The sequence below is a fragment of the Tabrizicola sp. genome, from assembly GCF_022842145.1.
Taxonomy (GTDB): domain Bacteria; phylum Pseudomonadota; class Alphaproteobacteria; order Rhodobacterales; family Rhodobacteraceae; genus Tabrizicola.
The window spans coordinates 10,356-66,144 of record NZ_JALHQD010000010.1; the positions used below are offsets into that span (position 1 = coordinate 10,356).

Below are 55,789 nucleotides of genomic sequence, written 5' to 3' on the forward strand. Positions count from 1 at the left end.
GGGGAGGCCGAGGTAAGCGGCCAGCTGCGCGCCGAAGGTGCTGGAGCCGAGGATCCAGATGGGGACATTGGTGCCGGTGCCAGGGATCGCCTGGACCGCGCTGGGGGTGTCGCCGAGGTAGGCGATGAGTTCCTGCACGTCCTGGGGGAAGGTGTCTTCCTGCGCCATGTGGCGGCGAAGGGCGCGGGCAGTTTGCATGTCGGTGCCGGGGGCCCGACCGAGGCCGAGGTCGATCCGGTTCGGGTAGAGGGTCGCGAGGGTGCCGAACTGTTCGGCCACGACGAGGGGCGAGTGGTTCGGCAGCATGACCCCGCCCGCGCCGATGCGCATGGTTTTGGTCTGGCCCGCGACATGGCCGATGACGACGGGCGTTGCAGCGGAGGCGATGCCGGGCATGTTGTGATGCTCGGCCAGCCAATAGCGGTGGAAGCCTGCGCGTTCAGCGGCTTGGGCAAGGTCGACTGTGGATTTCAGCGCCTGGGCGGCGGTCTGGCCTTCGGGGATTGGGGCCAGGTCGAGGTAGGAATAGTGCTGCATGTGCGGCCTCCGGTTGGGACAGAGGTAAGCATTCGGGACGGTGGGGGGAAGGGGGATGTTGGGCGTGCGGCCCCCCCACCCCATCCCTCCCCCACGGAGGGGGGAGGGAGGCGCTTTGCGTTTGGCGTTGGTGTGGGGTGGCTGGCGGCAGCGTAGGGTGCGCTACAGCGAACCTTCGGACGGTGCGCTGTAGCGCACCCTACGATGGGGGTGGGTCTCTTGGCTTTGCTTGGGGCGGTGCGCCTCGTGGGACGGGCGGACCGGGGGTTTCACACCCCCGGACCCCCGTGGGATATTTGGGGAAGAGAAAGCCTTATGCGTTCCAACCCCGATCCAATTTCTGGAGCGCGATGTCCATAGTCTTGAGGCTGACGCCGAAGTAGTGCGCTAGCTTCTTGGTATCGCGTCCATGCAGCGAGACCCCTGCCGCCAATGCACCGTCGCCAAAGACTAGGGCCTCGACGAAGGCGTTTGCGTCCCGCTCTTCCTCAAGTTCGTCTTCCAAATAGAAGTGCGAAGGCCCCGCTCGGTATTGCTCCGCCGCGAAGGGGTCATGCCTCGGATGAATGAGCGCGTGGATCAACTCGTGCAAGACCGTCCAACGTCGAGTTGCCGTGTCGTCGTCCTCGTTAACTTCAATGCGGTAGCCGCTTGAAGCAAATGCATCTTGGACCAACCGTCCCCGTTGCCCTTTCCGCATCTTGGTCAGCACCACGTCGAAGCCAAGACGACGTGCCAGTTCTAAGACAGACGGGAGCCGCGAGGCTCCCATCATTCCGAGGTTGAAGCTGCGAAGCTCATGCCGCACTTGACCGTCAGCAGGCAGCCGGAGAAACAACTCTCTGAGTGACTTGATGGTCATGGCCACCCCCTCAGCTACAACCAGTGGTTGCGCCACATGAATTACACTTCAGGCAGGACCCGTTGCGGACCATCGTGTAGTTGCCGCACTCCGAGCAGCTGTCGCCGGTGTAACCGGAGAGCTTGGCCTTGGTCCGGGCGTCGGTGGTGCCGAGGGCGAAGGTGCTGGTTGATTCCGAGAAGCCGGAGACACGCGTTTCCGACAGGACCGCGGTCATCGGGGCGGCCATGTCGGTGCCGGTGGCGAGGCCGCCGAAGGCGGTGACCCCCTGCCCGCCTTGCAGCACGGTGAATTCGTGCGGCAGGCGTTTCCTCATGTAGCCGGTCGAGGCGACCTGCTTCAGGACCTCCAGCGACTTGGAGGCGGCGGTGTCCGAAGGCTCGGCGATGTTGCGTTTGCCTTCCTCGTCACCCCGACCGAGGTCGTCGAACGAGGCGCCTTTCGGGGCGACATGGGCGAGGTCGGTGCGGTCGAGGTAGGAGATCGCAAGCTCGCGGAAGATGTAGTCGAGGATCGAGGTGGCGTTCTTGACGCTGTCGTTGCCCTGGACCATGCCTGCCGGTTCAAAGCGGGTGAAGGTGAAGGCCTCGACGAATTCCTCCAGCGGGACGCCGTATTGCAGGCCGACCGAGACGGCGATGGCGAAGTTGTTCATCATCGCGCGGAAGCCGGCACCTTCCTTGTGCATGTCGATGAATATCTCGCCCAGGGAGCCGTCCTGGTATTCGCCGGTGCGCAGATAGACCTTGTGGCCGCCGACGATGGCTTTCTGGGTATAACCCTTGCGACGCTCGGGGAGTTTCTCGCGATTGCTGCGGACGATTTCCTTGATGATCACCTTTTCGATGATCTTCTCGGCGATGACCGTGGCTTTCTCCATCAGGGAGCCGTTAGTCAGGGTTTCCTCGGCGTCCTCGTCGTCGTCGATCAGCGCGGAAGCGAGTGGTTGGGAGAGTTTCGAGCCGTCGCGGTAAAGCGCGTTGGCTTTGATGCCGAGGGAGTGGGAAAGTTCGTAGGCTGCGAGCGTTTCGGCGATGGTGGCGTTGTTCGGCATGTTGATCGTCTTGGAGATCGCGCCGGAGATGAAGCTTTGGGCGGCGGCCATCATGGTGATGTGGCTATTCACGGACAGGAACCGCTTGCCGGTCTTGCCGCAGGGGTTGGCGCAGTCGAAGACCTTGTAGTGTTCGGTCTTGAGGTGCGGCGCGCCTTCGAGGGTCATGGTGCCGCAGACATGGTCGTTGGCGGCGTCGATCTGGGCCTTGGTGAAGCCGAGGTGGCGCAGGAGGTCGAAGGTCGGGTCGGCAAGGCGTTCGGCGGGGATGCCGAGGGCGCCTTTGCAGAAGTCCTCGCCCAGGGTCCACTGGTTGAAGACGAAGCGGATGTCGAAGGCGGAAGGGAGGGCGGTTTCGATCTTCTCGATCTCGCGGGGGCCGAAGCCGTGGCCGATCAGCGAAGTGTGGTTGATCGCGGGGGCCTGGCCGAGGGAGCCGTGGCCGACGGCGTAGGCGACGATCTCGGCGGCCTGGGAGGTGGAGTAGCCGAGGGTTTCGAGGGCCGCGGGGACCGACTGGTTGATGATCTTGAAGTAGCCGCCGCCGGCCAGTTTCTTGAACTTGACGAGGGCGAAGTCAGGCTCGATGCCCGTGGTGTCGCAGTCCATCACGAGGCCGATGGTGCCGGTGGGGGCGATGACGGTGGTCTGGGCATTGCGGTAGCCGTGCTGTTCACCAAGGCGGAGGGCCTCGTCCCAGGCGGATTTGGCAAGCTGCACAAGGGCTTGGTCGGGGCAGTTCGCGTGGTCAAGGGCGACGGCGGGGACGTTCAGGCCCTCGTAAGCCGTGCCGTGGGCGGCCGCGCGGTGGTTGCGGATGACACGGAGCATGTGGTCGCGGTTGCGGGCGTAGCCGGAGAAGGGGCCGAGTTCCTTGGCCATCTCCGCGCTGGTCGCATAGGACACACCGGTCATGATCGCGGTCAGGGCTCCACACAGGGCGCGGCCTTCGTCGCTGTCGTAGCCAAGGCCCATGTTCATCAAAAGCCCGCCGATGTTGGCGTAGCCGAGGCCGAGGGTGCGGAAGTCGTAGCTGAGCTGGGCGATTTCCTTCGAGGGGAACTGCGCCATCATCACGCTGATTTCCAGGGTGATGGTCCAGAGCCGCGAGGCGTGGACGTAGGCCTCGGCGTCGAACTTGCCGTTGTGCTGGAAGGTGAGGAGGTTCATCGACGCGAGGTTACAGGCGGTGTCGTCGAGGAACATGTATTCGGAGCAGGGGTTCGAGCCGCGGATCGCGCCGTCTTCGGGGCAGGTGTGCCAGGCGTTGACGGTGTCGTGGAACTGGATGCCGGGGTCGGCGCAGGCCCAGGCGGCGTGGCCGATCTGGTCCCAGAGCTCACGCGCCGAGACGGTCTTGGCGACCTTGCCGTCGGTGCGGCGGATCAGCTCCCACGGCTGGTCGTTCTTGACGGCCTTCAGGAAGGCGTCGGTGACGCGGACCGAGTTGTTGGAATTCTGGCCGGAGACGGAGATGTAGGCCTCGGAATCCCAGTCGGTGTCGTAGGTGGGGAATTCGATGCTCGTGAAGCCCTGACGCGCGTATTGCAGGATGCGGTTGGTGTAGGTGTCGGGGATCATCGCCTTCTTGGCGGCCTTGATCGCGGCTTTCAGGGCCGGGTTCAGGGTCGGATCGGTGGCGCCGTCCATCGAGCCGTCGAAGCTCTTGATCGCGGCGAAGATCTCGTTCAGGCGGGCGGAGTGGACCTTGGAGCCGGCCACCAGCGAGGCGACCTTTTGTTCCTCGATCACCTTCCAGTTGATGAAGTCCTCAACATCCGGGTGGTCCATGTCGATGATGACCATCTTGGCGGCGCGGCGGGTGGTGCCGCCGGACTTGATGGCGCCAGCAGCACGGTCGCCGATCTTGAGGAAGCCCATCAGGCCCGAGGACTTGCCGCCGCCGGACAGCTTTTCCCCTTCGCCGCGGAGGGAGGAGAAGTTGGTGCCGGTGCCGGAGCCGTATTTGAAGAGACGCGCTTCGCGGACCCAGAGGTCCATGATGCCGCCGTCACCGACGAGGTCATCCTTGACGGACTGGATGAAGCAGGCGTGGGGCTGCGGGTGTTCGTAGGCGGAAGCCGACTTGGTCAACACGCCGGTCTTGTGGTCGACGTAGAAATGACCCTGCGACGGGCCGTCGATGCCGTAGGCCCAATGGAGGCCGGTGTTGAACCACTGGGGAGAGTTCGGCGCGGCCATCTGGCGGGCCAGCATGAAGCGCATCTCGTCGTAGTAGGCGGAGGCGTCGGCTTCGGTGGTGAAATAGCCACCCTTCCAGCCCCAATAGGCCCAAGCACCGGCGAGGCGGTCGAAGACCTGCTTGGCTGAGGTTTCGCCGACAATGCGTTGATCTTCCGGGAGTTTCGCCAGCGCGTCCTCATCCGGGACGGACCGCCACAGGAACTCGGGCACGCCCTTTTCCTTGACGCGCTTCAGCACGGCCGGAACGCCCGCCTTGCGGAAATACTTCTGGGCGAGCACGTCGCTTGCGACCTGGCTCCAGCCCTCGGGGACCTCGACGGCGTCGTTGCGGAAGACGACCTTGCCGTCCGGGTTGCGGATTTCGGAAACGGTGGTGGTGAAGTCCATCGCGCCATAGGCGCCGGTGGCTTCGGTCGTGAACTTCCGCTCTATCTTCATGCCCCTGATCTCCTTTTTTTTGGCCCAAACGGCCATTGGTTCTGTCAAATTGCCGGAACAAGCCGCATGCCCGTGTCGCAGCGTTCGGCAAAGATTGACCGATCCTGACGGTGAGCGCCGTCAAGAGGGTCGCATCCGATTTGGATGCCCTTTGTGTGGGTCGACTTGCCTGTCCGCTGCGGCACTAGATTTAGTGGTTGTCCCCGCCGCTTTGTCAAAGTGTCGTAATCCGCAGGCTCAATCAACGAGAAAATTTCGCGTCAAAGCAGATTTTCAGCTTGACGTTTTTTCGGCCACATCACGGCCTTGGCATGATCCGCGGCGCCAGGTTGTGGAGAGGTCTGGGGACAAACTTCGCGCAGTTTGTGAAGAGTGCCGGATTTCCCTGCTGCAAGGCCTGCTTGGCGGCCGGGGTTGAAAACCGTCCGGGGAGGCCGGGTGCCGGCACAGGCGATTCCGTCCGGTCCGCGCCTAGGGGGTGGCGCGGGCAGGCCGGTTGATCAGGACGATCCCGATGGCCACCAGAATGACCGCAAGGAGAATCGACCATGTGACAGTTTCGCCGAAGACGAGCGCGCCAAGCCCCACCGCAAGGACCGGAGTCAGGAAGGAAAAGGCCGCCACGGTCGAGCCTGGGTAGACCGAGAGAAGCCAGAGCCAGCCGATGAACCCGCCCGCCACCACGACCGAGGATTGGAAGACAAGGCCCACTATATGGAGTGGCTGCAGGTCGCGGATCAGCGGGCCGAAGAACGGAGCCGCGAGCAGGAGAAGCGGTGCCGAGACGAGGACCATCCAGAAGAGCTGCATCTCCGGCCCTTCGGCGCGCATCACCGGGCGGCGCGCAACGTAGGCGGTCAGCGCCCAGCCCCAGGCGGCGGCCAGGGCGCAGAGATCGCCCGCAAGGCTTGCCTCGCCCGTATCGGGGCGCGACAGGATCGCCGAGGTGCAACCGAGAAAGGCAAAGGCAAGACCGGCGGCTTTCGTGGGCGTGATCCGTTCCCCCAGCCCGAAATGCGCAAGGAACGCATACCAGACGGGCATCGAATACATGATGAGCGCCGAGCGGCCGACCGAGGTGAGGTCGAGGGCAAGGAAGAGGAACAGGAACTCGGCCGCGAAGAGCGTGCCGATCAGGAGCCCGGCACCCAGGCTTGCGCGGTGCAGCTTGGGCGGTCGCCCGCGCCAGACCAGCCAGGCCCAGACGAAGCCGATTGCAAGGAGCGAGCGGAGACCGGCAAAGAAGACCGGCTGCAGCCCGGCGTTCACCACCTTGATGATGAGCTGGTTGACGGCAAGCAGCGCCTGCACCCCGAGAAGCGCGGTCAGGCCGAAGGCATCAAGACGATCTTTGCGCATAATTCCCCCTGCTCCGGCATGCCCTTTTGCATTGACCGGTGACACGGGGCAAGCAAGCATGTCGCAGGTTTGATCAAGCGGTGAGGGAGAACGACATGAGCCTGGGCAAGACATTGCTGAAGGTCGCGATCGGTGTAGTGATCGCGAAAGGCGTGAGCACGCTGGCCAAGGGCGGCGGCTCGACGCCGGAACCGGCTCCTGCCCCCGAGCGCAAGGCCGGTCGCGGGACCCCGTTCGACCCCAAAGCCTCGGGTCAGGGCGGCGGGCTGGAGGATCTGCTGAAGGATGTGATGGGCAGTGGCAGCCGGTCCAGGCCGGGAACGACGCGGCAGGACACGGCGTCGGGCAATGGCGGGGGTCTTGGTGACCTGCTGACCCAGATGTCGGGGCAAAAGCGGTCGAACCCGCGGGCTTCGGCGCCGAAGGGCGGGCTGGAGGATATTCTGGGGCAGTTGACCGGACGCTCGTCTGCGCCCGAGCCGGAGGATACGGGTCTGGTTCTGGGCGGAGCCCGCAGACCAGCCGGCAAGGCGGCGGGCGGTGGGGTTGGCGATCTTCTGGACCAGGTGCTGGGCGACCGGCGGCCCGGTGCTCCGGTCGAACTGCCGGAACCGCAGCGCGAGGAAGAGCTGTCCTCGGCGCTGATGCTGCGGGCGGTGATCCAGGCGGTGAAGTGCGATGGCGAGCTGGACGAGGACGAAAAGGCCCGGCTGATGCAGGCAATGGGCGAGGCGGACGCGCGCGAGGTGAAGGCCGTGCAGGCGGAGTTGCAGCGCCCCGTGGACGTGAAGGGCCTGGCGCGGGCGGTTCCGGCGGGGCTTGAGCCACAGGTCTATGTGGTGTCGCTGATGGCGATCAACCTCGATCAGAAGGCCGAGGCGGAGTATCTGCACAAGCTTGCCGGAGAGCTGGACCTGTCGCCGGATCAGGTGAACGCGATCCACGACAAGGCGGGGGCGCCGCGGCTGTATCGGTAAGGGCGGTGGGCAGACTGCCCACCCTACGCCTTTCCATTCCCAAAGCGTCGGCCTAAGACGGCGCATGGGAAGCCGTGAGCCGAGAAGCGAGAACCTGACCGGCATCCTTCTGATGCTGGCCGCGATGGCGCTGTTCGCGGTCGAGGACCTGTTCCTGAAACTGGCCGCCGCCGACCTGCCGATCGGGCAGATCATCCTGATCTCGGGCGCGCTTGGCCTGCCGGTCTTTGTTGGCATGGCCTGGCGGCAGGGGCAGGGAATCCTGGTGAAGGACGCGCTGCAACCCGCTGTCATCGCGAGAAATCTTGGCGAAATGGTTGCCGCCGCGGCCTATGTCGCGGCGCTTGCCGTCGTGCCTTTGGGAACGGTGGCGTCGGTCCTGCAGGCCTTGCCGTTGTTCATGACGATGGGGGCTGCGATGGTCTATGGCGAAACGGTCGGCTGGCGGCGCTGGACGGCGATCCTGGTCGGGTTCGCGGGCGTCCTGCTGGTGATCCAGCCCGGGGCCGAGGGGTTCAGGGTCGAGGCGCTTTTGGTGCTGATCTCGGTCGCGGGGATCGTTGTCCGCGATCTCGCCTCGCGGGCGATTCCGGCAAGGGTCACGACGGCGCAGGTTTCGGCCTGGGGGCTGATGTCGGTGACCGTCCTGGGGCTGGGGATGATCGCCGCGACCGGGGATGTCCGGGGCGTGACCGGGACCGAGGCGCTGGTCCTGCTGGGCGCGGTCGTCTTCGGCACGGCGGGCTATTGGGCCGTGACGGCCGCGGCGCGGACGGGCGAGGTGTCGGTCGTGGCGCCGTTCCGCTATTCGCGGCTGGTGTTCTCGATGGGGATCGGCGTGGTCTTCCTGGCGGAGCGGCCCGATCCTTTGACGCTGGTGGGTGCGGCGATCATCGTCGGATCGGGGCTTTACGCCTTTGCCCGGGAGCGGGCGCGCAAACGCGCTTCCCAAGGGGTGTGAGCCGGGGTAAAGGGGCGGTCGAGAGCACCCATTCGGCCTTGAGGGATCCCCATGAGCACGATCATCGACATTCACGCCCGCGAGATTCTGGACAGCCGGGGCAACCCGACGGTCGAGGTGGACGTCACGCTGGAAGACGGCAGCATGGGCCGCGCGGCAGTGCCCTCGGGCGCGTCCACGGGCGCGCATGAGGCGAACGAGCGTCGCGATGGCGACAAGGCCCGCTACAAGGGCAAGGGCGTGCTGGAGGCGGTTGCGGCCGTCAATGGCGAGTTGGCCGAAGAGCTGGTCGGCTTTGACGCAACCGAGCAGGTCGGCATCGACCGCACCATGATCGAGATGGACGGGACGCCGAACAAGTCACGGCTTGGCGCGAATGCGATCCTGGGCGTGTCGCTGGCGGTGGCCAAGGCCGCGGCGGAGTTCACGGCGCAGCCTTTGTACCGCTATGTCGGCGGGACCAGCGCCCGCATCCTGCCGGTGCCGATGATGAACATCATCAACGGCGGCGAGCATGCCGACAACCCGATCGACATCCAGGAATTCATGATCATGCCGGTGGGCGCCTCCGACATCCGCGAAGCGGTGCGGATGGGGTCGGAAGTGTTCCACACGCTGAAGAAGGAACTGCAGAATGCCGGGCACAACACCGGGATCGGTGACGAGGGCGGCTTCGCACCGAACTTGAACTCTGCCCGAGACGCGCTTGATTTCATTCTGAAATCCATCGAGAAGGCCGGATACAAGCCGGGCGAGGATATCTACCTCGCACTCGACTGCGCGGCGACGGAGTACTTCAAGGGCGGCAAGTACGAGATGAAGGGCGAGGGCAAGTCCCTGTCCATCGAAGAGAATGTCGAGTTCCTGGCGGGGCTGGCGGCGGACTATCCGATCATCTCGATCGAGGATGGCTGCTCGGAAGACGACTGGGCGGGCTGGAAGCTCTTGACCGACAAGCTGGGGTCCAAGATCCAGCTGGTCGGCGACGATCTGTTCGTCACCAACCCGCGCCGTCTGGCCGAGGGGATCAAGGCGGGTTGTGCGAATTCCATGCTGGTCAAGGTCAACCAGATCGGCACCCTGACCGAGACGCTGCAGGCTGTCGATATGGCCCACCGCGCGCGCTATACCAACGTGATGAGCCACCGGTCGGGCGAGACCGAGGATTACACGATTGCCGACCTTTCGGTGGCCACGAACTGCGGGCAGATCAAGACGGGTTCGCTGTCGCGGTCGGACCGGCTGGCGAAGTACAACCAGCTGATCCGGATCGAGGAAATGCTGGGCGAGACGGCGGAATATGCCGGGCGGTCTGTTCTGAAGGGGTGATCGATTGAAACAGGCAGTGGCGGGGGTGCTAGCCGGTTTTCTAGCATTCACAGCAACGCCCGCCGCTGCTTTGGAATGCGTCTATGGCTCGATCCAACAGGATTTCTGGCGGGTCAAAGAGAGTTCTGAAACTTACACTCTGGCCTACGGAAAGTTTTCGAACCTTCGACTTATCGAGTCGATCAAGACGAAGGAAACATCGGATGGCTTTCAAGCAGGTCGGCAGGTTTTCATAGCAGATTTCACCGGCTTCAAACCCGCGCGCCGCGCGTTCGACCAGCCATTCTCGACGCAAGTGAGATTGGTCTTCCCAGACGAAAGTTTCATTGGGGGTGGGTACGATACCTCAGGTGAAGCGGAGCGCTTACCCAACAAAGTCGGCTTGGTCTGGCTTTTGCATACGGAAGCCGGATACCAGGCTTCTGCAAGCTCGTGCTCCGGAATCATCGATACGGAACCTTCGCATGTAAAGCTGTTGCTGCGTTGCCTGCGGGGCGGGTATTGCCCCAAAGGCTAAAGGTTCCATCGGTCGGCGTTCCAGTTCTCGCTCGGTTGCGATAGTCCTAGGCCATGCTGATCCTGCTGAACAAACCCTACGACGTGCTCTGCCAGTTCAGCCGTGAGGGCGACCGGGCGGTGCTGGCGGATTTCGTGCCGGTGAAGGGGGTTTATGCGGCGGGGCGGCTGGATCGGGACTCGGAGGGGCTTCTGGTCCTGACCGACGACGGGCGCTTGCAGGCGCGGATCGCGGACCCGAAGTTCAAGCTGGAGAAGACCTATTTCGCGCAAGTGGAAGGGGTGGTGACCGAGGCCGCGCTGGAGCGGTTGCGGCGGGGGGTGGAGCTGAACGATGGCCCTACCCTGCCAGCGAAGGCGCGGGGGGTGGCGGAGCCGGGGTGGCTCTGGCCCCGGGTGCCGCCGATCCGGGTGCGCAAGACGGTGCCGGACGGGTGGATCGAACTGACGATCCGCGAGGGGCGTAACCGGCAGGTGCGGCGGATGTGCGCGGCGGTGGGGCTTCCGTGCCTGCGGCTGATCCGCTGGCGGGTGGGGGACTGGACGCTGGAGGGGTTGGCCCCGGGCGCGTGGAGGCAGGCATGAGCGCGGACGAGATCATCCGGAAGCTGGAATTGCAGCCGCATCCCGAGGGCGGGTGGTACCGGCAGACCTGGGCCGGGCCATTGGTCGAGGGCCGGGCGAGCGGGACGGCGATCCTGTTCCTCTTGCAGGCGGGGGAGCGGAGCCATTGGCATCGGGTCGATGCCGATGAGATCTGGCTGTGGCACGCAGGCGCGCCTTTGGTGCTGTCGCTGGGGGTGGATGCGGCTGCCGACGTGACGCTGGGGCCGGACGTGCTGGGCGGCGAGGCGGTGCAGGCGGTGGTTCCGGCGGGCTGGTGGCAGGCGGCGCGGTCCACCGGGGACTGGACGCTGGTCTCCTGCACCGTGTCTCCCGGGTTCCGGTTCGAGGGGTTCGAACTGGCCCCGCCGGGGTGGAGCCTGTGATGGATCAGAAGGCGTTTCTGGCGGCGGTCCCTGTGGAGTTACGTGAGCGGATGGTGGAGCGGTCGGATGGGCCGGGGTTGCGGCATCTGGCGGGGCATCTGGGGCTGATTGTCGGTCTGGGGGCGCTGATCGCGGGCGGCGTGCCGGGGTGGTGGCTTCTGCTGCCGGTGCAGGGGGTGGCGGTCATATCGCTGTTCATGTTGGAGCATGAGGCGACGCACCGGACTCCGTTCCGGACGGTCTGGCTGAACGACGGGGTCGGGCGGCTGTGCGGGGTGCTGCTGGTGCTGCCCTTCGAATGGTTCCGCGCCTTTCACATGGCGCATCATCGCTGGACCAACCTGGCCGGCAAGGACCCGGAGTTGGCGGGGCCGAAGCCTGCGACGCGGGGGGCGTGGGTCTGGCATGTCTCGGGTCTGCCGTACTGGATCGCCGAGGTGCGGCTGATGGCGTCGCTGGTCATGGGCCGGGTGGCGGACGGGTTCGTGGCCGAGGGGGCGAAGGCAAGGGTCGTGGCCGAGGCGAGGGGGATGGCGGTGGTTTACGGGCTGGCCGGGGTGAGCCTGGTCTGGACGGATGTGGTCCTGTGGGTCTGGCTGGTGCCGGTGCTGCTGGGGCAACCGTTCCTGCGGCTGTATCTCTTGGCGGAACACGGCGACTGCCCGGAGGTCGCGAACATGTTCGAGAACACCCGGACGACCTTCACCACTCGGGCGGTCAGGTGGCTGGCCTGGAACATGCCCTACCATGTCGAGCATCACGTCTGGCCGATGGTGCCCTTCCACCGGCTGCCCGAGGTGCACGGGCTGATGAAGGACCAGCTGAGGGTCACGGCCGAGGGCTATGCGGCCTTTACCAGGGATTATCTGGAGCGGCGTCCTGCGTGGACAGAAAGCCGATAGCTTTGGACTCAATGGCTTGCGTGTGGGCGTTCACTTTGCGTCAACCTTGATCCGCGCGTTTATCGGTCCGACAAGATGCCCTCTTTCGAGGCTTGCGGCGGGGCGAAACTGGACCCATCTTGACCCCATGATACCCTGGCGCGATGTCATGGCACTCGGCGTGGCGGCTGTCGCAACGGCGGGGCTCGGGGCGCTGGTGATCATGCCCAACGTCTATCCGGCGCGGGAGCCGTTGGGCTATCTGGCCGGGACGGCCCTGTCCTACGAGTTTCGGGTAGGCAAGCTTGGCGCACGAGGTCTTCTTGAGGTGCAGTTGGACCGGGGTGAGGTGCTTCGCGTCCGCTCATCCGGCGACGTGGTCCCGGGAGACCGGGTCTGCGTCCGGGCCGTGCAGCGGGGTGAGGTGACCGAGGGGACGCTGGCCGCGATGAACCACTGTCCACCTGCGTGACCGGCGGCAATTGATCGGAGCGGCTGGCGCCGCAAGCCTTTCGGGTCGCCTGCGCGGGCCATTGCCCGCTGGTCTGCGTCATCTTGATTGCCGGATTGGGCAGAAGCACAAGCGGAGCGCGGGTGGCAGATGTGGGAGCCTCCGGCGGGAGTATTTGGGCAAAGGGCAAATGCGAGGTGCGATGGTCCGGGGATTGTGCGGGGCACAAGATCGGGGTGGTTGTCGGCGGGGGCTTTCGCTAGGGGTGGGGCATGAGCGACACCCCTGCCCCGCCCCGCCCGACTGCAGCACAGGGTGCCACGACTGGTAACAGTCTGTCCGGCTTTCTGTACGCGCTGACGGCTTACCTGCTTTGGGGCTTTCTGCCGCTGTACATGAAGGCGCTGGCACATATCCCGCCGGTGGAGGTCATCGCGCATCGGGTGGTCTGGTCACTGCCCATCGCGCTGGCCGTTCTTTTGTGGATTGGGCGGACGGGGGATCTGAAGACCGCGCTCAAGTCGCCCCGGATGCTGGGGATGGGCGCGATGACGGCGGCGCTGATCTCGGTCAACTGGGGGATCTATGTCTGGGCCATCGGGTCGGGACATGCGCTGGATGCGGCCCTTGGGTATTACATCAATCCGCTGTTTTCGATCTTCCTCGGCGCGGTCCTTCTGGGTGAGCGGATGGGGCGGACGCAAATGGCGGCGATTGCGCTGGCGGTGGTCGCGGTCGGCATCCTGACCTGGGAGGCCGGTCGGCTGCCGGTGGTGGCGCTGGGGCTGACGCTGACCTGGGGGTTCTATGCCTATCTCAAGCGGCGGCTGCCGATCGGGCCGAACCAGGGCTTCACGCTGGAAGTGCTGCTGCTGCTGATCCCGGCGCTGGCCTATATCGGCTGGCTGCAGGCGCAGGGCACCGGGCATTTCCTGCAAGGGGTTGCTTGGGACAACACGCTGCTTCTGGGCTGCGGGATCGTCACGGCGGTGCCCTTGATGATCTACGCCAACGGAGCCAAGCGGCTGACGCTGTCGACCATCGCGATCATGCAGTACATAGCACCAACGCTGATCTTTCTGACTGCGGTCTTCATCTTTGACGAGCCGTTCAGCGGGGTGAAGCTGCTGGCTTTCTCGCTGATCTGGGTGGCGCTGGTGATCTATTCGCTGCCGATCCTGGCCGAGCGGCTGCGACGCGGCTAGTCCGGCCCAGTCGGGCCCCGTCTGGTCTAGTCCGGACGGCTGATCTGGCCGCCGCCGACCAGCGCGGGCGCGCCGGTGGTGTCGGGGCCGGAGGTCGCCATCTTGCGCAACACGCGGACGGCGAGGAAGGCAAAAGCCTGGGCTTCCAGCATGTCGCCGTCCAGGCCTTCAACCTCGACCGGGTCGATCTGGACGGGGATGCGGCGGCGCAGTTCGGCCATGAGGGTCGGGTTGTGCCGCCCGCCGCCTGTCACGAGAATACGGGTCACCGGCGCCGGGAAATGGATCTGGGCGGCGGCAACCGAAGCGGCGGCAATCGCGGTCAGGGTCGCGGCGGCATCGGCGTCGGAGAGCATCTCCAAGCGGTCGAGGAGGCCGTGGAAATCGTTGCGGTCGAGCGACTTTGGCGGAGGATGGTCGAACCAGGGGTCTTTCAGGACCGAGGCGACGAAACCCTCGTCCACTTCGCCGCTGGCGGCCAGCCTGCCGCCTTCGTCATGAGTATCACCCAGACGGTCGCGCATGAGGTCGTTGATCGGCGCGTTGGCCGGGCCGGTGTCGAAGGCGAGAAGCGCGCCGGGGTTTTCCGGGCCGGGGGCGGTCGGGTCGATCCAGGTCAGGTTGCCGACCCCGCCGAGGTTGAGGAACGCGAGCGGTTGGGTCGCGCCGATGTGTTTGGCGAGCGCGAAGTGGTAGAAGGGCGCAAGGGGGGCCCCCTGCCCGCCGATGGTCACATCTGAGGTGCGGAAGTCCCAGACGGTGGGCAGGCCAAGCAGCTGAGCGAACAGCGCGCCGTTTCCGCATTGATGCGTGCCCCGGCCGGACGGGTCATGCGCGAGGGTCTGGCCGTGGAAGCCCAGCACCTCGGCCCCGGTGAAGCGGGCGAGAATTTCGGCATGAGCGGTTTCGACGACTTCGGCAGCGGCGGCGGTTTCGGGATCACCGGGCCAGTGGCCGAGGGCGGCGCGCAAGGTGGACTGTTCCTCGGCCGTGTAGGGGCGATAGGTCGAGGGGCCGAAGGCGAAGACGGCATGACCATCGGTCTTGATCATCGCGGCATCGACGCCATCAAGCGACGTGCCGGACATCGCCCCCAGCGCCCACAGAGCCCCGTCCTTCCGCATCTTCCCTTGGACCCTCAGCGAAGCTATACCGCGCGCATCCTAGACCGAGGCGGCCATGAACTACCATCCAAAATCTGACTTCATGCGCGTGATGTTCGAGCGCGGCTTTGTTGCCGATTGCACGGATTATCAGGCGCTTGACGAGGCATTGGTGAAGAATCTGGTGCCGGCGTACATCGGCTACGACGCCACGGCGCCTTCGCTGCACGTGGGCCACCTGATGAACATCATGGTGCTGCGCTGGCTTCAGAAGACCGGCCACAAACCGATCACGCTGATGGGCGGGGGCACGACCAAGGTCGGCGATCCCTCCTTCCGCAGCGAAGAGCGGCCCCTGCTGACGCCCGCGGCGATCGACAAGAACATCGACGGGTTGAAGCAGGTTTTCGCGAAGTACCTTTCCTACGGCGACGGCAAGACCGACGCGATCATGCTGAACAATGCCGAATGGCTGGACGGGTTGAACTACCTCGACTTCCTGCGCGACATCGGGCGGCATTTCAGCGTCAACCGGATGCTGTCGTTTGAGAGCGTGAAGTCCCGGCTGGACCGCGAGCAGTCGCTGTCGTTCCTGGAATTCAACTACATGATCCTTCAGGCTTACGACTTCCTGGAGATCCACCGCCGCTATGGCTGCCTGTTGCAGATGGGCGGGTCGGATCAGTGGGGCAACATCATCAACGGGATCGACCTGACCCGCCGGGTGATCGATCAGGAGATTTTCGGCCTCACGACTCCGCTGCTGACGACAAGCGACGGGCGGAAGATGGGAAAGTCGGCGTCGGGCGCGGTCTGGCTGAATGGGGACATGCTTTCGCCCTACGAGTTCTGGCAGTTCTGGCGCAATACGACGGATGCCGATGTGGGGCGGTTCCTGAAGATCTTCACCGAGCTGCCGGTCGAGGAATGCGATCGGCTGGGCGCCCTCGGTGGGTCCGAGATCAACCAGGCCAAGATCCTGCTGGCAAACCTGGCGACCAGCCTTCTGCACGGGGCCGAGGCGGCGACGGCGGCCGAGGCGACGGCGCGGGAAGTGTTCGAGAAGGGCGGGATCGGGGACGATCTGCCCACCGTCACGCTGGAGGCCGGGGAACTGGCCGAGGGCGTGGGGATCGTGCAGTTGTTCGTGAAGGCGGGTCTGGCGGCCAGCGGCAAGGATGCGAAACGGCTGATCCTGGAAGGCGGGGCCAAGGTGAACGACGAGATCGTCACCGATACCGCGCTGCGCTACGGGGCAAGCCATCTGGTCGAGCCGATGAAGCTGACCGCAGGCAAGAAGCGGCACGCTTTGGTCGTGCTGGGGTAAGGTAGGGTGGGCGATATCGCCCACCCCCCGCTGTCATTCCTGAACGGTGACCTTGGTCATCACGTCCGGGGTCGCTGGCGGCTCGCCGCGCTGGATCGCGTCCACGACCTCCATCCCCGAGACGACGTTGCCGACGATGGTGTATTGGCCATCGAGGAAGCTGCCGTCCGCGAACATGATGAAGAACTGGCTGTTCGCGCTGTTCGGGTCATTCGAGCGCGCCATGCCGACGACGCCGCGCTGGAAGCTGAGGTCGGTGGTGAACTCTGCCGGGAGGTCGGGCTTGGACGACCCGCCCATGCCAGCCATGCTGAGATCGCCCCCCGCCTTGCCATTGGCCACGTCGCCGGTCTGGGCCATGAAGCCGTCGATCACGCGGTGGAAGACCACGTTGTCGTAAGCGCCTTCCTTGGCCAGCGCCGTGATCTGCGCGACATGCTGGGGTGCGACGTCGGACAGAAGGTCGATGACCACGGTGCCGTTGGCGGCACCCGCAACCTCGATCATCAGGTTCGGGCCGGGGCCGTCAGTAGCCTGAGCCTGAGCCGGGCTGGTCTGGCTGATGCCGTAACCCACGACAACGGCGAGACCGGCGGCGAAGAGGCCGCCTGCGAAAACGCGATCAAGCCTGGACATCGGCGGCCACCCTGACAGTGATCATGCGGTCCGGGTTGGCCGGCGGCTCGCCCTTCGTGATCTTGTCGACATGCTCCATCCCCGAGATGACGCGGCCATAGACCGTGTACTGGTTGTTCAGGAAATGGTTGTCCTTGAAGTTGATGAAGAACTGGCTGTTGGCCGAGTTCGGGTTCTGCGACCGCGCGGCGCCAAGGGTGCCCCGGTCATGCGGGAGCTTCGAAAACTCGGCAGGCAGATCAGGGTATTGCGAGCCACCCGTGCCGGCGCGGCGCGGGTTGTAGCTGGGGCTTTCCATGTTGGCGTTTTCCACGTCGCCGGTCTGGGCCATGAAGCCGTCGATCACCCGGTGGAAGGCCACATTGTCATAGGCCTTGTCGCGGGCAAGCTGCTTCATCCGCTCGGCGTGTTTCGGGGCGACGTCGGCGAGAAGCTCGATCACCACTTCGCCGTCCTTCAGCGTCAGGATGATGGTGTTCTCCGGGTCCTTGATGTCGGGCATCGGGGTCTCCTTGGTTTTGCATCGGGCAGGACCCTACTGGCGGCTTCCGGCCAAGGGAAGCGCAAAGCGCCCAAAGCGGTTGACGGGCCCGTGATCGGCGGGGCAATAGCGGGCAGGCTTTCACCGAAGGAGACTGCGATGCCCTGGAAAACGCTGGATGACATGGACCTGTCTGGACGCGTGGTGCTGACGCGGGTGGACATCAACGTGCCGATGGAAGCGAGCCGGGTGACAGACATGACCCGGATCGACAAGATCAGGCCCACGGTCGATGCGATCATCGCCAAGGGCGGCAAGGTGGTGCTTCTGGCGCATTTCGACCGGCCGAAGGGCAAGGTCGTGCCGGAAATGAGCCTGAGCCATGTGGTCGACGCGGTGGCCGGTTCGCTGGGCCGCAAGGTGGTATTCGGGGCGGATTGCGTGGGCGACGTCGCAGCGGCGGCGATTGCCAAGGCCGGTGCGGCGGACGTGGTGCTGCTGGAGAACACCCGCTTTCATCCCGGCGAGGAAAAGAACGATCCCGAGTTGGCCCGGCAGATGGCGGCTTTGGGCCAGGTCTTCGTGAACGATGCGTTTTCGGCGGCCCACCGGGCCCATGCCTCCACCGAGGGGTTGGCGCGGTTGCTGCCGGCCGCGGCGGGGCGGCTGATGGAGGCTGAACTGAAGGCGCTGGAGGCCGCACTGGGCAATCCGGAGCGGCCGGTTGTTGCGGTTGTGGGGGGCGCGAAGGTCTCGACCAAGATCGAGCTTCTGGCGAACCTGGTAACCAAGGTCGATCATCTGGTGATCGGCGGGGGAATGGCGAACACCTTCCTCGTGGCCGAGGGGATCGAGGTTGGCAAGTCCTTGGCCGAGCGGGAAATGGCGGAGACCGCGCGGGAAATCCGGCACCGGGCGCAGAAGGCCGGGTGCAAGATCCATCTGCCGGTCGATATCGTGGTCGCGCGGGAGTTCAAGGCTGGGGCGGACAGCCAGACGGTGGACGTGCTGAAATGCCCGCCTGATGCGATGATCCTGGACGCGGGGCCGAAGACGGTCGCAGAGCTGGAGGGCGTCTTTGCGGGCGCCAAGACCCTGATCTGGAACGGTCCCTTGGGGGCATTCGAGATCGAGCCGTTCAACGCGGCCACCAATGCGGCCGCCTTGGCCGCAGCGCGGTTGACGCGTGAGGGCAAACTGATTTCGGTCGCAGGGGGCGGCGATACCGTGGCCGCGCTGAATGCGGCGGGGGCGGCGGACGACTTCACCTTCATCTCGACCGCGGGGGGCGCGTTCCTCGAATGGATGGAGGGCAAGGAATTGCCCGGCGTGCAGGCGCTGATGGGTTGAGTGGCGGGGCCGTGCGGGCTATGCCTGAACTGACATTTGGGAGACGGACATGACGAACGCGAAGATGACCGAACAGGTGCGGGGCGGCCGTGGCTTTATCGCGGCCTTGGACCAGTCTGGCGGATCGACCCCCAAAGCCTTGAAATTGTACGGCGTTTCGGAAAGTGAATACTCCGGCGAAGTCGAGATGTTCGACCTCATCCACGCCATGCGGGCCCGGATCATCAAGTCGCCCGCCTTTACCGGCGACAAGGTGGTGGGGGCGATCCTCTTCGAGCAGACGATGGACCGCACCATCGACGGCATTCCGACCGCGACCTACCTGTGGGACAAGCGCGGCGTGGTGCCGTTTTTGAAGATCGACAAGGGGTTGGAGGCGGAAGCGGACGGTGTCCAGCTGATGAAGCCGATCCCGGGGCTGGACGCGCTGCTGGACCGTGCCGCGAAGGCCGGGGTTTACGGAACCAAGGAGCGGTCGGTCATCAATGCTGCGAACCGCAAGGGGATCGCGGCCGTGGTGGCGCAGCAGTTCGAGTTGGGCCGGCAAGTCGCGGCGCATGGGCTGGTGCCGATCCTGGAGCCGGAAGTGACCATTTCCATTGCGGACAAGGTCGAGGCCGAGGCGATCCTGCAGGAAGAGATTCTGAAGCATCTGGAAGGGCTTGAGGGCCAGGTGATGCTGAAGCTGTCGCTGCCGACGGTTCCGGACTTCTATCAGCCGCTGGTGAAGCATCCGAAGGTGCTGAAAGTCGTGGCCCTGTCCGGTGGACACAGCCGCGACAAGGCGAACGAGATCCTGGCGCAGAACCACGGGATCATCGCCAGCTTCAGCCGTGCCCTGAGCGAAGGCCTGTCCGCGCAGCAGTCGGATGCCGAGTTCGATACCGTGCTGAAAGGCGCGGTGGACGGGATCTACGCAGCGTCGATTACCTGAGGTTGTGCCCGGGGGCGGTTTGCCCCGCAATTCGCTCAAGTCTTTGAGCGGGATGCATTTTCAGGATTCACAAGCGATTCCTGTTGTGCCATGATTCGGACAGGCCCCCGACAGAGGGGCCGGAGATGGGCGCATGTCGGCAGTTCACACGCAAAGAGGCATCGGCGGGCTGGTTTACCTGGCCTTCGTCGGCACGCTTGGGGTCTACTTCACCTTTGCCGCCGTGCAGGGCGACTATGGCATGTTTGCCCGCGTGGCGATCAATGCCGAGGCCGAGGTGCTGACCGTGGAGCGCGACCGGTTGCAGGCGGAACTGGTCGAGATGCAGAACCTGACGCACCGGCTGTCGGATGATTTCCTGGACCTCGACCTGTTGGACCAGCAAACACGGGACGTTCTGGGCTATATGCGGTCGGACGAGATCGCGATCCGCTGACGCTTGAGCCGCCTTGTGCGGCGCCTGCGACACCATTCCCCTTCGAGTTGTCCTGTGCGGCCTTGCAATTAGCGCATAGGTGCCATGTCGCTTGCCGCAACGGCGGCACCGAAATTCCTTTTGACCCAATAAACGCCGATGCTGTATAGATGGTTTAACACTAAACTATTTTCTGCAGCTGCAAACTGCCTGGGAGGAAACCGATGGCGAAGAAGCCTGACGCGAGACCGAACGTCTCGAAGGACGACCTGCTGAAATACTACCGCGAGATGCTGCTGATCCGCCGCTTCGAAGAGAAGGCGGGGCAGTTGTACGGGATGGGGCTGATCGGCGGGTTCTGCCACCTGTATATCGGGCAGGAAGCGGTGGTCGTCGGGTTGGAAGCGGCCACGAAAGAGGGCGACAAGCGCGTCACCAGCTACCGCGACCACGGGCACATGCTGGCCTGCGGGATGGACCCCAAGGGCGTCATGGCCGAGCTGACCGGGCGGATTGGGGGCTACTCCAAGGGCAAGGGCGGCTCGATGCACATGTTCTCGAAAGAGAAACATTTCTACGGTGGGCACGGGATTGTTGGCGCTCAGGTGCCGCTGGGGGCTGGGCTGGCCTTTGCGGACAAGTATCTCGGCAATGACAACGTGACCTTCACCTATTTCGGCGACGGGGCTGCGAACCAGGGCCAGGTCTACGAGACCTACAACATGGCCGAGCTTTGGCAGCTGCCGGTGATCTTCGTCATTGAAAACAACGGTTATGCGATGGGCACGTCGGTCAAGCGGTCGACCAAGTCGACCACGTACTTCGGGCGTGGCCTCGCCTACGGTATTCCGGGCGAGCAGGTCGACGGGATGGACGTGCTGGCGGTGAAGGCGGCGGGCGAAAAGGCCATCGCGCACTGCCGGGCCGGGAACGGGCCTTATATCCTGGAGATGATGACCTATCGCTACCGGGGACACTCGATGTCCGACCCGGCGAAGTACCGGACGCGGGAAGAGGTCGAGAAGATCAAGACCGAGAAGGACTGCATCGAGCACGTCCGCGACCTGCTGACGCAAGGTGGCCTTGCCTCCGACGAGGAGCTGAAGGCCATCGACAAGGAGATCAAGGCGATCGTGAACGAGAGCGCCGAGTTCGCCAAGGAAAGCCCGGAGCCGGACCTGTCCGAGCTTTGGACGGATATCACGGTCTGAGGGGGGAATAGACATGGCAACCGAAATTCTTATGCCCGCGCTCTCCCCCACGATGGAGGAAGGCACGCTGGCCAAATGGCTGGTGAAAGAGGGCGATACGGTCAAGTCGGGGCAGATCCTGGCGGAGATCGAGACCGACAAGGCCACGATGGAATTCGAGGCGGTCGATGAAGGCGTCGTCGGCAAGATCCTGGTCGCGGAAGGCACGGCGGGCGTCAAGGTGAACACGCCGATCGCGGTGCTGGTCGAGGAGGGCGAGACGGTATCGGACGCCCCTGCCCCGGCAGCGGTGGCGGCTGTTGCGGTGGCGGCAGAGGTTCCGGTGGCCTCTCCGGCGGTTGTGGCGGCACCTGCTTCGGCGCCGGTAGCGGCGAAGGGTTGGCCGCATTCGGACCTGCCCGAGGGGCCGACCAAGACGATGACCGTCCGCGAGGCGTTGCGCGAGGCGATGGCGGAAGAGATGCGGGCCGATCCGACGGTCTTCCTGATGGGGGAAGAGGTCGGGGAATATCAGGGCGCCTACAAGATTTCCCAAGGTCTGCTCGACGAGTTCGGGCCGCGCCGCGTGGTGGATACGCCGATCACCGAGATGGGCTTTGCCGGGATCGGGGTCGGAGCCTCTTGGGGCGGGCTGAAGCCGATTGTCGAGTTCATGACCTTCAACTTCTCGATGCAGGCGATGGACCACATCATCAACTCGGCGGCCAAGACGCTGTACATGTCGGGGGGCCAGATGGGCAGCCCGATGGTGTTCCGCGGGCCGAACGGGGCTGCGGCGCGGGTGGGCGCACAGCACAGCCAGGACTTCGCGGCCTGGTATGCGGCCATTCCGGGGATGCGGGTCTGCATGCCCTATTCGGCGGCGGATGCGAAAGGGCTGTTGAAAACGGCGATCCGCGATCCGAACCCGGTGGTGTTCCTTGAGAACGAGATCCTGTACGGGCGGTCGTTCGAAGTGCCGACGGACCCGGATTTCACGGTGCCATTCGGCAAGGCGTCGATCCTGCGGGCGGGGTCGGACGTGACCATCGTGTCCTTCGGGATTGGTTGCGCCCATGCTTTGGCGGCGGCGGAAGTGCTGGCGAAGGAAGGCATCGAGGCCGAGGTCGTGAACCTGCGGACGCTGCGCCCCATCGACTATGACACGGTGCTGGCTTCGGTGATGAAGACCAACCGCTGCGTCACGGTCGAGGAAGGCTTCCCGGTCGGGTCCATCGGCGACCACATCGCCAGCACGATCATGCAGCGGGCGTTCGACCATCTGGACGCTCCGGTGATCACCTGCACGGGCAAGGATGTGCCGATGCCCTATGCGGCCAACCTGGAGAAGTTCGCCCTGATCACGCCCGCCGAGGTCGTGACCGCCGTCAAATCCGTCTGCTACCGGTGAGGTGAAGCCATGGCTACCGAAATTCTGATGCCCGCGCTCTCCCCGACGATGGAGGAAGGGACGCTGGCGAAGTGGCTGGTCAAGGAAGGCGATGTGGTCAAGTCCGGCCAGATCCTGGCCGAGATCGAGACCGACAAGGCGACGATGGAGTTCGAGGCCGTTGACGAGGGCGTCGTCGGCAAGATCCTGATCGCGGAAGGCACGGCGGGGGTGAAGGTGAACACTCCGATTGCTGTGCTGCTGGAGGAGGGGGAGGACGCTTCGGCGGCTGCGCCCAAGGCGGCCGCTGTTGCGGCGGCGGCACCGGCTGCGGCCCCAGCCCCTGTAGCGGCGGCTGCGGCCCCTGCCCCGGCGGCGGCACCTGCTGCGGCCCCTGTTGCCTCTTCGGGTGGAGCGCGGGTGTTCGCCTCGCCTTTGGCGCGGCGGATTGCCAAGGAGAAAGGTCTGGACCTGGGGGCCGTGAAGGGCTCGGGTCCGCATGGCCGGATCGTTCGGGCGGACGTCGAAGGCGCGCAGCCGGGGGCGGCGAAGCCTGCGGCGGCTCCTGTGGCGGAGGCACCGAAGGCGGCGGCCCCTGCCCCGGCAAAACCGGCGGGCGGAATGCCCACGGGCATGTCGGCGGAGACGGTGCTGAAGATGTATGCCGACCGGCCCTTCGAGGAAGTGGCGCTGGACGGGATGCGGCGCACGGTGGCGGCCCGTCTGACCGAGGCCAAGCAGACCATCCCGCACTTCTATCTGCGGCGGGACGTCCGGCTGGATGCGCTGATGGCGTTCCGCGAGACGCTGAACAAGCAGTTGGAAGGGCGTGGGGTGAAGTTGTCGGTCAACGACTTCATCATCAAGGCCTGCGCGATGGCCTTGCAGGCGGTGCCGGCGGCCAACACTGTCTGGGCCGGCGACCGGATGCTGAGGCTGAAGCCGTCGGATGTGGCGGTGGCGGTGGCGGTGGAGGGTGGCTTGTTCACCCCGGTGCTGCGCGATGCGGAGAAGAAGTCGCTGTCGGCCCTGTCGGCGGAGATGAAGGACTTGGCCGGTCGGGCCAAGACCAAGAAGCTTGCGCCGCATGAGTATCAGGGCGGGTCGTTCGCGATCAGTAATCTGGGGATGATGGGGATCGAGAACTTCGACGCGGTGATCAACCCGCCGCATGGCTCGATCCTGGCCGTGGGCGCGGGGATCAAGAAGCCGGTGGTGCTGGCGGACGGGACGATTGGCGTGGCAACCGTGATGTCGATGACGCTGTCGGTGGATCACCGGGTGATCGACGGGGCCTTGGGGGCGGAGTTCCTGAAGGCGATCATCGAGGCGCTCGAAAACCCGATGGTGATGCTGGCTTGAAGCGTCGGGAGGCGGGGGTTTCAAACCCCCGCACCCCCGTGGGATATTTGTGCAAGGATGAAAGGGGGCCGGAAGGTCCCCTTTTTGACTTAGCGCGCCTTGAGTTTGGTGATGAGCGTCGAGGAGCGGCGGAGGATCGTGATAGCCGCGCCCGCGACGATGATCCAGAGGGTGACGGTCAAGGTCCATTCCGTCGCATAGAGCGCGGCGAGGACGGTGCCAGCGGTCAGGACGGCCATGCGTTGCGGCTTGGCGAAGGGGCCGGAGAAATCAGGCGGGAAGCCCTCGGCCCGGCCAAGCTCGCGGATGTAGGCGGTGGCGATGGCAAGGGCGGCGGCGAGGAGGCCGAGGGCGGGATTGCCTGCGGCGAGGCCCGCGCCAGCGAAGAAGAGGAGGTCGGAGACGCGGTCGGGGGCCTCGTTCCAGAACGGGCCGTCCTTGGCGCCCTTGCCGCCCTCGATGGCGACCAAGCCGTCAATCAGGTTGCAGACGAGGCGGGCCTGGAGGGTGGCGGCGGCGATAAGGAGCGCGAGGAACTGGAGGAAGCCGGGGGCTTGCGGGGAGAGCCAATAAAGCAGGAACCCCAAGGCCGCGAAACCCATCGAGGCCTGGCTGATCTGGTTCGGGGTGATGCCCTTCAGCACGGCCCAGGAGGCAAGGCGCGCGGCCCAGGCGGAGTTGCGCGAGGTGAGGGGGCGGCGGTTCTCGTCGCTCATGTGGTGGACCAGACCCAGCGAGTGATGTGGAAGAAGATCGGCGCGGCGAAGATCACGCTGTCCAGCCGGTCAAGGAAGCCGCCATGTCCTGCGATGAGGTGGCCCCAGTCCTTGATGCCCCGGTCACGCTTGATGGCCGACATGACGAGGCCGCCGAAAAAGCCCATCAGGGTGATGAGGAGGCACATGCCAGCGGCTTCAAGCGGAGAGAACGGGGTCATCCAGTAAAGCGCCGTGCCAACGGCGGTGGCGGTGAGGGTGCCGCCGACCAACCCCTCCCAGGTCTTGGAGGGTGAGAGGTTCGGCGCGACCTTGGTGCGGCCGAGGAGCTTGCCCCAGACGTATTGCATGACGTCCGAAAGCTGCACGACGAAGATCAGATATGCGATGAGGATGACGTTGCGGCCCTCAAACCCGGGGATCTGCAGGTAGAGGAGCGCGGGGACATGGCTGGCGCAGTAGACGCAGATCATCAGCGCCCATTGGGTTTCCGACACGCGGATCAGGAAATCCTTGGTGGAGCCGCGGAGCGACGAAATGACCGGCAGCAGGAGGAAGGCGTAGACCGGGATGAAGATCGAATACATCCCGTACCAGTCCCCCGCAAGAAACCAGTACTGCAGCGGCAGGATCAGGAAGAAGCACGCGATCAGCGACCAGTGGTCGGCACGGTTGTGAGTGGTCAAGGTAAGGAACTCTCGCAACGCCGCAAAAGAGCAGAGCGCGAAGAGCAGGACCACCCCGGGCTTGCCCGCCACAAAGGCCAGCGCGAGGCAGATCACCATCACCCACCAGGCGTTGATGCGCGCATTCAGGTTCTCGATGACCGGGTTCTGTCCGGTGGGCGAGAGACGGGCTCGGAGGATTTCGCCGATGATGGACGCGACGACCAGGATGGTTCCAACGCCGGCAAGGAGCCAAAGGAGATGCGGGGACGTCATGCCTGCCCTTTCAACGCAAGGAGCGCCTGGGTCGCGCGGGCGAGGAAAGCCTCTTTGGTCTCTTGCGCTTCGAGGTGAAGGGGAGTGCCGAAGGTGAGAGTGCAGATCAGGGGGACGGGAATGACTTCACCCTTCGGCATCACGCGATTGAGGTTGGCAATCCAGACCGGGACAAGGTCGACGGCAGGACGAGCCTTGGCAAGGTGGTAAAGGCCGGACTTGAAAGGAAGGAGGGCCGCGTCAGAGCTGTTGCGCTGGCCCTCGGGGAAGATGATCAGCGAGGAACCCGTGTCCAGTGCGGCGACCATCTGGGCCACCGGATCCTCGGTCCTCGCCTCGGGGCGGCGGTCAATGAGGACAGCGTTGAACACCTCGCGCCCGATGAAGGCACGAAGGGGCGAGGTCAGCCAGTAGTCCAGTGCGGCAACGGGACGGGTCTGACGGCGAAGGGGGGTGGGAAGTGCGGTCCACAGCAGGACGAAGTCGCCGTTCGACGAATGGTTGGCGAAGTAGACACGCTGTTTTGGCACCGGTTCGATTCCCTGCCAGATGGCACGGGGAGCGGTCATGAACCGGGCGAAGGTCGAGATGGCCAGCCCAGTCACGCGAGCTGCAAACACACGGAGCGAGGGGATCATTTCGGAAAGATCATTCCGCCTTCAAAATCTGATCCATGGTCAGCGCGGGCTGGGCGCAACCGGCCTTGCCGACGACACGCGCCGGGACCCCTGCGACGGTCGTGTTGGGAGGAACGTCTTCCAACACCACTGAACCCGCGGCGATCCGCGAGCACTGACCAACACGGATGTTGCCCAGGACCTTTGCCCCGGCGCCAATCAGCACCCCATCCCCGATCTTGGGATGCCGGTCACCGTCTTCCTTGCCTGTCCCGCCGAGCGTCACGGAATGAAGCATCGAAACGTTGTCGCCGACGACAGCGGTTTCCCCGATGACGATGGAATGAGCATGGTCGATCATGATCCCCTTCCCGACGCGGGCCGCGGGATGAATGTCGACGCCGAAGACTTCCGACACCCGCATCTGGATGAAATAGGCCAGATCGATGCGGCCAGATTGCCAGAGCCAGTGACCGATGCGGTAAGCCTGAACGGCCTGGTAGCCCTTGAAGAAAAGAAGTGGCTGCAAAAATCGATGGCAGGCCGGGTCGCGTTCGTAGACTGCCATGAGGTCGGAGCGGGCAGCAGCACCAATTTCCGGCTCGCTGTCGTAAGCCTGATCGGCAATCTCGCGAAGCATCTGCTCGCTCATCTCTCCGGAGGCAAGCTTGAGCGAGAAGCGGTACGCCAGCGCACGCTCCAGGGTCGAATGATGCAGAAGTCCGGAGTGGATGAGCCCGCCCAGCAGCGGCTCGTTGCGGATTGCCTCGACCGCTTCTTCGGAAACCCGACGCCATACCGGGTCGATGGCAGTGACTTTGGATTTGGTTTCTAGCATCACACACGCCTCCGGCTGTGGCTCCTAGATACCACAACCGGAAGGGCTGGCGACATGCATTTCTGTGAGGCTGGGCATCAATTTCCGGAATGATGCTCAGTGCACAAGGTGCTGTCAGGCCACGATGTCGATCTGCCGAAACGGTCCGGGACCAAAGGCACTCGACACCTGGGCGACCGAGACCTGGAAAGGTCCGACGACGCCGTCTGCTGCTTGCATGGGTGCCGTGTACAGAAACTGCAGCTGCGAAACCACGTATTCTGCAACGATTGCGGACGATTGGAGCATCCGGACCATGTAAGCTTCAGCGTCTTCTCCCAGCGGAACCTCTGCTGACTGCCATGAGTCACCGTCGATTCTGGTTCGACGCTTCCACGAAACGTGCAGATCTCCGGTCTCCGGGATTCCAAGCAGATGACTTACCGCGTACGGGCGCAGCCCAATTCCGTCGAACGCCTCGTTCCTGACGGTCACAAGCGGATCATCATAGCCACGCGCTGCCACTCCGATCCGGTAAAAGCGAGCAAGGCCTCGCGAGGAAATAGGCAGGTCGATCTGGACCTGTCGCGGTTCTGTTCCGGTCAGGTGCTCATGTTAAGCGGCTTTGCGTTCGAAAGCCACGGGGCTTTTCCGGCCCAAGGCTGAGCGTCTGCGGCGTGGATTGTAGAAGCCGTTGATGTATTCGGAGATGGCAACTTCGACGTCTTGACGGGTCTGCTTGTTCGTGCGCCAGACCAGTTCTGCCTTGAGGGATTTGAAGAAACTCTCGACGGCGGCGTTATCATAACAATTTCCTTTGCCACTCATTGACGCCACCAGTCGATCGTTGCGCAAGATTTTCTGGTAGTCGTAGCAGTTCCCTCTCCTCCTTGAGAATCCGGTTCTCACGCCGAAGCCGCTCATTCTCGCGCAAAAGGTTCTGGTCGGAGTCGGGTGGCCCTGCCTCGTCAGAAACCATCTTCACCCATTTGTTCAGGGTAGAAAGCCCAACCCCCAAATCAGACGCAACCTGACGCCATGTCAGGCCGCTGGTCTGTGCGATGCGAACCACATCACGCTTGAACTCGTCGCTGTGTATCGCTGCCATATCCGGTCTGCTTGATGGCGAGTATTGATCGCAAAAGACCGGAACGAAACCGCGACAGGTCCAGACCGTCTCGGCCATCTGCGCCAACAGGAACGCCGCCACACCGTAGACGCCGACCCAGATCCGTTTCTCCAGCCGCTCCAGCGTCGCTTCGATCAGCCCCAGTCGGTATCCAAGACCGGCCCAGCGCTCTTCTGCGACGCGTTCGTTCGCTTCGATCCGCGCCGCCGCCGCGTCGAAGCTTTCATACAGGAAGCGCGAACCTCCTTCGGTCCGACGCGCTGTCATTCGTCGTCTGCCACCTTAGGCAGTCCCAAAAGCATTCGCTTTTCGGCGACGGACAGGAAATCGGCCTGCGCGACCCGCGCCCATTGCTGGTCCCGCTCGGACGCCAGCGCCGGGACCTGATCCAGGTCCGGCTTCAGCTCGACCGCCTCACCCGCAAACCGCGACAGCCAGTGCGCCAGGTCAGCCATCACCTTTGTCGCCAGCGGCAGCACCGTCAGCCGATAGAAGGCACGGTTGGCCTCCTGGTAATTCGAGTAGGTCGCGTCGCCGGGAATCCCCAGCAGCATCGGCGGCACGCCGAAGGCAATCGCGATCTCCCGCGCGGCGGCTTCCTTGGTCTTCTGGAACTCCATGTCCGACGGGCTGAACCCCATCGGCTTCCAATCCAGCCCGCCCTCCAGCAGCATCGGCCGCCCGGCATTCCGCGCGCCCTGATGGTGTGCCTCCATCTCGCTCACCAGCCGGTCATACTGGTCCGACGACAGCGCGGCGGCCCCATCAGCGCCCTTGTAGACAATCGCCCCTGACGGCCGTGCAGCGTTGTCCAGCAGCGCCTTTGACCAGGCCGAGGCGCTGTTGTGGACGTCCACCGCCAAGGCCGCCGCCTGCATCGGCGAGAACCCGTAGTGGTCGTCCTGCGGGTGGAACGTCTTCAGATGGCAGATCGGGCTCACCTCGCCCGTCACATCGTAACGGTGAGTCCGTCCGCTAACCGTGTAGTCATAAGCCACCGGCCAGCCGTCCGTGCCCGGCACCAGGTTCATCCGGTCCGACCGGAGCACATGCAACTCGCCCGGCACGGCGCTGACACCCGGCACCGCCTCGACATAGGCGTTCCCGGCCAGAAGAAGGTAGCCATAGACCGCCTCCAGAAACTCCGCCCGGCCCTGCGCCCCGTTCGGGCGGCTGATCAGGTCCAGCACCGGATGCGTGTCGAACCGCTGCTCATGCGTCTGGCACACCAACGGCAGCGCCGCCGCCGCCTCGGCGATCAGCCGCACCACCCGGAACCCGATCGGGTTGCCTTGAAAGCTGGTCCGCGTCAGGCTGCCCACGTCCCGCGGGCTCCAGGCCACGCGGCCCGCATTGCCCCAGGCGATCACCCGGCCCACGGCCGAGGCCTTGCGTTCCGGAACCGCCTCTACCGGCGCCTTCCGCAGAAAATCGAAGACCATCCTCGCACTCCTTCATGCCGCAGGCAGCGCCCGACAATCCGGGCTGCCTGAAGCGCCCGGTCATATGACCTGCCAATTCCCTAGATCCGCTAAAGCGACCGCACGCTGGGCCGGCCGCCATGCAACGGGGCCAGCATCAGGTCGGTCAGCGCCCAGACCAGCGCATCCAGCCGGTCCGGAGACCCCGCCCCCTGCCAGCCCACCGCCGTCATCCTGCCCATCTGCTCTTCCAGCGGCCCCAGGCCACGGACATGGGCAACCCGGCCCTGCTCATACAAAGCCGCCACCGGCTCGGCCCGCAGCATCTTCGACCGTGTCGCATGGACCGCGCGGAACGGCACCAAGGGATCGATCATCCGCACCAGCTGCTCCACCAGGTCGCCACCCTGGTTGACCTCGGCCACCAGCCGGTCCGCCCCGTGCCGCTCCATCGCCGCCAGCGCCGCCCGCGCCCAGCCCTCGGGCGAGGCGCCCTTCACCGAGGCATCCTCCAGAACCACCGCGCGCCAATCCTTTGGCTCGCCGCGCGTGTCCGCGCCGACGACCACAATGCCGCACTCGTCGCTCGACTTCGTCGATGTCACCGGTGGGTCAACCGCCACCACGATCCGGTTCACCTGCGGCATCTGGTCCACGCGAGCCGCTTCCAGCATCGCGGATGTCCAAAGCGCCCCGTCCGCCTCCTCGATGAGCAGACCCTCCAGCTCCTGCCGGCCGAACTTTGTCCCGCCGTACCTCGCCTGCACCTCGGCCAGGAAGCTTTCCGCCAGATAGGCCCGGTTCGCCTCGGTCGGCGCATGGGTAATCACCGACGACGGGTTCTTCAGGATCGCCTTCAAGACCCCCACATTGCGCGGGGTCGTCGTCACCACCGCCTGCGGGTTCCGCCCCAGCCGCAGGGCAAACTGCAGCTGGTCCCAGGCCTCGGCTCCCTTCTTCCACTTGCCCAGCTCATCCGCCCAAGCCGCATCGAACTGCGGCCCCCGCATCGCCTCGAGCTCATGCGCCGAAAACACCTGCGCGACGGCACCGTTCGGCCACAGCAACTGGTGCTTCGACGCCTGCCACTCCGGCTTCCGGTCCGGCGGCGAGCAAGCCATGATCCCGCTCTCCCCCAACACCATCACATCGCGCGCCTGATCGATGGTCTCGCCCACCAGCGCCACCCGCTTGGCCTTGCCCGGATCGGCAGGCCCGGCGCCCTCGACCTGCGCCCGAACCCATTCCGACCCGGCCCGCGTCTTGCCCGCACCCCGACCACCCATGATGACCCAGGTCTTCCAGGCCCCCCGTGGCGGCAGCTGATGCGGCAGCGCCCAGAACTCGAAGACCCAAGGCAGCGCCAGCAACGCGTTCTGGCTTAAGCCAGACAGGAATTCATCCACTTCCTCCGGCGCCGCGGAGGCAAGCCAGGCGGCGCCCGATTTCAACTCGGGCCTCGTCAAGGTCGAGCGCCCCTCCGGCTCCGATGTGGCCGGCGATCTGCTTGCGGAGTTGGTCAACTTTTCCCCTTTCCCGCAGCACATGCTGCGCCGTCTCGCGAAGATCGCGGATCGCATCCTGTGCCGCCTTCACTTCGTTGAATTCCCCGGCCTTCAGGGCGGTCATCGTCCGTTCAAGTTCGATGACCGCATCTTCGTAAAGCCGTTCCGTGACCCCCAGGACATCCTCTGGCGCGGGCACGTCCCCCGTGAACCTCACTGTCATCTAGTCCCGTCACCCCTCATGCTGCCCCCGCACGAAGGAAATGAAAAAGCGGCCAACGGGGAGGCACCCCGGGCCGCTTCGACACTTCTTCTAGCATGCCAAAAGGTCTACATCAGACCGCGCGGCAAGTCAAGCTAAAAACACAATTAGATCAATGGCTTGACAGGACGCTCCCTTCAGGAAGCGTTAACCTTCATTCGCCCTGCACGCCGGTTTCTTCCGCAGCACCCCGCTCTGCTTCGATTGCACGCCAGCGGGCGACGTTCTCGTTATGCTCGTCCAGCGTCTGCGCGAAGGCATGGCCGCCGGTGCCATCTGCCACGAAGAAGATGTAATCCGTCGTATCAGGATCCACCGCCGCCCGGATCGAGGCCTCTCCGGGATTCGCGATGGGGGTCGGTGGCAAACCGTCGATCACATAGGTGTTGTAGGGCGTCTCGCGGCGCAGCTCGCTTTGCCGCAAACCGCGGCCAAGCACCCCTTCGCCATTGGTGATGCCGTAGATCACCGTCGGATCGGTCTGCAGCCGCATGCCTTGCTGCATGCGGTTGACGAAGACACTGGCCACGCGGCCCCGCTCCTCGGGAACCGACGTTTCCTTCTCGATGATCGAGGCCATGATCAGCGCCTCTTCCGGAGTGTCATAGGGCAGCCCTTCGGCCCGGCCTGCCCAGGCCTCGGCCAGGACTGCCGCCTGCCGCTCGGTCATCTCGGCGATGATCGCACCGCGCTCACTGCCGCGCTCCACCTCGTAACCGCCCGGCGCCAGAGACCCTTCCGGAGGAACCGTCTCCAGCGAACCTTGCAGAAAGTCCGCCTTCTTCAGGGCATCGACAATCTGCCAGCTGGTCACGCCCTCGGCGACCGTCACGCGGAAGACCAACGCCGGATCGTCCGAAACCTCCAGATACTCCGGCGGCAAGGGGTCGGTTCCAGCATCGAAGCGGGTGACTTCGGCATAGGAGTTGGTGGTCAGATCCAGTTCGCTCAGCACGACATCTGCCCGGTTCACGCCGATCCGGAAGTTCAGGTCTCGCCCGCAGGTGGACCTGCCGCTTGCCGTGATCGCGTCCAGCACCTCGGACATGCTGGCATTGGCGTCGACCATGTAGCTGCCGAACTTCAGGTCATCTGCCCGGTCGGCATATTCTGCACCGATCCGGAAGATGCGCGCGTCGCTGATCGCGCCCCGCTCTTCCAGGCTGCGGCTCACCGCCGACAGCGAGGCACCCCGCTCCACCTCCAGGCAGATCGGTTGGGCCAGCGGTCCGGGTGCCACGAACTCGTTCCGCCCCCAGGCGACCAGGGCCGCCATCGCGACCAGAAGCACGATGAACAGCGTCAGCGCGTTCGAGGCGACCGACCGCCACATCCCTCAGCGCACCTTGCCCAGGACAAGGCTCGCATTGGTACCGCCAAAGCCGAAGCTGTTCGACAGCGCCACGTCGATCTTGCGCTTGACCGCCTTGTTCGGCGCCAGGTCCAGCTTTGGCGTCACCGCCGGATTGTCCAGGTTGATCGTCGGCGGCGCGACCTGGTCGCGGATCGCGAGCACGCAGAAGATCGCCTCAACCGCACCCGCCGCTCCCAACAGGTGTCCGATCGAGGACTTCGTCGACGACATCGTCACCTGCGGTGCATGGTCGCCCAGAAGCCGCTCCACCGCTCCAAGTTCGATGGTATCGGCCATCGTCGAGGTCCCGTGGGCGTTGATGTAGTCGATGTCCGACGCCTCCAGCCCCGCCCGCTTCAACGCGGCCGCCATGCTGCGATAGCCACCATCCCCGTCCTCGGACGGCGCGGTGATGTGGTAGGCGTCGCCCGAAAGGCCGTAGCCAAGAACCTCGCAGTAGATCTTCGCACCGCGGGCCTTGGCGTGTTCGTACTCCTCCAGGACGACGATCCCGGCACCCTCGCCCATCACGAACCCGTCGCGGTCGGCGTCATAGGGGCGGCTGGCCGTCTCCGGCGCGTCGGCCCGCTTCGTGGACAGGGCCTTGCACGCGTTGAACCCGGCGATCCCGATCTCGCTGATCGGGCTTTCCGCCCCACCCGCGACCATCACGTCGGCATCCCCCCACATGATCAACCGCGCCGCATCCCCGATGGCATGCGCGCCGGTGGAGCAGGCGGTGACGACGGCATGGTTCGGCCCCTTGAAGCCGAAGCGGATCGAGACCTGCCCGGAAACGAGGTTGATCAGCGCGCCCGGAATGAAGAAGGGCGAGACCCGCTTCGGGCCCTTTTCCTTGATCAGGACCGCCGTGGCGGCGATGGAATTCAGCCCGCCGATCCCGGACCCGATCATCACGCCGGTCCGGAGCTTCTCCTCCTCCGGGATGTCATCCCAGCCGGCATCGCGGACGGCCTGCACGGCGGCGGCCATCCCGTAGATGATGAAGTCGTCGACCTTGCGCTGCTCTTTCGGCTCCATCCAGTCGTCGGGATTGAAGGAGCCGTTTGAGCCGTCGCCCATCGGGATCTCGCAGGCGTACTGGGTCACGACGTTCGAGCTGTCGAACTTGGTGATCGTTCCCGCACCGGACTGGCCGGCGATCAGGCGGGACCAGGTTTCTTCGACCCCGCAGGCCAGAGGGGTGACCATTCCAAGACCGGTGACCACGACACGCCGCATTCTGCTCTCCCTCACGGATCAGGCTTTTCCGGGTGATACACGGCCCCCCGAACCCGCGCAACCTTGGGGCAACGAGATCGGCGGGCCGATGGCTGCGCCACGCGTGGCCGCTATTTCAGGGGCAATGAAATCAACGCCGTGGCTGCGGACGTTCAGAAAGCCTTAACCATCACCCCTGCCGCGCGACGATGCCCATCACGCCGGCCAGCATCTGCGCCGCCACCGCCGCGCCCTGCCCGTCGATGTCGCGGGCGGGCATGAACTCCACCATGTCGAAGCCCACGATCCGGCCCTTCTCCGCCACGCCCGCGATCAGCTCCAGCACCTGCCAGTAGCCAAGGCCCCCCGCCGTCCGGCCGATCACCGCGGGCATGACAGCTGGGTCCAGCGCGTCAAGGTCGAGGCAGACGATCACCTCGGCCCCTTCGGCGATCAGATCCAGCGCGCGGCTGATCCCGTAGCGCGCCACCTCGCCCGCAGGCACGAAGCCCACCCCCCAGGTTTCCGCGTCCGTCACGTCCTGCACGCGGGCCGAGCCGATGCCGCGCTGACCGACCTGGATGATCGCGTCGATGTGGTCCATTTCGGAGGCCCGGCGCATGGTGGAGGACAGGCCCAGCCGTTCGCCCTGCACCTCGTCGCGCCAGTCGATATGCGCGTCGATCTGCAGGACCGTGTAGCCCCGCCCCCGCGCGCCGTAGGCTTCCAGCATCGGTATCGGCAGGCTGTCGTCGCCCCCGATCAGCATTGGCACCCCGCCCCGGTCCAAAATCTGACTGACAGCCCCGAAGATCCGCGCGCGGTTGCCTGCGGGGTCGGCGATGTCCTGCGGCAGGTCGCCCGCATCCACCGCAGAGACCCCGCCCGGAAAGACCGGCCCGCCGAGATCGAAGTTCATGTGCGCCAGGTTCGCCGCATAGGCCGCCCCCGCCGCGCGGATGGCCGCCGGACCGCCCGCACAGTAAAATCCGACCGAAGGATAGGGCGTGCAACCATCCGCGCCGATCAGCGCCATCTTCGCCGTGAGGCGCGACAGGTCGCGGCTGCGGGGCAGACCCATGAAGGTTTCGACATGCGAGGCACCGAACATCATGCCCAATGCGCTATTGCCGGTCATGATGATCCCCTCCACTTTCCAGGGGGCCAGAGTGGCCCGCACCGATGATCCTCCGCAAGCCGAGGAAAGGCGGCTCGGCAAGCAAGCGCCGGGGATGCGGTCGCCTCAGCTGCGCAGCGGGTAGCGGTCCGCTTCCTGGAAGACGTCCATGACCCGCGTCCTCGCCTTGATCTGGGCGCCATGCTGGACACCGGCAGGTATGCTGTAGTGGTCGCCCGGTCGATAGACCTTGGTCTCATCCCCGATGGTCAAGGTGATCTCGCCCTCGACCACGGTGCCCCATTGCGCGCCATGTGCGTGCATCGGCAAAGCCATGTCGCGGTGGAAGGTGAAGAAGACGACCAGCCCCGCCTCCGAGCGGACGGCCTGCGAGCTGACCACGTCGTCGGGAAACGGTACATCAAGGGCCGGAAAGGCGGAAAAGAAGTCTGGAAATGCCATGGCCAGTCCTGTGCGGAGTAAGGATCGCGCCAGTCTATACCCGCTGAAACGCAAAAGGCACCCCGAAGGGTGCCCTGCTGTCCCGCAAAGGACGGATGCCTTTTAGGCGGCTTCCGAGATGAACTTCACCGCGTCGCCGAAGGTCTGGATGGTTTCGGCAGCGTCATCCGGGATCTCGATCCCGAACTCTTCTTCGAAAGCCATGACCAGCTCGACCGTATCGAGCGAATCCGCGCCCAGATCGTCGATGAACGAGGCCGATTCAGTGACCTTGTCCGCTTCGACGCCCAGATGCTCGACGACGATCTTCTTCACGCGATCAGCGATGTCGCTCATGTCTATTCCTCTATCTTGGCGGGGGAAACTCCCGGCCCTTTTCGTTCTGCCCGTCACCGGGCCTCAATCCTGCGCGCCTATAGCAAGGGTCGCGCCACATGGCAAACGCTTTAACCTGACTTGCGCTGCGGGCGCGTCAAACCATGTCCATGCCGCCGTTGACGTGCAGTGTCGCACCAGTCACGTAGGCGGCTTCCTGCGACGCGAGGTAAAGGACCGCCGCCGCGATTTCCTGCGGTGTGCCCATCCGCCCCGCGGGGACCGAAGCGAGGATCGTCGCGCGCTGCGCCTCGTTAAGCTTTTCGGTCATCGGGGTTTCGATGAACCCCGGCGCCACGCAGTTGACGGTGATGCCCCGGCTGGCAACCTCTTCGGCCAGCGACTTCGACAGCGCGACAAGCCCGCCCTTGGACGCGGCATAATTCGCCTGACCGGCATTGCCGGCGCGCCCGACGACCGAGGAGATGTTGATGATCCGGCCCCAGCGCGCCTTCATCATCCCCCGGATCGCGGCGCGGGACAGACGGAAGGGCGCAGTCAGGTTGACATCGATCACCGATTGCCAGTCGTCGTCCGACATCCGCATCGCGAGGCCATCGCGGGTGATCCCGGCGTTGTTGACCAGGATGTCCACCGCCCCCATCGCTTCGGCCGCGCGTTTCACCAGGCCTTCCACATCCTCGGGATTGGACAGGTTGCAGGGCAGCACGTGTGCGCGGGCACCAAGTTCGGCGGCCAGCGCCTCCAGGGGTTCCACGCGGGTGCCCGAAAGGCCCACGGTGGCCCCGGCCGCATGCAGGGCGCGGGCGATATCGGCGCCGATGCCGCCAGAGGCCCCGGTGACAAGAGCGGATTTGCCGGTCAGGTCGAACATTCTGGTCTCCTTCACGCCTTGAGGGCGGCGATGTCTTCGGGCGTGCCGATGGCGCGGGTGGTGGCTCCGGCGGAGATGCGCTTGATCATCCCCGACAGCGCCTTTCCGGCACCGATTTCCCAGTATTCGGTGACGCCGGCCTTTTCCATCCAGAGGACGCTTTCCCGCCAGCGGACCGAGCCGGTGACTTGCGCGATGAGAAGGTCGAGGATGCGATCGGGTTCCATCACCGCTTCGGCGCGGACGTTGACCACGACCGGAACGCGAGGTTTGCCGATCGGGACCGCGGCCAGCGCCTCGGCCATGACATGGGCGGCGGGCTGCATCAGGGCGCAGTGGAAGGGGGCGGAGACGGGCAGCAGCAGCGCACGTTTGGCGCCTTTGGCCTTGGCGATCTCCAGCGCGCGTTCGACGGCCCCCTTGTGGCCCGAGACGACGACCTGCGCGGGGTCATTGTCATTGGCGGCCTGGCAGACCTCGCCCTGGGCGGCTTCCTGCGCGACCTGGGTGGCGGTTTCGAAATCGAGGCCCAGAAGGGCGGCCATCGCGCCGATGCCGACGGGCACGGCCTCTTGCATGGCCTGGCCCCGGATGCGGAGCAGGCGCGCGGTGTCCGACAGGGTCAGCGACCCGGCGGCGCAGAGGGCGGAGTATTCGCCAAGCGAGTGTCCGGCGACGAAGCTGGCCTGATCAAGGCCGAAGCCTTCGCTTTCCAGCGCGCGGAGGGCGGCGATGGAGGTCGCCATCAGCGCGGGCTGGGCGTTCTGGGTCAGGGTCAGTTCGGCGATGTCGCCGGTCCAGATCAGCTGCGACAGGTTCTCGCCCAGTGCGCTGTCCACCTCGTCGAACACCGCCTTGGCGACCGGATAGGCCTCGGCCAAGGCGCGGCCCATCCCGATGGTCTGGGCGCCCTGCCCCGGAAAGACGAATGCGCGGCTCATGTTTCCCCCACGTGTTTTATCCGGGATAGCGCGGGCGGGCGGTTCATGCAATCGGGCTCAGACGCTGCGGGTGATCCCACCGTCGACGCGCAGGTTCTGGCCGGTGATGTAGCCCGCGCCGTCCGAGGCGAGGAAGGCCACCGTCGCGGCGATCTCTTCGGCGCGACCGTAGCGGCCCATCGGGACGGACTGGCGGCGTTCCTCGGTGGCGGGCAGGCTGTCGATCCAGCCGGGCAGGATGTTGTTGATGCGGATGCCCTCGGGGGCGTAGGTATCGGCGTAGATCTTGGTGAAGGCTGCAAGCCCCGCCCGCGCGACGGCCGAGGTCGGGAACATCGGCGACGGCTCGAAGGCCCAGGCGGTGGAGATGTTGATGATCGAGCCGGACTTCTGCGCCTGCATCAGCGGCGTGACCAGCCGGATCGGGCGGATCGCGGACAAAAAGTAGACGTCTATCCCGCCCTGCCAGTCTTCGTCCGTGAGGTCGAGAAGCGGCTTCCTTGGCCCATGTCCGGCGCTGTTGACCAGAACGTCCACGCGGCCCCACTTCGCCGCCACCGCATCAACGACGCGGGCGACGTCACCGGCGTTCTGGTTCGACCCGGTCACGCCGATGCCGCCCAGTTCCGCTGCCAGCGCCTCGCCCTTGCCGGAGGACGACAGGATGCCCACGCGGTAGCCATCCGCCGCCAGCCGCCGCGCCGCGGCCGCGCCCATGCCCGAGCCGCCCGCCGTGATCAGTGCCACCTTGTCCATCGTGTCCTCCCGCTTTGAGCGCAGGCTTAGCACCTGCGGGCGGGACCGGAAAGGCTCAGGCGGCGGGGTAGCTGGTGAAGACGGTTGTGCTGCCATCGCGGGCGATCAGGTAGACCTCATAGGCCTCGCGCTCGGCTTCGGGGCCCATGCCGGGGGAGCCCCAGGGCATTCCGGGGACGGAAAGACCCAGCGCGTCGGGCTTTTCGGCCAGCAGGCGGCGGAGGTCGGCGGGGGGCACGTGGCCCTCGATCAGATATCCACCTGCCTCGGCCGTGTGGCAGGAGACCATCGCCTCGGGAATGCCCTGCGCCAGCTTGAACTCCAAAAGCTGATCGGCGGGCACCATTTCGACCGTGGCGGGGAAACCCTCGGCCTTCAGGATGTCGATCCAGGCGGTGCAGCAGCCGCAGTCGGGGTCCTTTCGGACATGCACGGCAACCTCGCCCACCGCAGCGCGGCCCGGGCCGGCCAGCAGGGCTGCAAACGCGCCACCAGCAAGCAGAAGATGGCGGCGGGTCAGTACGGATCGGGTCATTGTCGCATCCCTTCAGGCGTGATGCGCAGGAGCCTGCCACAGAATCCGGCGCGAGTTGATGGCAAGTTCATCACAATGAAGGCACCGGAAACCTTGTCCTGCATGGCTAAAGGATCAGGCGGGTGGCCGTTCCGACCCGAACCGCCTGCCCTTGCCGGCGGGACTGGATCGCCGCGAAAGCCAGCGCAAGACTGTCAAGGTTCTCCTCCGCCCCATTGGCCGGTTCGGTGTCGTCCTCGATGGCGACCAGGAGCGCCCCCATCGCGCCCCGGAAGCCGTCGTTGAACCAGGTGCCGTCCAGCCTGGGTCGGGCATTCCCCGCGGCGGTGGTGAGGGTCACCGACTGCTGGCCCAGGTCAGCGCCATCGCTTTGCAGACTGCCTTTCGTCCCGGCGATGAAGGTCGTGTCCCGCGGGCCGTGCGGCGTGGACCCGTCAAAGACCAGCGAGGCCTGCCCACCCTCCATCTGCACCAGGCATTGCGCCAGGAGCGGCGCGGCGGCGGTCTGCCCGGTGGCATGGGCGGCGGTGGCGAAGACGGATTGGGCGCGGGCTCCGATGACGCTGCGCAAGAAGTCGAACCAGTGGATGCCGAAGTCGTAAAGGATCAGGTCCTCGATCTGCTCGAAGGGCGTCCCGGCGATCCAGCCGTGGTTCCAGTGGATCGAGACATGGGCGCTGATGACGTCGCCGATCAGACCTGCGCGCACGGCCTCACGCATCCAGGCCAGGTGCGGGGCCCAGCGGCCGTTCTGGTTGACGGCAAGCTTGACGCCATTTTCGCGCGCCAGCGTGACGAGGCCCCGCCCCTGTTCCAGGTCGAGAACGAAGGGTTTCTGCGACAACACGTGCTTTCCGGCGCGAAGGGCCGCTTCGAGGATCGGCAGGCGGTCGGCAGGGTGCGGGGTTATGTCCACCACGTCGATGGATGCGTCGTCGAGGACCTCCTGCCAGCGGTCGGTAACGCGGGCCCGTGGCGCATATTCGGCAGCCTTCGCTTCGGCCTTGGAGAGCGTCCGGTTGCAGATCGCCGCAACCTCCCATCCCGCCGTGCGGTAGGCGTCAAGGTGGGCGGAAACGATGCCCCCGGCGCCGATCACTCCGATGCGCGGGCGGTAGGCGCGGGGCATGGGCGGCTGGTAGCGCAGGTCCGGCGCGGCGACTTCCCACACCGCGGCGGACTTAAGGGCATAGGCGTCGACGTCTGGCTCGCTCATGGCACCAGCGGCAGGCTGCGCTTTTCGCGGGCGGATTGGGCCGCGGTGTCGACGATCCGCTGGCCGATGAGGCTGACGGCAGGGTCAAGCGGGCCGGTCAGGGGTTCCCCGCGCGAGATGCAGCCAAGGACGTATTCGATGGCGTTGCGGCCGCCGGGCGGCAGGGGATCGGCCGGAATCGAATGCGGTTCGGGGTTCGCGCGGGTCTGCACGGTGACGTGGTCGGCATAGTCCCAGCTGGCGATGGTCCCTTCCGTTCCGACCAGGATGAACCCGCATTTCGGCTGCGGCTGGATCACCCAAGGGTCGGTGAATGTGCCCCACCGCGTCTCCATCTTCGACAGGCCCTTGGCATAGCGGCAGACGACGATGGCGTGCTGGTCGACCTCGATGCCCGGGGTTTCATCCGTGACGCAGGTGACTTCCAGCGGGGCCTCGCCGTTGCGGTACCAGGTGCCGAGCGTCGCCCCATAGCCGAGGTAGTCGAGAAGGCTGCCGCCCCCGGAGGCGCGCTTGTACCACCAGGAGGAGGGCTTCTGGCGTTCGACCTCCTCTCGGCTGACCTCGATCTTGTCGGCCAAATGGTAAAGCGGGCCCCGGTTGCCGCCGTAGGAGTGGATCTCAATCACCTCGCCGATCAGGCCTTCGTCGACCAGACGCTTCGCGGTGACGTGGGATCCGACCCAGCGGAGCGGCCAGTTGATCGCAAGGGTCTTGCCCGAAGGCATGGCCTCGATCATCGCGCGGGCGTCGGCGACGGATGACGCAAAGGGTTTCTCGACGAAGACATGGACGCCGTAGGCCGCGAGGCGCTTGGTGTAACCGGCGTGGTTCGCCGTTGCGGCGCAGAGGATGGCGAGGTCGGGTCTCGTCGCTTTCATGCAGGCGTCGAAATCGGTGAACACCCTGTCTTCGGGAATGCCGAACGTGTCGACGGCGCGCTGCATGGTGGCGCGGTCTGGATCGAAGATGCCGGCAATCTCGGCATCGAGGTGGTCATGGACGCAGCGCAAGAGGTCGCCCATGTGCATGTGGTCGAAGCTGATGCCGACGATGCGGAACGGTGCCATGAAAAGCCCTTTCAGTTGCGTTCGGTCAGACGGATGAAAAGCGCGGTGACGGCAAGGATGATCAGGCCGAAGAGGATGCGGCGGCCGCCCTCGGGGATCTGCATCAGCGTCAGCATCGAGGTGAGGACGGTCAGGATCAGCGCCCCGACGATGGTGCCGCCGTAGCCGCCGCGCCCGCCGAAGATCGAGGTGCCGCCAATGACCGCTGCGGCGACGGAGGGAAGGTCGAGGGGCAGTGCCAGCGACAGGGACGCGGTCTTGATCTGGCCGAGGTAGAGAAGGCCGGTGATCCCGGCGATGAGGCTGGAGATCGTGTAGAGCGTCAGGTGGACCTGCCAGACGCGGACTCCGGAGAGTCGCGCGGCAGCCTCGTTCGCGCCGATGGCGTAAAGGAGCCGCCCGAAGCCGCTGCGGCGCTGCGCCCAGATGATCAGGATGGCGAAGGGGATGAAGAGGGCGAGGCTGTTCGGCAACCCGAAGGTGCGGCCGGTGCCGAGCCAGAGGAGGGCGTCGGGGATCAGGACCCCCGTGGCGATGACGTAGCGCTGGTAGACGAGGAGGCAGCCGGTGGCGATCAGCGCGGTGCCAAGCGTCATGATAAGCGGGTGGACGCGGCAGATGGCGATGCCGAAGCCGTTCACCAGGCCGATCAGGACGGCCGAAGCCAGGGCGATGGCGATGGCGGGCGGGACCCCGATCAGGGGGGCCAGGGTCGCGGTCAGGTAGGCCGAGATGGTGGCGGCGGTGCCGACGGAAAGGTCGATGCCTCCGGTCAGCATGGTCATGGTCTGGCAGGCCGCCAGCATCGCCAGCGGAATGGCGATCTTCAGCGTGTTCGAGGCCCAGAACATGCTGAGGACGCCGGGGTTCAGGATCGCGAGGACGGCAACCAGCACGATCAGAAGGCCGATCAGCGGCAGCAGCGGTCGGTCGACCATCAGGCGGCCAAGGCGGGACATCGTGGTGGGGGTGTCGGTCATGGTCATGTCTTGTGCCCTCGTGTCGCCAGCACCGCGCCGAACATCACCACGGCAACCATGATCGTGCCCTCGATGATCGCGGCGACGTTGGGGTCGACGGAAAGAAGCGTCAGGTCCATCCGCACCGTGCGCAGGATGAAGACGGCAAGGATGGGGCCAAGGATGCCGCCCCTGCCGCCGCCCAGCACCACACCACCAAGGACTACGGCGGCAACCGAAGCGAGGAGGTAGGGACCTGGGATCGGCTCGCCGATGCCGGTCGACATGGTGACGCTGAGGCCGCCGAGGGCAGCGAACAACCCGCAAAGGGCGTATGCGATGATCCGGGTCTGGCCGACGGGCACGCCCGAGCGGAAGGCGGCCAGCGGGTCGGAGCCGATGGCGTAGAGCCGGAGGCCCAGTTTGGAGCGGCGGATCGGGACCCAGATCAGGGCGGTGATGATGGCCAGAAAGACCACGGCGCGGGGCAGCCAGTCGATCCCTGGGATGCCTCCGGCCGAGAGGGCGCGCAGCCATGGCGCCGCACCGCCTCCCGGCGCGTTCAGGATCAGAAGGGCGACGCCCTGCCAGACGAAGAGCATGGCAAGGGTCACGACGATGTCGGGCACCTTGGAAACGGTGATGAGCAAACCGTTGATGGCGCCCATCGCGAGACCAAGAAGCAGGACGCCGAGGACGATCAGCACCGACTGGCCATCCGACGCACCCTCCATCAGCACGGCCCCGGTCACGCTGGCGACGGCCATCATCGCCGCGATGGAGAGGTCGATGCCGCCGGCAAGGACAACGATGGCCATGCCCACTGTCGCCAGCGCAAACGGGAGGGCGGCCCGGGCCAGGCTGTCGAGGCCCGAGGCGCCGAAGTCGGGCTGGATCAGCTTGGTGCTCACGAGGAGGATCGCGAGGAGGACGGCGAGGCCGAGGGTCCAGGTGTTGGCGTCGATCCAGCGCTTCATGGCCTGGCCCCATCGCGTCGGGGAAGGGCGGCTGTCAGATTGAGCGCCTTGCGGCGCGCGCCTTTTGTCTCGCCGCTTTGCGTGAAGGACGCAAAGCGGCTCGGAGATGCCTCCGGCGGGGATACTTGGGCAAAGATGAAAGGATGGTCGGATGGGCGGAATTGCCGGGCGCTGGCCGATGCCGAAAACGCGCGCAAGCGGGCCGACCGCGACCGGAAAGCCGCCGAGATGTACGGCAGCACCGGGCTCTCCCAAGATCTTCTGCCTTCGGACCGGTTGAGGCAGCGCAAGCCGCTTGGGGTGGGTGTTGCGTGGACCCTTTGGCGGCGGGCGCTTTCCTTCCCCCGCGGGGGAGAGGGTGTGTGGGCGGGCAGGAGGGACAGGATTGTCATGCCGGGGCCTTCTCGGTCAGCCCGTAAGCCGCGCGCATCAGGGTGGCCTCGTCGGCGTCCTTTGCGTCGATGATGTCCACCACCCGGCCGTTGAAGATCACCACGGCGCGGTCGCAGGCCAGTCGGATCTCGGCCAGTTCCGAGGTGTAGAAGAGGACCGCCGCACCCTGGTCGGCCAGGTCGCGGACCAGCGCGTAGATCTGCCGCTTGGTGCGGATGTCGATGCCGCGTGTCGGGTCGAAGAGAAGAAGCGTCTGCACCCCCTTGGCGATCCAGCGGGCGATGGTGACCTTCTGCTGGTTGCCGCCGGAGAGGCGGCGGACCTCGCCTTGTGCGCGGGTGTCGATCTGCAGCGTCTCGATGGCGGCGTTGACCTTGGTGGCTTCCTCGCCCATCCGGATCGCGCCCCAGTTCCGCATGCGGGCCAGGAGCGGCACGGCGATGTTCTCGCGGACCGAGCGGGACATCAGAAGCGCATGCGCCCGGTCGCCGGGAACCAGGGTCAGCCCGGCGGCAATGGCGTCGGCGGGATGGGTGAAGGACTTGCGGTTGCCGTCGACCTCGACCGCCCCGGCACTGGCCTTGCGGTTGCCGGCGAGGACGTCGAACAGTTCATCCTGGCCCTGCCCTTCCAGCGCCACGACGCCAAGGACCTCCCCTTTGTGCAGGTCGAAGGAAACGTCGGTCAGCCGCGTGCCGGTCCTCAGGCTTCGCACGCGAAGGCGCGGCGTCACGGCGGGGACCGGCTTCACCGGGCGTTCTTCGGCGACCGCCGCAGCGACGGCTCCGCCAAGCATCATCTCGACGATGCGGTCCTCGATCCCCGGTTCGATCTTCACGTCGCCCACGGTGAGGCCATCGCGCAGCACGGTGGCGCGGTCGCAGATCGCGGCGATCTCGTTGAACCGGTGCGAGACATAGATGACGGACCGGCCCGCATCGGCCTGAGCACGGACGACCTTCAGCACGCGGTCCACCAGGTCGGTCGGCAGGGCTGCGGTCAGTTCGTCCAGCAAAAGCACATCCGGCTCCAGCGCCAGCGCGCGGGCGAGGTCGACGATGCGCAGCGATGCCAAGGGCAACGTGCGGATCATCTCGTCCGAGGAGAGGTCGGGCAGGCCAAGCTCGCGGACCCAATGCCGGAACGGCTCCATCGGGGTGTCGCCAAGGCGCAGGTTTTCGGCGACGGAAAGGTCGGGGATCAGCGAGGGTTCCTGGTAGACCGGCACCAGCCCCCATTTCCGCGCCCCGGCAGGGTTGGCGACGGTGCTGTCGCGGCCCTTGATCCTGACGTGGCCCGCATCGGGTTTCAGCACCCCGGTCAGGATCTTGACGAAGGTGGATTTCCCCGCGCCGTTTGCGCCCATCAAGGCGACCACCTGGCCACGTCTGACCTGCAACGAGGCGTTCTTCAGGGCCTGGACCGCGCCAAAGCGCTTGGCGACACCCGTGGCGTCAAGAACGGCGTCGAAGGCGGCATCCGGCATGGCAGGCTTTCGGACAAGGGAAGGCGACCCCCGGTGCTGGACCGGGGGCCGGATTGGATCAGCCGGGCAGGCTTACTCGCCCGGGCCCTTGCAGGCGATGATCTGGTCCATCGTGTAGTTGGTCCAGCCCTCGATCGAGACAGAAACCGGCCATTCGGGCGACAGGTTCGGGTTCGCCGCGGCGGCAAGCTTGGCCTTGCCTTCCTCGGTCACGTTTTCCCACAGAGCCGGGTCGACGAGCACGGTCTTCTCGGCCGGCATCTTGCCGTCAAGGATCTGGATCGCCAGCGCGACACCCGCACCACCGACCGAGCCGGGGTTGGTGACGGCAGCACCCTGCAGCCCTTCGACCGAGGACAGCTGGCCGACGAAGCCCGCGTTGTCGGCACCCACGACCGGCACCATCGGCGCGCCGCTTTCAACCAGCGCATCGACAATCACGTTGTCGATTCCGCTTGTCCAGATGCCCTGGAACGGGACACCCGCCGCGATGATGTCGTTGATCTGCTGCTTGCCCTGGTCCTGCTGCCAGCCGGTGAAGACCTCTTGCGCCACGGTGATTTCCGGGAACTCGGCCATCGCCTTCTTGAAGCCGACGTCGCGGTCGTTGTCGGCGCCCGCGCCGGCGGCACCGCGCATGTAGACGACCGCACCCTTGCCGCCCATCTGTTCGAACAGCCACTTGGCGCCCAGATAGGCATATTCGGTCTGGTTGTTCGACAGGATGTAGGCCGAAGGCTCGGTCACGGCCTGGTCGACGGCGACGACGACGATGCCGGCATCGGTCGCTTCCTTGATCGCCGCGTTGATCCCTTCGGCGTTCGAGGGGTTGACGACGATGGCGTTGACGCCGGCCTGGATCAGGTTGCGGATGTCCTCAAGCTGGCCCGCGGCGTCGGTGTTGCGGTGGGCGATGTTCAAGCTTTCGACCTTGCCGGAAGCCAGAGCTTCGGCCTTCATCGCGCAGACCATCTGCTCGCGCCAGCCGTTGCCCTGAACGGTATTCGAGATGCCGATCTTGTAGCCCTCGGCTTGCGCCATTCCGGCCAGGCCCAGGGCCATCGCGGTTCCAAGAAGCAGTCGTTTCATGGTGATCCTCCCAGATCGTTGGTAGTGGTTTTACTTGACGTAGGGGCGCAGGATGTCCCGAGCCAGCGCGAAGCCGCGTTTGATTTTTTCGTCCGAGCCTTCGAAGTCGCGGTCCTCGTGTTCGATGATGATGGAGCCATCGTAGCCCGCGCGATAGAGGGTGGCGAAGAAATCTTGCCAGTCCACTTCGCCAAGGCCGGGCATTCGCGGGATCTGCCAGCCCATCCCCGCCGACAGGATGCCGTGGTCGTAAAGCCCGTCGCGGTCGATCATCAGGTCCTTGGCGTGGACATGGACCATGCGCGACCCGAATTCCCGGACGAAGCGGCCCGCGTCGATCATCTGCCAGACCAGGTGGGAGGGGTCGTAGTTCATGCCGACGGCATCGCCCCAGGTGTCGAAGATGCGCCGCCAGATGCGGGGGGCGTAGGCGATGTTGTGCCCGCCCGGCCATTCGTCGTGGCTGAATATCATCGGGCAGTTTTCAAACGCCAGCGTCACGCCGCTGGCTTTCGCGTGGGCGACGATGGGCGCGAAGATTTCGGTGGCGCGGGTCCAGTTCTGGTCCACCGTAAGGCTGCGGTCGCCGCCGACGAAGCTGTTGACAACCTTGACGCCCATCAGGCTGGCCGCCGTGATGACCTTCTTGAGGTGGCCAATTACCGCCTCGCGGTGGACGGCGTCGGCGTGCAGCGGGTTCGGATAGTAGCCAAGTCCGGAGACGCTCAGGCCCTTGGCGCGGAGCATCCCCATGATTTCCGACCCGCGAGAGGCGGACATATCCTCGATCGGCAGGTGCGCGGTCCCGGCGTAGCGGCGCTTTTCGCCGCCGGCTTGCGGCCAGCAGGCGATTTCCAGCGCCTCGAAACCGGCGCTGGCGGCGTAGTCGGCCACTGCTTCCAGGGGCGTGTCGGCGAAGGGTGCGGTGAGGATACCTAGCTGCATCTGTCTTATCCCACGTTGGCCCAGGTGCCGCTGGCGGCGCTGGCCAGCACCGCATCGCAGAAGAGCATCTCGTAATGGCCGTCGTCAAAGGTGGCCCAGGTGGAGTCCGCCCCCCTGCCCCCACGTGCGACGTCGCGGTAGACCTGAGTGAAGAAGGCGGCCCAGGTGTCGGCAAAGCCTTCGGGGTGGCCGCCGGGCATGAAGGCGGCGGCGGCTCCGGTCGGGTTCATCAACGACGGATCGCGCAGAAGGATCTGGTTCGGTGCCTCGCGGTGGCCGATCCACAGGTCCTCGGGGTGCTCGGCGGACCAGGCGGCCGAAGCCTTGGAGCCGGAGATGTCCCAGCACAAAAGCCCGCGCCGTCCGTGGCTGATCTGGCTGGTGGACATCATCCCGCGCCCGCCATTGGCATAGCGCAGAAGGATGGTCGCCGCGTCGTCGGTCTCGATCTTGCGGGTTTCGGTGGGGCCTTTGGTGGCGGTGAAGGTCTCGACCGGGCCAAGCGGCTTCTGGCGTTCGGGGATGAAGGTCGCAAGGTCGGCCATGATCGACACCGGCTTCTGCCCGGTGACGAAGTTCGTCAGGTCCACCCAATGCGTGCCGATGTCGCTGACCGAGCGCAGCGGGCCACCCTCTGCCGCCTCCAGCCGCCAGTTCCAGTCGGTGTCCTTGGCCAGCCAGTCCTGATGGAAATGCCCGGTGATCAGGCGCAGATCACCAAGCTCCCCCGCCTTCATCATCCCGTGGGCGTGCTGGTTCAAAGGATAGAAGCGCGTGTTGTAGCAGACCGCCGCGACCTTGCCCGAGGCCCGCGCCATTGCCACCATTTCGGCGGACTGGGCCGAGGTCATCGCCAGGGGCTTTTCGCAGATCACGTGTTTGCCCGCCGCAAGGATCGCCTTGACCTGCGGGTAATGCGCGACGTTGGGCGAGGTGACATGGACCATCTGCACCGCCGGATCGGCGAGAAGTTCATCCAGCGAGCCATAGGCCTTCGCCACCCCCAGCGCCCGCGCCCGGTCCGCGCCACGTGCGGCGCTGGAGCCAAGGACGCCAACGATGGGGATTCCCAGGCGCCGCAAGGTGGACAGATGCACCGCGCCGATGAAGCCGGTGCCGACGACAGCCGCGCCGATGGTGGAAAGATCAGACAACGGAATATCCCCCATCGATGGCAAGGCAGGTGCCCGTCATGAACCCCGCCGCCGAGGATGCCAGAAACAGCACCGGCCCGGCAATGTCATCAGGCTGGCCCCAGCGGCCCATCGGCGTCCGCAGGTTCACCGCCGCCACATGCGCCGGGTCGGTCCGGCTGCGCGCCGATTGCTGGGTCACGATGAAACCGGGGGCGACCGCGTTCACCCGGATGCCATCCCCGGCCCAGGCAATCGCGAGCGACTTCGTGAGCTGCACCACGGCGGCTTTCGACGCGCCATATGCCGGGTTCTTCGGACTGCCAAACATCGCATACATCGAGGCGATGTTGATCAGCGCGCCTTTCGCCGCCTTCAGCGGGGCGTGAAACGCCTCGGCCATGCGGAAGGTGCCGTGCAGGTTAACGTTGACGACGTGGGCGAAGAACTCCGGTGCCATCTCCTCGCCGCGCGCGGTGATCGCGGCGCAGTTGACCAGGACATCCACCCGGTCATGCCGCGCAGCAAAGTCCTTCACCGCCGCGCCGTCGGTCACGTCAAGCTGAGTATAGGCGAAGCGCGCCGCATCCTCGGGTGCGGGTTCCGCCTCGGCCCCGGTGATCCCGACCACCGCGCCCGCATCCTGGAAGGACCGGGCAATCGCGGCACCAATCCCGCCCCGGCTTGCGCCGACCACCACGACTTCCGCCCCGGCGAAATCGAACCGGCTGTGCATCATGTCGTCCTCCCCCCGGACCTGCGACCACCATCCTTGGCCAGCCGCCGAGTCGATGCAATGGAATTCTCAATTTTCCGGTTTTGAACGGTTTCAACCGATCCCAGCCTGCGTCCCAGCCCGACGATCATCGCCTGTGCCACGATCATCGCCGGCACCTGGCTGCGGAAATGGCCAAGCCGCGCTTCGTTGACGTAAAGGACATGCGTCGCCAGCCCCGCCACCGGGCTCAGCGCATTGTCGGTGATGACCAGCACCCGGTTGCCCCGCGCGGCAGCCAGCGTCACGACCTCGACCGTCTCGGGCGTGTAGTCGTCGAAGGTCATCGCCAGAAGCGTGTCCCCCGGCCCCATCGCCGCCACCTGCATCCCCCGCATCGCGCCAAGGTTGTCCACCAGCTGCGCCCGCCGCCCAATGCTGCCCAGCCCGTAGACCGTATAGGCCCCCAGACCGAACGCCCCCCGCGCGGCGGCGACATGGACGACCTCGGAAGTCGCCAGCACCTCGACGCAGGCTGCAAGCTGGTCGCGGTCCAGCGCCTCCTCGATCCGCAAGAGCGACTGCACCGCCGCTTGCACGAAACTGCCGAAGACCGCGCCGGGCTGGTCAAGATCACCGTCGCCCAGCCCGGACAGGCGTTCCGCATAGGGCAGGCGCGGGCCAAGCAGCCGTTCGCGGAACACCAGCTGCAGGTCGGAAAAGCCCTGGAAACCCAGCTCCTTGGCAAAGCGGGTGATCGTGGCGGGCGGCACGCAGGCCAGGTCCGCCAGATGCACCAGGGTGGAGACCGCCACCTCTTCGGGGTGGTTCAGGAAGAACTGCGCCACCTGCGCCAGCCGCTTCGAGAGCCGCCCGGACCGCGCCACCAGCGCCGCCCGCAAGGCCTCGAAATCACGGGGCGGGCTTGCGTCGGTCATCGCGCCCCCGCCACGCGCTGCTCGAAGTCGATCACGGCGCCGCTGATCGGAACCGAGGCGTCGGACAAAAGGAACAGGGCCAGCCGGGCACATTCTTCTGCCGTGACGAGGCGACCCAGCGGCTCTGCCGCGGCAACCTGCGCCTCCCACCCTTCGCCCAGAAGTGCGGTCTGGATGCGGTGCTCGGTCTCGGTCGCGACCCAGCCGAGGTTGATGCCGTTGACCCGGATGCGGTCGGCCATATGGGCATGGGCCGCATTCTTCGTCAGCGTAAGCATCGCGCCCTTCGATGCCGAATAGACCGCCAGCTCCGGGGTGCCGCAATGGGCGTTCATCGACAGGATGTTGACGATTGCGCCCCCTGCCCTGCGCCGCTGCATGTCGGCGATGGCGGCCTGCATCAGAAGAAACCCCGCGCGACCGTTCACCGCGAAAAGCGCGTCCCAGATCTCGGCCGTCCCTGTGGTGAACGAGCCGCGCGTCGTCAGCCCCGCCGCGTTCACCAGCCCGTCGATCCGCCCGAACCGCGCCACCGCCGCCGCCGCGATCTGCGCCGGACCGAAAACCTCGGCCAGATCGGCGACCAGGGTTGCGACCGGGACTGCCGCAAGCTCGGCCGCTACCCGGTCCAGCCCCGAGGCGTCCCGGTCGGTCAGAAACAGCCCGCCGACACCCTCGGCCGCAAGCGCGCGGGCGATTGCCGCGCCGATCCCGCTGGCCGCCCCGGTGACGATCACTGCCGCCTTCTGAAGCCCAAGTTCCATGCACAAACCCCGACCGGCAGTCGCCGGCACATCGTGGCGGGATGTCTGCCGACTGGAAAGTCTTTCCGTGCGGCAGACCCCGAAAAACCGCAGGCCGCTTAGCCTGACGCGCTGACGTGCAGGGCGGCGGCGTGCGATGCCCCTTGCAGGGCCTCGCGCAGCGGCACGTCCCGGACCAGTGCTGCGCCCAGTGCACCGATGAATGCGTCCCCCGCGCCGTGGCTGGAGACGACCTTGACGGATTCGGCGGGCAGTTCCAGCGCCCCGTCCCCGGGCAGGACCGCGGCCAGGCCCAGGCTGCCTGCCGTCACGATGACGGTCGCGAACCGATCCGACAGCCGCCGGGCCGCCGCCGCGGCGCTGGACAGGGACGAGACAGGGCTCCCGCCCATCATCTCGGCTTCGACCGCGTTGACGACCAGCACGTCGATCAGGGGAAGAAATGCATCCGACAGTTGCCGTGCCGGGGCGGCGTTCAGAAGCGTGCGGATGCCCCTGCGCCGTGCCTCGGCGGCGGCGGCAAGGTTCAGACTTTCCTCGACCTCGTTCTGCAGGATCAAAAGCCCGACGTCCTGCCAGAGGGCCGGTTGCCGCAGACCGGCCGGATCGACCAGAAGGTTCGCGCCCGAGACGATGGTCGCCGCATAGTCGCCCGCGGCATCCACCAGCGCGACGCTCATCCCCGAGCCGACATTGGTCATCGTCGCCACGAAGGCATCGTCCACCCCCCCGGCTTGCAGCGCACCCCGCAGGAAGGTCCCGAAATCGTCGGTGCCGACCGCCCCGAACATCCGGCAGGAGGCGCCGGCACGGGCGACCGCAACCGCCTGGTTGCCGCCCTTGCCGCCGAACTTGGGATACCAGCGACTGCCGGTGGCCGTTTCGTCCCGGCGGGGCAGTTGGTCGGCTTCGACCATGATGTCATAGTGCAGGCTGCCGACGACGAGGACGGTGGCGGTCACGTCAGGACCTGTGCGGCCCGCATCCGGTCCCGCAGGACCAGCCTTGAAGAACTGCCCAACTTACCCCCTCCCCGGCTACATCACCGCGCCGATCTGCCAGGGCACGAACTCGGCCCCCCCGAAGCCCAGTTCCTCGGACAGCGTCTGTTCGCCCGAAGCGACGGCGATGATCTTGTCCAGAATCTCTGCGCCCTTCGCCTCGATGCTGGTGCCGTCGATGATGTCACCGCAGTTGATGTCCATGTCCTCGGCCATCCGCTGATACATCTCGGTGTTGGTCGCAAGCTTGATGCAGGGGCTGGGCTTGTAGCCAGAGACCGACCCGCGCCCGGTGGTGAAGACGATCATCGTGGCGCCGCTGGCGATCTGGCCGGTGACGCTGCAGGGGTCATATCCGGGGCTGTCCATGTAGACGAAGCCCGGTGCGGTGATCGGTTCTGCGAACTTGTAGACACCGCTGAGAGGGGCCGTGCCGCCCTTGGCCACCGCACCCAACGATTTCTCCAGGATCGTCGTCAGCCCGCCGCGCTTGTTGCCGGGGCTGGGGTTGTTGTCCATCTCGCCGCCGTTGATCGCGGTGTAGTTCTCCCACCACCGGATGCGCTCGATCAGCTTTTCGCCGACCTCCGGGCTGACCGCGCGGCGGGTCAGCAGATGCTCAGCCCCGTAGATCTCGGGCGTTTCCGACAGGATCGTCGTGCCGCCCATCCGGACCAGAAGGTCGCTGGCATGGCCCAGCGCCGGGTTGGCCGTGATCCCGGAATACCCGTCCGACCCCCCGCATTGCAGCCCGATGATCAGCTTCGACACCGGAGCCGGAGCGCGCGCGACCTTCGACGCGACCTCTGCCATCTCGCGCAGGACCTCCAGCCCCTTGGCGATCGTGGCCCGCGTGCCCCCGGTGCCCTGGATCGTCATGTAGCGGAAGTTGCCATCCGGCCGCAGCCGCCCCTGCCCGACCAGGTCCGGGACCTGCATCACCTCGCAGCCCAGCCCCACCAGAAGGATGCCGCCGAAGTTCGCGTTCCGCGCATAGCCCTTCAGCGTGCGCATCAGGGTGTCGTAACCCTCGTTCACCCCCGACATGCCGCAGCCGGTGTTGTGCACGATGGGGACGAAGCCGTCGATGTTCGGCATCGACGACAAACCTGGGTCCTTCTCGGCCGCCTCGGCGATGAAGCGCGCCACCGAGCCCGAACAGTTCACCGAGGTCAGGATGCCGATATAGTTCCGCGTCCCCACCTGGCCGTCCGAACGGTGGTAGCCCATGAACTCCCGCACCGGCAGCGGCTCCAGCGGCGCCGCCTGCTCGCCGATGGCGTAATCGGAACTGTGCGGGCCCATCCCAAGATTGTGGCTGTGGATATGGCCGCCCTCGGGGATGTCCTCGGTCGCCTGGCCGATGGACTGGCCGTAGCGCAGGACGATCTCGCCCCTGGCAATGGCCCTGGTCGCCAGCTTGTGGCCGCGTGGCACCGGGCCGGGCAGCGGCACCGTCACACCCGCCGGGGTCGCCCCCTTCGGCAGGTCGGTCAGCGCGATGACAAGGTTGTCAGTCGCGTGCAATCGGATAGTAGCATCGGCCATCTTGTCACCACCACCGCCCGCCCGGCATTCTTGACAGGCGGCCCATCGAGTCTAACATGTTAGCATGCTACAACCCCAATCGACCGGATCACAAGACGAGAATGCCGCGGACCGGCTTCTGCCGCTGGACCGGTTTCAGGGCTCGCTCGGCCAGCGGGTCTACCATAGCCTGAAACATGCGATCCTGACGCTGGCCTACCGTCCCGGCGACATCATCCGCAAACCCGACATCTGCGAGCGTCTGGGCGTCTCCCGCAGCCCGGTGGCCGACGCCGTGGCAAAGCTTGCCTCCGACGGGCTGGTCGATGTCGTTCCCCAGGCCGGAACCTTCGTCACCCGCCTGTCGATGACCGACATCCGCGAAGGTGCCTTCATCCGCGAGGCCATCGAGGTCGCCGCCGCCGAGCGGGTCGCCACCATGATCACCGAGGACCAGCTTCGCGAGCTGCGCCGCAACGTCCGGATGCAGGAGGCGCTGGTGGCGGACGGCGACCAGCAGGGCTTCATGGCGCTGGACGGCCAGTTGCACGAGATGATGCTGTCCTTCACCGGCTTTCCGCGCCTGCCCCAGGTGTCGCAGACGGCCTGGCTTTCCGTCCACCGCGCGCGCCAGTTGATCCTGCCGGTCGCGGGGCGGCTTCAGGCGACGCTGGACGAACACCGCGCGATCCTGGCCGCCTTCGAGGCGCAGGATCCCGACGCCGCCCGCCGCGCCATCCAGCACCACCTGCGCCAGCTTCTGACCTACCTTGCGCCGCTGGAACGTGCCCACCCCGAGCTTTTCTCACCGCAAGGACAGTCATGACCCTTCCCAATCGCCCGCGCTACGCCACCCGGCTGAACGCGTTCAAGACGAAGGGCGACACCGTGGCCCAGATGATCGCCGCCGCGGGCAAGGTCGGGGGGCTTGATGCGGCCGACCTGAATTATCCCGACCACTTCGACCACCATTCTCCGGCCGAGCTGGGGCGTATCCTGGCCGACAACGGAATGGCGCTGAACGGCCTGGCGATGCGCTACTACACCGACCCCGGTTTTCGGCTCGGGTCCTTCACCCACCCGGAGGCCACCACCCGCCGTGCCGCCATTGAACTGACCAAGCGCGGAATCGATGCGTTGGCCGAAATGGGCGGACGGCTGATGACGCTGTGGCTGGGGCAGGACGGTTTCGACTATTCGTTCCAGGTCGATTACGCGCGTCAGTGGGACAACACCATCGCCGCCATCGCCGAGGTGGCCGACCACAACGCGTCCGTTGACATCGCCATCGAATACAAGCCGAACGAGCCCCGCGCCCATGTCGTCATGCCCGACATGACCACGACACTGTTGGGTCTGGCCGAGGTCGGGCGCCCGAACACCGGGGTCACGCTGGACTTCTGCCACATGCTTTTTGCCGGCGAGATGCCAGCCCGCGCGGCGATGCTGGCGGGCCGCCACAGCCGCATCCTGGGGGTCCACCTGAACGACGGCTACGGCAAGCGCGACGACGGGCTGATCGCAGGATCGGTGCATCCCGTGCAGACGGTGGAACTGTTCGTGGCCCTGGATCGCCTGGGGTATGACGGGGTGATCTACTTCGACACCTTCCCCGACCACGGCGGCACTGATCCTGTCGGCGAGGCGCGGGCGAATATCGCCGTGACCGACCGCCTGCGCGCCATTGCCCGCACAATGGCAGGCAATAGGGAACTGGCCGATGCACAAGCGCGACAGGACGCCGCCGCCGCCACCCGGCTTGTCATGAGCACGCTGTACGGCACCTAGACGCTCGTCGGTGGACTTCGTCCCTCCTCGCGGGTGCTCCCCGACGAGAAGCCGAAGGCGCACGAGGAGGCGCTTGTTAGATCGGCACGTCCTGTCGCAGCAGCCCCTCGGCGCGCAATTCCTGCCACAGCGCCTGCGGGATCGCGGTCTTTGCAGCCGCCAGGTTCGACGCCATCTCCGCCAGCCCCTGCCCGCCGGGGATGACCGAGACCACGGCCAGATGCCGCAACGGGAACTGGAAGGCCGCATCGACCAGCCGCACCCCATGCGCCGCACAGAACTGTTGCAGCCGCACCGCCTTGGTCATCACCCAGTCTGGCGCCGGGGCATAGTTCCAATGCGCCCCCGGCCGTGGCCCCGTGGCAAGGATGCCGGAGTTATACGGACCGCCGACCACGATCCCGACGCCCCGGTCCACGCACATCGGCAGGAAGCTTTCCTGCGCCTCCTGCTCCAGCAGCGTGTAGCGGCCCGCCAGGAGGAAGATGTCGAAATCCCCCCGCTCCAGAAGCCACTGGCAGGGCTGCCATTCGTTGATCCCCCCGCCAAAGGCCCGGATCACCCCCTGATCACGAAGGGCCACCAGCGCGCGGTAACCGCCCGCCATGAACTCCTCCAGCCGCGCCTGCATCTCCGCCTGGCCGCCGTGGGTGAAGATGTCCAGGTCATGGGCGTAAAGGATGTCGATCCGGTCCACCCCCAGCCGTTCCAGCGAGAACTCAAGGCTGCGCATCGTGCCGTCGTAGCTGTAGTCGAAGGTCTCCTTCCGGGCCGGAACGTCGACCCATTTGCCGATGCCGTCGCGCTGATCCGGAGCCACGGCATGAAGCAG

55 protein-coding genes and 2 pseudogenes (1 of these 57 running past the window's edge) are annotated in these 55,789 nt (G+C 65.8%); 19 read left to right on the forward strand and 38 right to left on the reverse strand.

The features are described from left to right. From Q0C42_RS18965 to Q0C42_RS18980, 4 genes are all read right to left on the reverse strand, one after another. Window positions 1-537: MsnO8 family LLM class oxidoreductase (locus tag Q0C42_RS18965; protein WP_295079714.1), on the reverse strand; the 537-nt coding region annotated here is incomplete at its 3' end. 313 nt (window positions 538-850) lie between these two features. Continuing rightward, on the reverse strand, window positions 851-1,399 hold the full coding sequence (locus Q0C42_RS18970) for an ImmA/IrrE family metallo-endopeptidase (protein WP_295079717.1): 549 nt from the start codon (window positions 1,397-1,399) through the stop codon (window positions 851-853). 10 nt (window positions 1,400-1,409) lie between these two features. Continuing rightward, window positions 1,410-5,096, reverse strand: a complete 3,687-nt coding sequence (locus Q0C42_RS18975; RefSeq protein WP_295079720.1) for a vitamin B12-dependent ribonucleotide reductase — start codon at window positions 5,094-5,096, stop codon at window positions 1,410-1,412. Window positions 5,097-5,567: 471 nt separating this feature from the next. After that, entirely contained in the window at window positions 5,568-6,455 is an 888-nt protein-coding gene (locus Q0C42_RS18980; RefSeq protein WP_367115752.1) for a DMT family transporter, read from the reverse strand. A gap of 95 nt (window positions 6,456-6,550) precedes the next feature. On the opposite strand from Q0C42_RS18980, the gene Q0C42_RS18985 reads away from it, so the two are divergent. The 9 genes from Q0C42_RS18985 (at window position 6,551) to rarD (ending at window position 13,764) form a co-directional block, all read left to right on the forward strand. Continuing rightward, complete coding sequence (locus Q0C42_RS18985) at window positions 6,551-7,432, forward strand: DUF533 domain-containing protein (protein ID WP_295079723.1); 882 nt, start codon at window positions 6,551-6,553, stop codon at window positions 7,430-7,432. Between the two features lie 64 nt (window positions 7,433-7,496). Then, a complete protein-coding gene (locus tag Q0C42_RS18990) occupies window positions 7,497-8,393 on the forward strand; it encodes a DMT family transporter (protein ID WP_295079726.1) in 897 nt (298 codons plus the stop codon). A gap of 51 nt (window positions 8,394-8,444) precedes the next feature. After that, complete coding sequence (gene eno / locus Q0C42_RS18995; RefSeq protein WP_295079729.1) at window positions 8,445-9,722, forward strand: phosphopyruvate hydratase; 1,278 nt, start codon at window positions 8,445-8,447, stop codon at window positions 9,720-9,722. Window positions 9,723-9,726: 4 nt separating this feature from the next. Beyond that, a complete protein-coding gene (locus Q0C42_RS19000) occupies window positions 9,727-10,239 on the forward strand; it encodes a hypothetical protein (protein ID WP_295079731.1) in 513 nt (170 codons plus the stop codon). Window positions 10,240-10,292: 53 nt separating this feature from the next. After that, window positions 10,293-10,823, forward strand: a complete 531-nt coding sequence (locus tag Q0C42_RS19005) for a pseudouridine synthase (RefSeq protein ID WP_295079734.1) — start codon at window positions 10,293-10,295, stop codon at window positions 10,821-10,823. Next, window positions 10,820-11,227: a cupin domain-containing protein gene (locus tag Q0C42_RS19010; protein WP_295079737.1), complete on the forward strand. Its 408-nt coding sequence runs from the start codon at window positions 10,820-10,822 to the stop codon at window positions 11,225-11,227. The genes Q0C42_RS19005 and Q0C42_RS19010 overlap by 4 nt, the downstream gene beginning before the upstream one ends. Beyond that, window positions 11,227-12,129 carry a fatty acid desaturase gene (locus Q0C42_RS19015; protein WP_295079740.1) on the forward strand — a complete coding sequence of 301 codons (903 nt, stop codon included), beginning with the start codon at window positions 11,227-11,229 and terminating at the stop codon, window positions 12,127-12,129. The genes Q0C42_RS19010 and Q0C42_RS19015 overlap by 1 nt, the downstream gene beginning before the upstream one ends. Before the next feature lie 127 nt (window positions 12,130-12,256). After that, window positions 12,257-12,580, forward strand: coding sequence for a hypothetical protein (locus Q0C42_RS19020; protein ID WP_295079743.1), 324 nt, complete (start codon window positions 12,257-12,259; stop codon window positions 12,578-12,580). A 251-nt stretch (window positions 12,581-12,831) separates the two neighbouring features. Further along, window positions 12,832-13,764: an EamA family transporter RarD gene (rarD, locus tag Q0C42_RS19025; RefSeq protein WP_295079746.1), complete on the forward strand. Its 933-nt coding sequence runs from the start codon at window positions 12,832-12,834 to the stop codon at window positions 13,762-13,764. 26 nt (window positions 13,765-13,790) lie between these two features. On the opposite strand, the gene Q0C42_RS19030 is transcribed toward rarD, so the two are convergent. Beyond that, window positions 13,791-14,888, reverse strand: a complete 1,098-nt coding sequence (locus Q0C42_RS19030) for an anhydro-N-acetylmuramic acid kinase (RefSeq protein ID WP_295079749.1) — start codon at window positions 14,886-14,888, stop codon at window positions 13,791-13,793. 55 nt (window positions 14,889-14,943) lie between these two features. Between Q0C42_RS19030 and tyrS the strand changes: the two genes are divergently transcribed. Then, window positions 14,944-16,194 carry a tyrosine--tRNA ligase gene (gene tyrS, locus Q0C42_RS19035; protein ID WP_295079752.1) on the forward strand — a complete coding sequence of 417 codons (1,251 nt, stop codon included), beginning with the start codon at window positions 14,944-14,946 and terminating at the stop codon, window positions 16,192-16,194. A gap of 33 nt (window positions 16,195-16,227) precedes the next feature. Here tyrS and Q0C42_RS19040 read toward each other — a convergent pair whose 3' ends face one another. Both Q0C42_RS19040 and Q0C42_RS19045 read right to left on the reverse strand, forming a co-directional pair. Next, complete coding sequence (locus tag Q0C42_RS19040; protein ID WP_295079754.1) at window positions 16,228-16,830, reverse strand: peptidylprolyl isomerase; 603 nt, start codon at window positions 16,828-16,830, stop codon at window positions 16,228-16,230. Then, window positions 16,817-17,332, reverse strand: coding sequence for a peptidylprolyl isomerase (locus Q0C42_RS19045; RefSeq protein WP_295079757.1), 516 nt, complete (start codon window positions 17,330-17,332; stop codon window positions 16,817-16,819). The genes Q0C42_RS19040 and Q0C42_RS19045 overlap by 14 nt, the downstream gene beginning before the upstream one ends. Before the next feature lie 138 nt (window positions 17,333-17,470). On the opposite strand from Q0C42_RS19045, the gene pgk reads away from it, so the two are divergent. The 6 genes from pgk (at window position 17,471) to Q0C42_RS19075 (ending at window position 23,952) form a co-directional block, all read left to right on the forward strand. Further along, window positions 17,471-18,661 carry a phosphoglycerate kinase gene (gene pgk / locus Q0C42_RS19050; protein WP_295079760.1) on the forward strand — a complete coding sequence of 397 codons (1,191 nt, stop codon included), beginning with the start codon at window positions 17,471-17,473 and terminating at the stop codon, window positions 18,659-18,661. Window positions 18,662-18,710: 49 nt separating this feature from the next. Further along, window positions 18,711-19,595 (forward strand): fructose bisphosphate aldolase, encoded by an 885-nt coding sequence (locus Q0C42_RS19055; RefSeq protein WP_295079764.1) that lies wholly within the window; start codon window positions 18,711-18,713, stop codon window positions 19,593-19,595. A 133-nt stretch (window positions 19,596-19,728) separates the two neighbouring features. Further along, entirely contained in the window at window positions 19,729-20,031 is a 303-nt protein-coding gene (locus tag Q0C42_RS19060; protein WP_295079767.1) for a septum formation initiator family protein, read from the forward strand. A gap of 203 nt (window positions 20,032-20,234) precedes the next feature. Further along, complete coding sequence (pdhA, locus tag Q0C42_RS19065; protein WP_295079770.1) at window positions 20,235-21,221, forward strand: pyruvate dehydrogenase (acetyl-transferring) E1 component subunit alpha; 987 nt, start codon at window positions 20,235-20,237, stop codon at window positions 21,219-21,221. 13 nt (window positions 21,222-21,234) lie between these two features. Next, window positions 21,235-22,611, forward strand: a complete 1,377-nt coding sequence (locus Q0C42_RS19070) for a pyruvate dehydrogenase complex E1 component subunit beta (protein ID WP_295079773.1) — start codon at window positions 21,235-21,237, stop codon at window positions 22,609-22,611. A 9-nt stretch (window positions 22,612-22,620) separates the two neighbouring features. Further along, window positions 22,621-23,952, forward strand: coding sequence for a pyruvate dehydrogenase complex dihydrolipoamide acetyltransferase (locus Q0C42_RS19075; RefSeq protein ID WP_295079776.1), 1,332 nt, complete (start codon window positions 22,621-22,623; stop codon window positions 23,950-23,952). Between the two features lie 89 nt (window positions 23,953-24,041). On the opposite strand, the gene Q0C42_RS19080 is transcribed toward Q0C42_RS19075, so the two are convergent. From Q0C42_RS19080 to Q0C42_RS19185, 21 genes and pseudogenes are all read right to left on the reverse strand, one after another. Further along, a complete protein-coding gene (locus tag Q0C42_RS19080; protein WP_295079779.1) occupies window positions 24,042-24,668 on the reverse strand; it encodes a CDP-alcohol phosphatidyltransferase family protein in 627 nt (208 codons plus the stop codon). Further along, complete coding sequence (locus Q0C42_RS19085; protein WP_295079782.1) at window positions 24,665-25,609, reverse strand: phosphatidate cytidylyltransferase; 945 nt, start codon at window positions 25,607-25,609, stop codon at window positions 24,665-24,667. Before Q0C42_RS19085 ends, Q0C42_RS19080 begins: the two co-directional genes overlap by 4 nt. Further along, on the reverse strand, window positions 25,606-26,247 hold the full coding sequence (locus Q0C42_RS19090) for a 1-acyl-sn-glycerol-3-phosphate acyltransferase (protein ID WP_295079784.1): 642 nt from the start codon (window positions 26,245-26,247) through the stop codon (window positions 25,606-25,608). Before Q0C42_RS19090 ends, Q0C42_RS19085 begins: the two co-directional genes overlap by 4 nt. A 10-nt stretch (window positions 26,248-26,257) precedes the next feature. Then, entirely contained in the window at window positions 26,258-27,064 is an 807-nt protein-coding gene (gene cysE / locus Q0C42_RS19095; RefSeq protein WP_295079787.1) for a serine O-acetyltransferase, read from the reverse strand. A 594-nt stretch (window positions 27,065-27,658) separates the two neighbouring features. Continuing rightward, window positions 27,659-28,151: pseudogene (locus Q0C42_RS19100) on the reverse strand (IS3 family transposase). A 284-nt stretch (window positions 28,152-28,435) separates the two neighbouring features. Continuing rightward, window positions 28,436-29,614 (reverse strand): phage portal protein, encoded by a 1,179-nt coding sequence (locus tag Q0C42_RS19110; protein ID WP_295079790.1) that lies wholly within the window; start codon window positions 29,612-29,614, stop codon window positions 28,436-28,438. An 89-nt stretch (window positions 29,615-29,703) separates the two neighbouring features. Continuing rightward, complete coding sequence (locus Q0C42_RS19115) at window positions 29,704-30,999, reverse strand: terminase family protein (protein WP_295079793.1); 1,296 nt, start codon at window positions 30,997-30,999, stop codon at window positions 29,704-29,706. Then, window positions 30,992-31,321 (reverse strand): hypothetical protein, encoded by a 330-nt coding sequence (locus Q0C42_RS19120; protein WP_295079795.1) that lies wholly within the window; start codon window positions 31,319-31,321, stop codon window positions 30,992-30,994. The genes Q0C42_RS19115 and Q0C42_RS19120 overlap by 8 nt, the downstream gene beginning before the upstream one ends. Window positions 31,322-31,514: 193 nt before the next feature. Further along, window positions 31,515-32,693 (reverse strand): endolytic transglycosylase MltG, encoded by a 1,179-nt coding sequence (mltG, locus tag Q0C42_RS19125; protein WP_295079797.1) that lies wholly within the window; start codon window positions 32,691-32,693, stop codon window positions 31,515-31,517. 3 nt (window positions 32,694-32,696) lie between these two features. Then, on the reverse strand, window positions 32,697-33,956 hold the full coding sequence (gene fabF, locus Q0C42_RS19130) for a beta-ketoacyl-ACP synthase II (protein WP_295079800.1): 1,260 nt from the start codon (window positions 33,954-33,956) through the stop codon (window positions 32,697-32,699). A gap of 169 nt (window positions 33,957-34,125) precedes the next feature. Further along, window positions 34,126-35,073 carry an arginase family protein gene (locus Q0C42_RS19135; RefSeq protein WP_295079803.1) on the reverse strand — a complete coding sequence of 316 codons (948 nt, stop codon included), beginning with the start codon at window positions 35,071-35,073 and terminating at the stop codon, window positions 34,126-34,128. Between the two features lie 105 nt (window positions 35,074-35,178). After that, entirely contained in the window at window positions 35,179-35,514 is a 336-nt protein-coding gene (locus Q0C42_RS19140; RefSeq protein WP_295079806.1) for a cupin domain-containing protein, read from the reverse strand. A gap of 102 nt (window positions 35,515-35,616) precedes the next feature. Continuing rightward, entirely contained in the window at window positions 35,617-35,850 is a 234-nt protein-coding gene (locus Q0C42_RS19145; protein WP_128515501.1) for an acyl carrier protein, read from the reverse strand. A gap of 136 nt (window positions 35,851-35,986) precedes the next feature. After that, the gene (gene fabG / locus Q0C42_RS19150; RefSeq protein WP_295079809.1) at window positions 35,987-36,724 is read right to left on the reverse strand and encodes a 3-oxoacyl-[acyl-carrier-protein] reductase; all 738 of its coding nucleotides are present in this window, start codon (window positions 36,722-36,724) and stop codon (window positions 35,987-35,989) included. A gap of 11 nt (window positions 36,725-36,735) precedes the next feature. Beyond that, window positions 36,736-37,665, reverse strand: coding sequence for an ACP S-malonyltransferase (gene fabD, locus Q0C42_RS19155; protein WP_295079812.1), 930 nt, complete (start codon window positions 37,663-37,665; stop codon window positions 36,736-36,738). A gap of 57 nt (window positions 37,666-37,722) precedes the next feature. Beyond that, window positions 37,723-38,421, reverse strand: coding sequence for an SDR family oxidoreductase (locus tag Q0C42_RS19160; RefSeq protein WP_295079813.1), 699 nt, complete (start codon window positions 38,419-38,421; stop codon window positions 37,723-37,725). 55 nt (window positions 38,422-38,476) lie between these two features. After that, window positions 38,477-38,956 (reverse strand): DUF411 domain-containing protein, encoded by a 480-nt coding sequence (locus Q0C42_RS19165; protein ID WP_295079815.1) that lies wholly within the window; start codon window positions 38,954-38,956, stop codon window positions 38,477-38,479. A 106-nt stretch (window positions 38,957-39,062) separates the two neighbouring features. Beyond that, the gene (locus Q0C42_RS19170; protein ID WP_295079818.1) at window positions 39,063-40,172 is read right to left on the reverse strand and encodes a Gfo/Idh/MocA family oxidoreductase; all 1,110 of its coding nucleotides are present in this window, start codon (window positions 40,170-40,172) and stop codon (window positions 39,063-39,065) included. Continuing rightward, window positions 40,169-41,242, reverse strand: a complete 1,074-nt coding sequence (locus tag Q0C42_RS19175) for a Gfo/Idh/MocA family oxidoreductase (protein ID WP_295079843.1) — start codon at window positions 41,240-41,242, stop codon at window positions 40,169-40,171. The genes Q0C42_RS19170 and Q0C42_RS19175 overlap by 4 nt, the downstream gene beginning before the upstream one ends. Window positions 41,243-41,253: 11 nt before the next feature. Next, complete coding sequence (locus Q0C42_RS19180) at window positions 41,254-42,228, reverse strand: ABC transporter permease (protein ID WP_295079846.1); 975 nt, start codon at window positions 42,226-42,228, stop codon at window positions 41,254-41,256. Further along, window positions 42,225-43,178: an ABC transporter permease gene (locus tag Q0C42_RS19185; RefSeq protein WP_295079849.1), complete on the reverse strand. Its 954-nt coding sequence runs from the start codon at window positions 43,176-43,178 to the stop codon at window positions 42,225-42,227. The genes Q0C42_RS19180 and Q0C42_RS19185 overlap by 4 nt, the downstream gene beginning before the upstream one ends. Before the next feature lie 165 nt (window positions 43,179-43,343). On the opposite strand from Q0C42_RS19185, the pseudogene Q0C42_RS19190 reads away from it, so the two are divergent. Continuing rightward, window positions 43,344-43,445: pseudogene (locus tag Q0C42_RS19190) on the forward strand (nucleotide exchange factor GrpE); the annotation flags it as partial. 121 nt (window positions 43,446-43,566) lie between these two features. Here Q0C42_RS19190 and Q0C42_RS19195 read toward each other — a convergent pair. The 9 genes from Q0C42_RS19195 to Q0C42_RS19235 form a co-directional block, all read right to left on the reverse strand. After that, entirely contained in the window at window positions 43,567-45,057 is a 1,491-nt protein-coding gene (locus tag Q0C42_RS19195; RefSeq protein ID WP_295079852.1) for a sugar ABC transporter ATP-binding protein, read from the reverse strand. 72 nt (window positions 45,058-45,129) lie between these two features. Continuing rightward, complete coding sequence (locus Q0C42_RS19200) at window positions 45,130-46,146, reverse strand: ABC transporter substrate-binding protein (RefSeq protein WP_295079855.1); 1,017 nt, start codon at window positions 46,144-46,146, stop codon at window positions 45,130-45,132. Window positions 46,147-46,176: 30 nt separating this feature from the next. Next, complete coding sequence (locus Q0C42_RS19205) at window positions 46,177-47,091, reverse strand: sugar phosphate isomerase/epimerase (protein ID WP_295079858.1); 915 nt, start codon at window positions 47,089-47,091, stop codon at window positions 46,177-46,179. Window positions 47,092-47,096: 5 nt separating this feature from the next. After that, window positions 47,097-48,245, reverse strand: coding sequence for a Gfo/Idh/MocA family oxidoreductase (locus Q0C42_RS19210; RefSeq protein WP_295079861.1), 1,149 nt, complete (start codon window positions 48,243-48,245; stop codon window positions 47,097-47,099). Further along, entirely contained in the window at window positions 48,238-48,963 is a 726-nt protein-coding gene (locus tag Q0C42_RS19215; RefSeq protein WP_295079864.1) for an SDR family NAD(P)-dependent oxidoreductase, read from the reverse strand. The genes Q0C42_RS19210 and Q0C42_RS19215 overlap by 8 nt, the downstream gene beginning before the upstream one ends. After that, window positions 48,960-49,877, reverse strand: a complete 918-nt coding sequence (locus tag Q0C42_RS19220) for a MurR/RpiR family transcriptional regulator (protein WP_295079867.1) — start codon at window positions 49,875-49,877, stop codon at window positions 48,960-48,962. Before Q0C42_RS19220 ends, Q0C42_RS19215 begins: the two co-directional genes overlap by 4 nt. Then, window positions 49,874-50,641, reverse strand: a complete 768-nt coding sequence (locus Q0C42_RS19225; RefSeq protein ID WP_295079870.1) for an oxidoreductase — start codon at window positions 50,639-50,641, stop codon at window positions 49,874-49,876. Before Q0C42_RS19225 ends, Q0C42_RS19220 begins: the two co-directional genes overlap by 4 nt. Window positions 50,642-50,739: 98 nt before the next feature. Continuing rightward, a complete protein-coding gene (locus Q0C42_RS19230) occupies window positions 50,740-51,603 on the reverse strand; it encodes a PfkB family carbohydrate kinase (protein WP_295079873.1) in 864 nt (287 codons plus the stop codon). Window positions 51,604-51,678: 75 nt separating this feature from the next. Then, on the reverse strand, window positions 51,679-53,190 hold the full coding sequence (locus Q0C42_RS19235) for a UxaA family hydrolase (RefSeq protein WP_295079876.1): 1,512 nt from the start codon (window positions 53,188-53,190) through the stop codon (window positions 51,679-51,681). A 64-nt stretch (window positions 53,191-53,254) separates the two neighbouring features. Between Q0C42_RS19235 and Q0C42_RS19240 the strand changes: the two genes are divergently transcribed. Next, complete coding sequence (locus Q0C42_RS19240; protein ID WP_295079879.1) at window positions 53,255-53,995, forward strand: GntR family transcriptional regulator; 741 nt, start codon at window positions 53,255-53,257, stop codon at window positions 53,993-53,995. Beyond that, window positions 53,992-54,957, forward strand: a complete 966-nt coding sequence (locus Q0C42_RS19245) for a sugar phosphate isomerase/epimerase family protein (RefSeq protein ID WP_295079881.1) — start codon at window positions 53,992-53,994, stop codon at window positions 54,955-54,957. Before Q0C42_RS19240 ends, Q0C42_RS19245 begins: the two co-directional genes overlap by 4 nt. A 76-nt stretch (window positions 54,958-55,033) precedes the next feature. Here Q0C42_RS19245 and Q0C42_RS19250 read toward each other — a convergent pair whose 3' ends face one another. Next, on the reverse strand, window positions 55,034-55,789 hold the 3' portion of the coding sequence (locus tag Q0C42_RS19250) for an aldo/keto reductase (RefSeq protein ID WP_295079884.1). The gene runs 267 nt beyond the window's last position; the window shows 756 of its 1,023 coding nt (coding positions 268-1,023); its start codon lies beyond the right edge, outside the window — the gene reads right to left on this strand; the stop codon is at window positions 55,034-55,036.

Coding starts and splice junctions, on each gene's coding strand:
- Q0C42_RS18970 (WP_295079717.1), bottom strand. CDS start 1,399: ATGACCATCAAGTCACTCAGAGAGTTGTTTCTCCGGCTGCCTGCTGAC.
- Q0C42_RS18975 (WP_295079720.1), bottom strand. CDS start 5,096: ATGAAGATAGAGCGGAAGTTCACGACCGAAGCCACCGGCGCCTATGGC.
- Q0C42_RS18980 (WP_367115752.1), bottom strand. CDS start 6,455: ATGCGCAAAGATCGTCTTGATGCCTTCGGCCTGACCGCGCTTCTCGGG.
- Q0C42_RS18985 (WP_295079723.1), top strand. CDS start 6,551: ATGAGCCTGGGCAAGACATTGCTGAAGGTCGCGATCGGTGTAGTGATC.
- Q0C42_RS18990 (WP_295079726.1), top strand. CDS start 7,497: ATGGGAAGCCGTGAGCCGAGAAGCGAGAACCTGACCGGCATCCTTCTG.
- eno (WP_295079729.1), top strand. CDS start 8,445: ATGAGCACGATCATCGACATTCACGCCCGCGAGATTCTGGACAGCCGG.
- Q0C42_RS19005 (WP_295079734.1), top strand. CDS start 10,293: ATGCTGATCCTGCTGAACAAACCCTACGACGTGCTCTGCCAGTTCAGC.
- Q0C42_RS19010 (WP_295079737.1), top strand. CDS start 10,820: ATGAGCGCGGACGAGATCATCCGGAAGCTGGAATTGCAGCCGCATCCC.
- Q0C42_RS19015 (WP_295079740.1), top strand. CDS start 11,227: ATGGATCAGAAGGCGTTTCTGGCGGCGGTCCCTGTGGAGTTACGTGAG.
- Q0C42_RS19020 (WP_295079743.1), top strand. CDS start 12,257: ATGATACCCTGGCGCGATGTCATGGCACTCGGCGTGGCGGCTGTCGCA.
- rarD (WP_295079746.1), top strand. CDS start 12,832: ATGAGCGACACCCCTGCCCCGCCCCGCCCGACTGCAGCACAGGGTGCC.
- Q0C42_RS19030 (WP_295079749.1), bottom strand. CDS start 14,888: ATGCGGAAGGACGGGGCTCTGTGGGCGCTGGGGGCGATGTCCGGCACG.
- tyrS (WP_295079752.1), top strand. CDS start 14,944: ATGAACTACCATCCAAAATCTGACTTCATGCGCGTGATGTTCGAGCGC.
- Q0C42_RS19040 (WP_295079754.1), bottom strand. CDS start 16,830: ATGTCCAGGCTTGATCGCGTTTTCGCAGGCGGCCTCTTCGCCGCCGGT.
- Q0C42_RS19045 (WP_295079757.1), bottom strand. CDS start 17,332: ATGCCCGACATCAAGGACCCGGAGAACACCATCATCCTGACGCTGAAG.
- pgk (WP_295079760.1), top strand. CDS start 17,471: ATGCCCTGGAAAACGCTGGATGACATGGACCTGTCTGGACGCGTGGTG.
- Q0C42_RS19055 (WP_295079764.1), top strand. CDS start 18,711: ATGACGAACGCGAAGATGACCGAACAGGTGCGGGGCGGCCGTGGCTTT.
- Q0C42_RS19060 (WP_295079767.1), top strand. CDS start 19,729: ATGTCGGCAGTTCACACGCAAAGAGGCATCGGCGGGCTGGTTTACCTG.
- pdhA (WP_295079770.1), top strand. CDS start 20,235: ATGGCGAAGAAGCCTGACGCGAGACCGAACGTCTCGAAGGACGACCTG.
- Q0C42_RS19070 (WP_295079773.1), top strand. CDS start 21,235: ATGGCAACCGAAATTCTTATGCCCGCGCTCTCCCCCACGATGGAGGAA.
- Q0C42_RS19075 (WP_295079776.1), top strand. CDS start 22,621: ATGGCTACCGAAATTCTGATGCCCGCGCTCTCCCCGACGATGGAGGAA.
- Q0C42_RS19080 (WP_295079779.1), bottom strand. CDS start 24,668: ATGAGCGACGAGAACCGCCGCCCCCTCACCTCGCGCAACTCCGCCTGG.
- Q0C42_RS19085 (WP_295079782.1), bottom strand. CDS start 25,609: ATGACGTCCCCGCATCTCCTTTGGCTCCTTGCCGGCGTTGGAACCATC.
- Q0C42_RS19090 (WP_295079784.1), bottom strand. CDS start 26,247: ATGATCCCCTCGCTCCGTGTGTTTGCAGCTCGCGTGACTGGGCTGGCC.
- cysE (WP_295079787.1), bottom strand. CDS start 27,064: ATGCTAGAAACCAAATCCAAAGTCACTGCCATCGACCCGGTATGGCGT.
- Q0C42_RS19110 (WP_295079790.1), bottom strand. CDS start 29,614: ATGGTCTTCGATTTTCTGCGGAAGGCGCCGGTAGAGGCGGTTCCGGAA.
- Q0C42_RS19120 (WP_295079795.1), bottom strand. CDS start 31,321: ATGACAGTGAGGTTCACGGGGGACGTGCCCGCGCCAGAGGATGTCCTG.
- mltG (WP_295079797.1), bottom strand. CDS start 32,693: ATGTGGCGGTCGGTCGCCTCGAACGCGCTGACGCTGTTCATCGTGCTT.
- fabF (WP_295079800.1), bottom strand. CDS start 33,956: ATGCGGCGTGTCGTGGTCACCGGTCTTGGAATGGTCACCCCTCTGGCC.
- Q0C42_RS19135 (WP_295079803.1), bottom strand. CDS start 35,073: ATGACCGGCAATAGCGCATTGGGCATGATGTTCGGTGCCTCGCATGTC.
- Q0C42_RS19140 (WP_295079806.1), bottom strand. CDS start 35,514: ATGGCATTTCCAGACTTCTTTTCCGCCTTTCCGGCCCTTGATGTACCG.
- Q0C42_RS19145 (WP_128515501.1), bottom strand. CDS start 35,850: ATGAGCGACATCGCTGATCGCGTGAAGAAGATCGTCGTCGAGCATCTG.
- fabG (WP_295079809.1), bottom strand. CDS start 36,724: ATGTTCGACCTGACCGGCAAATCCGCTCTTGTCACCGGGGCCTCTGGC.
- fabD (WP_295079812.1), bottom strand. CDS start 37,665: ATGAGCCGCGCATTCGTCTTTCCGGGGCAGGGCGCCCAGACCATCGGG.
- Q0C42_RS19160 (WP_295079813.1), bottom strand. CDS start 38,421: ATGGACAAGGTGGCACTGATCACGGCGGGCGGCTCGGGCATGGGCGCG.
- Q0C42_RS19165 (WP_295079815.1), bottom strand. CDS start 38,956: ATGACCCGATCCGTACTGACCCGCCGCCATCTTCTGCTTGCTGGTGGC.
- Q0C42_RS19170 (WP_295079818.1), bottom strand. CDS start 40,172: ATGAGCGAGCCAGACGTCGACGCCTATGCCCTTAAGTCCGCCGCGGTG.
- Q0C42_RS19175 (WP_295079843.1), bottom strand. CDS start 41,242: ATGGCACCGTTCCGCATCGTCGGCATCAGCTTCGACCACATGCACATG.
- Q0C42_RS19180 (WP_295079846.1), bottom strand. CDS start 42,228: ATGACCATGACCGACACCCCCACCACGATGTCCCGCCTTGGCCGCCTG.
- Q0C42_RS19185 (WP_295079849.1), bottom strand. CDS start 43,178: ATGAAGCGCTGGATCGACGCCAACACCTGGACCCTCGGCCTCGCCGTC.
- Q0C42_RS19195 (WP_295079852.1), bottom strand. CDS start 45,057: ATGCCGGATGCCGCCTTCGACGCCGTTCTTGACGCCACGGGTGTCGCC.
- Q0C42_RS19200 (WP_295079855.1), bottom strand. CDS start 46,146: ATGAAACGACTGCTTCTTGGAACCGCGATGGCCCTGGGCCTGGCCGGA.
- Q0C42_RS19205 (WP_295079858.1), bottom strand. CDS start 47,091: ATGCAGCTAGGTATCCTCACCGCACCCTTCGCCGACACGCCCCTGGAA.
- Q0C42_RS19215 (WP_295079864.1), bottom strand. CDS start 48,963: ATGATGCACAGCCGGTTCGATTTCGCCGGGGCGGAAGTCGTGGTGGTC.
- Q0C42_RS19220 (WP_295079867.1), bottom strand. CDS start 49,877: ATGACCGACGCAAGCCCGCCCCGTGATTTCGAGGCCTTGCGGGCGGCG.
- Q0C42_RS19225 (WP_295079870.1), bottom strand. CDS start 50,641: ATGGAACTTGGGCTTCAGAAGGCGGCAGTGATCGTCACCGGGGCGGCC.
- Q0C42_RS19235 (WP_295079876.1), bottom strand. CDS start 53,190: ATGGCCGATGCTACTATCCGATTGCACGCGACTGACAACCTTGTCATC.
- Q0C42_RS19240 (WP_295079879.1), top strand. CDS start 53,255: ATGCTACAACCCCAATCGACCGGATCACAAGACGAGAATGCCGCGGAC.
- Q0C42_RS19245 (WP_295079881.1), top strand. CDS start 53,992: ATGACCCTTCCCAATCGCCCGCGCTACGCCACCCGGCTGAACGCGTTC.